60 protein-coding genes, 1 tRNA gene and 1 other RNA gene (2 of these 62 cut by a window edge) are annotated in these 53,675 nt (G+C 68.6%); 41 read left to right on the forward strand and 21 right to left on the reverse strand.

Going from position 1 to position 53,675, the window contains the following annotated elements:
* The 5 genes from ABC419_RS03325 to ABC419_RS03345 all read left to right on the forward strand — a co-directional run.
* Positions 1-109 carry the final stretch of a hypothetical protein gene (locus ABC419_RS03325; protein ID WP_003166297.1) on the forward strand. 182 nt of this gene lie to the left of the window's left edge, so only the last 109 of its 291 coding nucleotides appear in the window; its start codon lies off the left edge, out of view; its stop codon occupies positions 107-109.
* Between the two features lie 57 nt (positions 110-166).
* A complete protein-coding gene (locus ABC419_RS03330) occupies positions 167-406 on the forward strand; it encodes a zinc-finger domain-containing protein (RefSeq protein WP_412876367.1) in 240 nt (79 codons plus the stop codon).
* 13 nt (positions 407-419) lie between these two features.
* Complete coding sequence (locus tag ABC419_RS03335) at positions 420-860, forward strand: VOC family protein (RefSeq protein ID WP_412876366.1); 441 nt, start codon at positions 420-422, stop codon at positions 858-860.
* Positions 857-1,474, forward strand: coding sequence for a DUF6655 family protein (locus ABC419_RS03340; RefSeq protein ID WP_088410579.1), 618 nt, complete (start codon positions 857-859; stop codon positions 1,472-1,474). The genes ABC419_RS03335 and ABC419_RS03340 overlap by 4 nt, the downstream gene beginning before the upstream one ends.
* Before the next feature lie 116 nt (positions 1,475-1,590).
* Positions 1,591-2,253 (forward strand): nicotinate-nucleotide adenylyltransferase, encoded by a 663-nt coding sequence (locus tag ABC419_RS03345; RefSeq protein ID WP_412876365.1) that lies wholly within the window; start codon positions 1,591-1,593, stop codon positions 2,251-2,253.
* Positions 2,254-2,271: 18 nt separating this feature from the next.
* Here ABC419_RS03345 and ABC419_RS03350 read toward each other — a convergent pair whose 3' ends face one another.
* Positions 2,272-2,796, reverse strand: coding sequence for a YybH family protein (locus tag ABC419_RS03350; protein WP_412876364.1), 525 nt, complete (start codon positions 2,794-2,796; stop codon positions 2,272-2,274).
* Complete coding sequence (locus tag ABC419_RS03355; RefSeq protein WP_412876363.1) at positions 2,793-3,986, reverse strand: acyltransferase family protein; 1,194 nt, start codon at positions 3,984-3,986, stop codon at positions 2,793-2,795. The genes ABC419_RS03350 and ABC419_RS03355 overlap by 4 nt, the downstream gene beginning before the upstream one ends.
* A gap of 229 nt (positions 3,987-4,215) precedes the next feature.
* Between ABC419_RS03355 and rsfS the strand changes: the two genes are divergently transcribed.
* The 8 genes from rsfS to ABC419_RS03395 all read left to right on the forward strand — a co-directional run bounded on the left by rsfS (position 4,216) and on the right by ABC419_RS03395 (position 11,135).
* A complete protein-coding gene (gene rsfS, locus ABC419_RS03360; RefSeq protein WP_368923443.1) occupies positions 4,216-4,650 on the forward strand; it encodes a ribosome silencing factor in 435 nt (144 codons plus the stop codon).
* 4 nt (positions 4,651-4,654) lie between these two features.
* Positions 4,655-5,119 carry a 23S rRNA (pseudouridine(1915)-N(3))-methyltransferase RlmH gene (gene rlmH / locus ABC419_RS03365; RefSeq protein WP_003166290.1) on the forward strand — a complete coding sequence of 155 codons (465 nt, stop codon included), beginning with the start codon at positions 4,655-4,657 and terminating at the stop codon, positions 5,117-5,119.
* Entirely contained in the window at positions 5,119-6,213 is a 1,095-nt protein-coding gene (locus ABC419_RS03370; RefSeq protein ID WP_200166338.1) for a murein hydrolase activator EnvC family protein, read from the forward strand. The genes rlmH and ABC419_RS03370 overlap by 1 nt, the downstream gene beginning before the upstream one ends.
* A 358-nt stretch (positions 6,214-6,571) precedes the next feature.
* Positions 6,572-8,014 carry a S41 family peptidase gene (locus ABC419_RS03375; RefSeq protein WP_412876362.1) on the forward strand — a complete coding sequence of 481 codons (1,443 nt, stop codon included), beginning with the start codon at positions 6,572-6,574 and terminating at the stop codon, positions 8,012-8,014.
* Positions 8,015-8,135: 121 nt separating this feature from the next.
* Positions 8,136-9,341 carry a divergent polysaccharide deacetylase family protein gene (locus ABC419_RS03380; protein ID WP_412878793.1) on the forward strand — a complete coding sequence of 402 codons (1,206 nt, stop codon included), beginning with the start codon at positions 8,136-8,138 and terminating at the stop codon, positions 9,339-9,341.
* A 182-nt stretch (positions 9,342-9,523) separates the two neighbouring features.
* Positions 9,524-10,489: a hypothetical protein gene (locus ABC419_RS03385; RefSeq protein WP_412878051.1), complete on the forward strand. Its 966-nt coding sequence runs from the start codon at positions 9,524-9,526 to the stop codon at positions 10,487-10,489.
* Between the two features lie 50 nt (positions 10,490-10,539).
* A complete protein-coding gene (locus ABC419_RS03390; RefSeq protein WP_125900388.1) occupies positions 10,540-10,737 on the forward strand; it encodes a hypothetical protein in 198 nt (65 codons plus the stop codon).
* Positions 10,738-10,790: 53 nt separating this feature from the next.
* Positions 10,791-11,135, forward strand: a complete 345-nt coding sequence (locus tag ABC419_RS03395; RefSeq protein ID WP_200166343.1) for a hypothetical protein — start codon at positions 10,791-10,793, stop codon at positions 11,133-11,135.
* On the opposite strand, the gene ABC419_RS03400 is transcribed toward ABC419_RS03395, so the two are convergent.
* The 3 genes from ABC419_RS03400 to ABC419_RS03410 form a co-directional block, all read right to left on the reverse strand.
* Entirely contained in the window at positions 11,132-11,638 is a 507-nt protein-coding gene (locus ABC419_RS03400; RefSeq protein ID WP_412876359.1) for a GNAT family N-acetyltransferase, read from the reverse strand. The genes ABC419_RS03395 and ABC419_RS03400 overlap by 4 nt on opposite strands.
* Complete coding sequence (gene bioB, locus ABC419_RS03405) at positions 11,635-12,651, reverse strand: biotin synthase BioB (protein ID WP_412876358.1); 1,017 nt, start codon at positions 12,649-12,651, stop codon at positions 11,635-11,637. The genes ABC419_RS03400 and bioB overlap by 4 nt, the downstream gene beginning before the upstream one ends.
* Positions 12,652-12,783: 132 nt before the next feature.
* On the reverse strand, positions 12,784-14,277 hold the full coding sequence (locus tag ABC419_RS03410) for a methyl-accepting chemotaxis protein (protein WP_412876357.1): 1,494 nt from the start codon (positions 14,275-14,277) through the stop codon (positions 12,784-12,786).
* A 235-nt stretch (positions 14,278-14,512) separates the two neighbouring features.
* Between ABC419_RS03410 and ahcY the strand changes: the two genes are divergently transcribed.
* Positions 14,513-15,904, forward strand: coding sequence for an adenosylhomocysteinase (ahcY, locus tag ABC419_RS03415; protein WP_412876356.1), 1,392 nt, complete (start codon positions 14,513-14,515; stop codon positions 15,902-15,904).
* A 64-nt stretch (positions 15,905-15,968) separates the two neighbouring features.
* Here ahcY and ABC419_RS03420 read toward each other — a convergent pair whose 3' ends face one another.
* Both ABC419_RS03420 and ABC419_RS03425 read right to left on the reverse strand, forming a co-directional pair.
* Complete coding sequence (locus ABC419_RS03420) at positions 15,969-17,090, reverse strand: hypothetical protein (RefSeq protein WP_412876355.1); 1,122 nt, start codon at positions 17,088-17,090, stop codon at positions 15,969-15,971.
* 115 nt (positions 17,091-17,205) lie between these two features.
* On the reverse strand, positions 17,206-19,413 hold the full coding sequence (locus tag ABC419_RS03425; RefSeq protein ID WP_412876354.1) for a TonB-dependent receptor domain-containing protein: 2,208 nt from the start codon (positions 19,411-19,413) through the stop codon (positions 17,206-17,208).
* 143 nt (positions 19,414-19,556) lie between these two features.
* Here ABC419_RS03425 and ABC419_RS03430 point away from each other — a divergent pair, with 143 nt between their 5' ends.
* Together ABC419_RS03430 and ABC419_RS03435 are read left to right on the forward strand one after the other, a co-directional pair.
* Positions 19,557-19,760 carry a twin transmembrane helix small protein gene (locus ABC419_RS03430; protein ID WP_076222851.1) on the forward strand — a complete coding sequence of 68 codons (204 nt, stop codon included), beginning with the start codon at positions 19,557-19,559 and terminating at the stop codon, positions 19,758-19,760.
* A 34-nt stretch (positions 19,761-19,794) separates the two neighbouring features.
* The gene (locus ABC419_RS03435; protein WP_368923462.1) at positions 19,795-20,367 is read left to right on the forward strand and encodes a cob(I)yrinic acid a,c-diamide adenosyltransferase; all 573 of its coding nucleotides are present in this window, start codon (positions 19,795-19,797) and stop codon (positions 20,365-20,367) included.
* Positions 20,368-20,376: 9 nt separating this feature from the next.
* On the opposite strand, the gene ABC419_RS03440 is transcribed toward ABC419_RS03435, so the two are convergent.
* Entirely contained in the window at positions 20,377-20,718 is a 342-nt protein-coding gene (locus ABC419_RS03440) for a hypothetical protein (protein WP_125900396.1), read from the reverse strand.
* A 124-nt stretch (positions 20,719-20,842) separates the two neighbouring features.
* On the opposite strand from ABC419_RS03440, the gene ABC419_RS03445 reads away from it, so the two are divergent.
* The 5 genes from ABC419_RS03445 to ABC419_RS03465 all read left to right on the forward strand — a co-directional run bounded on the left by ABC419_RS03445 (position 20,843) and on the right by ABC419_RS03465 (position 26,035).
* Complete coding sequence (locus ABC419_RS03445; RefSeq protein WP_412876353.1) at positions 20,843-21,607, forward strand: electron transfer flavoprotein subunit beta/FixA family protein; 765 nt, start codon at positions 20,843-20,845, stop codon at positions 21,605-21,607.
* Positions 21,607-22,536 carry an electron transfer flavoprotein subunit alpha/FixB family protein gene (locus ABC419_RS03450; RefSeq protein WP_200166362.1) on the forward strand — a complete coding sequence of 310 codons (930 nt, stop codon included), beginning with the start codon at positions 21,607-21,609 and terminating at the stop codon, positions 22,534-22,536. The genes ABC419_RS03445 and ABC419_RS03450 overlap by 1 nt, the downstream gene beginning before the upstream one ends.
* 269 nt (positions 22,537-22,805) lie before the next feature.
* On the forward strand, positions 22,806-23,087 hold the full coding sequence (locus tag ABC419_RS03455) for a DUF167 domain-containing protein (protein ID WP_412876352.1): 282 nt from the start codon (positions 22,806-22,808) through the stop codon (positions 23,085-23,087).
* A 104-nt stretch (positions 23,088-23,191) separates the two neighbouring features.
* Positions 23,192-24,688 carry an amidohydrolase gene (locus ABC419_RS03460; protein ID WP_412876351.1) on the forward strand — a complete coding sequence of 499 codons (1,497 nt, stop codon included), beginning with the start codon at positions 23,192-23,194 and terminating at the stop codon, positions 24,686-24,688.
* Between the two features lie 3 nt (positions 24,689-24,691).
* The gene (locus ABC419_RS03465) at positions 24,692-26,035 is read left to right on the forward strand and encodes an amidohydrolase family protein (protein ID WP_412878053.1); all 1,344 of its coding nucleotides are present in this window, start codon (positions 24,692-24,694) and stop codon (positions 26,033-26,035) included.
* A 209-nt stretch (positions 26,036-26,244) separates the two neighbouring features.
* Here the strand turns inward: ABC419_RS03465 and ABC419_RS03470 are convergent, their stop codons facing one another.
* Both ABC419_RS03470 and ABC419_RS03475 read right to left on the reverse strand, forming a co-directional pair.
* On the reverse strand, positions 26,245-27,030 hold the full coding sequence (locus tag ABC419_RS03470; protein WP_412876349.1) for an SDR family oxidoreductase: 786 nt from the start codon (positions 27,028-27,030) through the stop codon (positions 26,245-26,247).
* Positions 27,027-27,323 (reverse strand): 4a-hydroxytetrahydrobiopterin dehydratase, encoded by a 297-nt coding sequence (locus tag ABC419_RS03475; protein ID WP_040346303.1) that lies wholly within the window; start codon positions 27,321-27,323, stop codon positions 27,027-27,029. Before ABC419_RS03475 ends, ABC419_RS03470 begins: the two co-directional genes overlap by 4 nt.
* 124 nt (positions 27,324-27,447) lie before the next feature.
* Between ABC419_RS03475 and ABC419_RS03480 the strand changes: the two genes are divergently transcribed.
* From ABC419_RS03480 to ABC419_RS03490, 3 genes are read left to right on the forward strand one after another with little or no spacing between them, the layout of a single operon-like run.
* Positions 27,448-28,233, forward strand: a complete 786-nt coding sequence (locus tag ABC419_RS03480) for a class I SAM-dependent methyltransferase (protein ID WP_412876348.1) — start codon at positions 27,448-27,450, stop codon at positions 28,231-28,233.
* Positions 28,221-29,804, forward strand: coding sequence for a 2-polyprenylphenol 6-hydroxylase (gene ubiB / locus ABC419_RS03485; protein ID WP_412876347.1), 1,584 nt, complete (start codon positions 28,221-28,223; stop codon positions 29,802-29,804). Before ABC419_RS03480 ends, ubiB begins: the two co-directional genes overlap by 13 nt.
* A 20-nt stretch (positions 29,805-29,824) precedes the next feature.
* Complete coding sequence (locus tag ABC419_RS03490; protein WP_125900404.1) at positions 29,825-30,328, forward strand: hypothetical protein; 504 nt, start codon at positions 29,825-29,827, stop codon at positions 30,326-30,328.
* On the opposite strand, the gene arfB is transcribed toward ABC419_RS03490, so the two are convergent.
* The 7 genes from arfB to ABC419_RS03525 form a co-directional block, all read right to left on the reverse strand.
* Complete coding sequence (gene arfB, locus ABC419_RS03495; protein WP_046652431.1) at positions 30,329-30,730, reverse strand: alternative ribosome rescue aminoacyl-tRNA hydrolase ArfB; 402 nt, start codon at positions 30,728-30,730, stop codon at positions 30,329-30,331.
* Positions 30,731-30,738: 8 nt separating this feature from the next.
* The gene (locus ABC419_RS03500) at positions 30,739-31,197 is read right to left on the reverse strand and encodes a YaiI/YqxD family protein (protein WP_412876346.1); all 459 of its coding nucleotides are present in this window, start codon (positions 31,195-31,197) and stop codon (positions 30,739-30,741) included.
* 7 nt (positions 31,198-31,204) lie between these two features.
* On the reverse strand, positions 31,205-31,552 hold the full coding sequence (locus tag ABC419_RS03505) for a hypothetical protein (protein ID WP_412876345.1): 348 nt from the start codon (positions 31,550-31,552) through the stop codon (positions 31,205-31,207).
* Positions 31,552-33,471: a threonine--tRNA ligase gene (thrS, locus tag ABC419_RS03510; protein WP_412876344.1), complete on the reverse strand. Its 1,920-nt coding sequence runs from the start codon at positions 33,469-33,471 to the stop codon at positions 31,552-31,554. The genes ABC419_RS03505 and thrS overlap by 1 nt, the downstream gene beginning before the upstream one ends.
* Entirely contained in the window at positions 33,468-33,716 is a 249-nt protein-coding gene (gene yidD / locus ABC419_RS03515) for a membrane protein insertion efficiency factor YidD (RefSeq protein ID WP_412876343.1), read from the reverse strand. The genes thrS and yidD overlap by 4 nt, the downstream gene beginning before the upstream one ends.
* Positions 33,717-33,796: 80 nt before the next feature.
* Entirely contained in the window at positions 33,797-34,282 is a 486-nt protein-coding gene (locus ABC419_RS03520) for an iron-sulfur cluster assembly scaffold protein (protein ID WP_412876342.1), read from the reverse strand.
* A 206-nt stretch (positions 34,283-34,488) separates the two neighbouring features.
* Positions 34,489-35,313: a tetratricopeptide repeat protein gene (locus ABC419_RS03525; RefSeq protein ID WP_412876341.1), complete on the reverse strand. Its 825-nt coding sequence runs from the start codon at positions 35,311-35,313 to the stop codon at positions 34,489-34,491.
* 89 nt (positions 35,314-35,402) lie between these two features.
* On the opposite strand from ABC419_RS03525, the gene ABC419_RS03530 reads away from it, so the two are divergent.
* Positions 35,403-36,785 carry a leucyl aminopeptidase family protein gene (locus tag ABC419_RS03530; RefSeq protein WP_412876340.1) on the forward strand — a complete coding sequence of 461 codons (1,383 nt, stop codon included), beginning with the start codon at positions 35,403-35,405 and terminating at the stop codon, positions 36,783-36,785.
* Between the two features lie 80 nt (positions 36,786-36,865).
* Positions 36,866-37,666 (forward strand): C40 family peptidase, encoded by an 801-nt coding sequence (locus ABC419_RS03535; protein WP_412876339.1) that lies wholly within the window; start codon positions 36,866-36,868, stop codon positions 37,664-37,666.
* Positions 37,667-37,744: 78 nt separating this feature from the next.
* On the opposite strand, the gene ABC419_RS03540 is transcribed toward ABC419_RS03535, so the two are convergent.
* A complete protein-coding gene (locus ABC419_RS03540; RefSeq protein ID WP_412878055.1) occupies positions 37,745-38,467 on the reverse strand; it encodes a c-type cytochrome in 723 nt (240 codons plus the stop codon).
* 132 nt (positions 38,468-38,599) lie between these two features.
* Here ABC419_RS03540 and ABC419_RS03545 point away from each other — a divergent pair, with 132 nt between their 5' ends.
* Positions 38,600-39,322, forward strand: a complete 723-nt coding sequence (locus ABC419_RS03545; protein ID WP_412876337.1) for a 3-deoxy-manno-octulosonate cytidylyltransferase — start codon at positions 38,600-38,602, stop codon at positions 39,320-39,322.
* Between the two features lie 32 nt (positions 39,323-39,354).
* Here the strand turns inward: ABC419_RS03545 and nudC are convergent, their stop codons facing one another.
* Positions 39,355-40,272 (reverse strand): NAD(+) diphosphatase, encoded by a 918-nt coding sequence (nudC, locus tag ABC419_RS03550; RefSeq protein ID WP_412876336.1) that lies wholly within the window; start codon positions 40,270-40,272, stop codon positions 39,355-39,357.
* Positions 40,273-40,343: 71 nt separating this feature from the next.
* Here nudC and ffs point away from each other — a divergent pair.
* The 3 genes from ffs (at position 40,344) to ABC419_RS03565 (ending at position 43,092) form a co-directional block, all read left to right on the forward strand.
* Positions 40,344-40,437: signal recognition particle sRNA small type (ffs, locus tag ABC419_RS03555), an RNA gene on the forward strand.
* 342 nt (positions 40,438-40,779) lie between these two features.
* Entirely contained in the window at positions 40,780-41,178 is a 399-nt protein-coding gene (locus ABC419_RS03560) for a DUF3597 domain-containing protein (RefSeq protein WP_088410556.1), read from the forward strand.
* A gap of 57 nt (positions 41,179-41,235) precedes the next feature.
* The gene (locus ABC419_RS03565; RefSeq protein WP_412876335.1) at positions 41,236-43,092 is read left to right on the forward strand and encodes a DNA polymerase III subunit gamma/tau; all 1,857 of its coding nucleotides are present in this window, start codon (positions 41,236-41,238) and stop codon (positions 43,090-43,092) included.
* 41 nt (positions 43,093-43,133) lie between these two features.
* On the opposite strand, the gene ABC419_RS03570 is transcribed toward ABC419_RS03565, so the two are convergent.
* Positions 43,134-43,748, reverse strand: coding sequence for a malonic semialdehyde reductase (locus ABC419_RS03570; RefSeq protein WP_411914339.1), 615 nt, complete (start codon positions 43,746-43,748; stop codon positions 43,134-43,136).
* Between the two features lie 174 nt (positions 43,749-43,922).
* Here ABC419_RS03570 and ABC419_RS03575 point away from each other — a divergent pair, with 174 nt between their 5' ends.
* The 10 genes from ABC419_RS03575 to ABC419_RS03620 all read left to right on the forward strand — a co-directional run bounded on the left by ABC419_RS03575 (position 43,923) and on the right by ABC419_RS03620 (position 51,041).
* Positions 43,923-44,252: a YbaB/EbfC family nucleoid-associated protein gene (locus tag ABC419_RS03575; protein WP_003166260.1), complete on the forward strand. Its 330-nt coding sequence runs from the start codon at positions 43,923-43,925 to the stop codon at positions 44,250-44,252.
* Positions 44,252-44,854 (forward strand): recombination mediator RecR, encoded by a 603-nt coding sequence (gene recR / locus ABC419_RS03580; RefSeq protein ID WP_200166396.1) that lies wholly within the window; start codon positions 44,252-44,254, stop codon positions 44,852-44,854. The genes ABC419_RS03575 and recR overlap by 1 nt, the downstream gene beginning before the upstream one ends.
* Before the next feature lie 64 nt (positions 44,855-44,918).
* A complete protein-coding gene (locus tag ABC419_RS03585; protein WP_200166398.1) occupies positions 44,919-46,133 on the forward strand; it encodes a DNA recombination protein RmuC in 1,215 nt (404 codons plus the stop codon).
* A 93-nt stretch (positions 46,134-46,226) separates the two neighbouring features.
* Entirely contained in the window at positions 46,227-46,655 is a 429-nt protein-coding gene (locus ABC419_RS03590; protein ID WP_234287598.1) for a hypothetical protein, read from the forward strand.
* A 10-nt stretch (positions 46,656-46,665) separates the two neighbouring features.
* On the forward strand, positions 46,666-47,109 hold the full coding sequence (locus tag ABC419_RS03595) for a hypothetical protein (RefSeq protein WP_412876334.1): 444 nt from the start codon (positions 46,666-46,668) through the stop codon (positions 47,107-47,109).
* Complete coding sequence (locus ABC419_RS03600) at positions 47,106-47,303, forward strand: helix-turn-helix transcriptional regulator (RefSeq protein WP_003164157.1); 198 nt, start codon at positions 47,106-47,108, stop codon at positions 47,301-47,303. The genes ABC419_RS03595 and ABC419_RS03600 overlap by 4 nt, the downstream gene beginning before the upstream one ends.
* Positions 47,304-47,340: 37 nt before the next feature.
* Complete coding sequence (locus ABC419_RS03605; RefSeq protein WP_234287599.1) at positions 47,341-48,294, forward strand: TraB/GumN family protein; 954 nt, start codon at positions 47,341-47,343, stop codon at positions 48,292-48,294.
* Between the two features lie 95 nt (positions 48,295-48,389).
* Positions 48,390-48,464, forward strand: a tRNA-Gly gene (locus ABC419_RS03610).
* 524 nt (positions 48,465-48,988) lie between these two features.
* Positions 48,989-49,384, forward strand: a complete 396-nt coding sequence (locus ABC419_RS03615) for a TadE/TadG family type IV pilus assembly protein (RefSeq protein WP_412878765.1) — start codon at positions 48,989-48,991, stop codon at positions 49,382-49,384.
* Between the two features lie 16 nt (positions 49,385-49,400).
* Positions 49,401-51,041, forward strand: a complete 1,641-nt coding sequence (locus ABC419_RS03620; protein ID WP_412876332.1) for a TadG family pilus assembly protein — start codon at positions 49,401-49,403, stop codon at positions 51,039-51,041.
* 37 nt (positions 51,042-51,078) lie between these two features.
* Here the strand turns inward: ABC419_RS03620 and ABC419_RS03625 are convergent, their stop codons facing one another.
* Positions 51,079-52,434: a M23 family metallopeptidase gene (locus ABC419_RS03625; protein ID WP_200166403.1), complete on the reverse strand. Its 1,356-nt coding sequence runs from the start codon at positions 52,432-52,434 to the stop codon at positions 51,079-51,081.
* 426 nt (positions 52,435-52,860) lie between these two features.
* Between ABC419_RS03625 and ABC419_RS03630 the strand changes: the two genes are divergently transcribed.
* Positions 52,861-53,675 carry the beginning of an intermembrane phospholipid transport protein YdbH family protein gene (locus ABC419_RS03630; protein WP_412877973.1) on the forward strand. 2,008 nt of this gene lie beyond the right edge of the window, so only the first 815 of its 2,823 coding nucleotides appear in the window; its start codon is at positions 52,861-52,863; its stop codon lies beyond the right edge, outside the window.

Raw genomic sequence — 53,675 nt, forward strand, 5'->3', positions numbered from 1 at the left:
GATCGGCCTGTGGGTCGGGGCGGGCTGCCTGGGCCTGACCCTGTTCAAGAAGCGCAAGGCCCTGTTCGACAAGGTGATGGGCCGCAAGGCCGCGCCTTCGGAGGTTTGACCTGACGGTCCGGTCCGCCTAGGAACGGCGCAAAGCCTTTCCAGACCGGACCGGATCATGCCTCCCCGCCATCTCGAAGCCGTCATTCCTCCGCCCGAAGAGATCGTGGTCTCGACCAAGCGCGTCGCCTGCGACGGCGGCGGCGGGGCCCTGGGCCACCCGCTGGTCTATATGGACATGGGCGAGGACGACTTCATCGAGTGCGGCTATTGCGACCGCCGCTTCGTGCTGTCGGACCATCCGCACCCCGAGAGCGAATACCTCGATCCGGCGGCCCGTCCGCCCGAGGCGCACTGAGGCCGGTCGCGCTATGCGTTATCTGCACACGATGGTCCGGGTGAAGGATCTGGACGCCTCGATGCGCTTCTACCGCGACCTGCTGGGTCTGGAGGAGACGCGCCGCGCGGATTACGAGGCCGGGCGCTTTACCCTGGTCTATCTGGCCGCGCCCGCCGACAAGGCCCGCGCCGAGGCCGAGAAGTCGCCCGAGGTCGAGCTGACCTACAACTGGGACGATCAGGGCTACGACGGCGGCCGCAACTTCGGCCACCTAGCGTTCCAGGTCGACGACATCTACGCCGCCTGCCAGCGGCTGATGGACGGCGGCGTGGTCGTCAACCGTCCGCCGCGCGACGGCCACATGGCCTTCATCCGTTCGCCGGACGGGATTTCGATCGAACTGCTGCAGTCGGGTGAGCGTCTGGCTCCGGCAGAGCCCTGGGCCTCCATGCCGAACGTGGGCGCCTGGTGAGCGTTTCGGCGCGGCTGATCCTGGGGCTGGCGGTCCTGAGCCTGGGCGCCTGCGCCTCGGTGACGGAGACCAATCCGTCGCGGACGGCCACGGACATGCTGCTGGTCAACCGCGCCGCCGACCGGGCGGTCGAGGGCCTGACCCTGCCGATCCCCCAGGGCGCGCGCGTCTTCGTCGACGAGACCTATTTCCAGGCCGAGAACGCCCGCTATGCGCTGAGCGCCATCCGCGCCGCCCTGTCGGAAGCCGGCTACGCCATCGTGCGCGAACGCGGCGAGGCCGACGCCATCTTCGAGGTGCGCGCCGGCGCCCTGTCTCTGGACCAGCTGCGCCGGGTGGTGGGCATTCCCGACATGCGGGTGCCGATCAATGAGAGCCTGAACGTCGTCTCCCTGCCGGAGCTGTCGCTCTACTCCAACCGCGACCGCATGGGCGTGGCCGAGTTCTCGGGCTTCCTCTACGACGCCCGCACCGGGATGCCGCTGGGCGCCGTCACGCCGATGATCGGCCAGTACAAGATCCGCAGCCACAAGGCCTTCATGATGATCACCTGGGGCCAGCAGCTGGCCCAGCCGGGCGAACGCGATCCGGGCTCGAGCTGGAAGGAATTCTAGCGCGAGTGCTCAGTCCGTTCGCGGAGCGAGACAGCCGCTTCGGACCGTGTTAGGGCGCAGGTGAGCATAAGGCGTTGGCCGCGCTCATCCGTTCGCCGCCGCCGCAAGAGACGCCCTTGTCCTTCTTCCACGCCGGTCCTGCTCCGAAAGGCTCCGGTCTTCGCCGAGGCGCCCTGCGCGACGGGTTGGATCTGGCGCCGGGGATGAAGGTCGGCCTGTTCGGCGGCTCGTTCAATCCGGCTCACGACGGCCACGCCCATGTGGCGGCCACCGCCATGCAGCGGCTGGACCTGGACCGGGTGGTCTGGCTGGTCTCGCCGCAGAATCCGCTGAAATCCGAGCACGAGACCGCGCCGCTGACCGAGCGCATGAGCTCGGCGCGCGCCGTGGCGGCGAGCGTCGGCCCGGCCATGATCGTTTCGGATTTCGAGACGCGGGCGGGCACGCGCTGGACCGTCGACACCCTGCGCGCCATCGTCGCCCGCCATCCGGGCGTGCACTTCGTCTGGCTGATGGGATCGGACAATCTGGCGGGCTTCCATCGCTGGCGGGGCTGGACCGACATCATGCGGTTGATGCCGGTGGCGGTCATAGCCCGGCCGGGCAGCCTGTTGGACAGCCGCACGGCCCCGGCGGCGGCGCGGTTCGCCCGCTATCGCATTCCCGCCGCCCAGGCCGGACTGCTGCCCAATCTGGAAGCGCCGGCCTGGACCTATCTGACGGCGCCGCTGAATCACCGCTCCTCCACCGCCATCCGCGCGACGCGCGCGGCGGGGTGAAGGCGCGGGCCCGATCCGTCAGTGCGCCGTGCGCGGCGCCCGCGACGACGAGTGGTAGCTGAGGATGCGCCATTCGCCGTTGCGCCGCTCCAGCACGCTGGTGGCGACGCCTTGCCGCTCGACCGGGGCGCGGGCCGCATCCTTGAAGGCGATGCGGAAGCGATAGGTCTCGGTCGCATAGGCCGTGTCGCCCGCGACGACGGCGCGCACGACCGGGTCGATCATCTCGAAGGCCGAGAAGACCAGCAGCTCCGGCCCCAGGTGATGCTCCAGATAGCGGGCGAAGTCGCCCTCGACGCCGCCCTGTTCGAACACCTGGGAGTCCGGCCAGAAGAAGCGGGCGGCGGCCGGGGCGTCCAGGGCGCTGAGGCTGGCGCGATAGCCTTGCAGCACGGCCAGCACCTCGGTCTGCGGCGCCGAGCGCGCGGCGCTGGCCGACTGTGCGGCCTGAGGGGCGGGCTCGTGGGCGGATGCGACGGGGGCATGGGCGATCATGAAGCCGGCCAGGATGGCGGGCAGGGCGGCGACGGGCAGGCGGTTCATCCGGTTTCTCCTTGGGTGAGCGGGGCGCCGGCGCGCGCGCCGGGACGGTTGAGCCATCGACGCAGGAGCCTGCGGCCGGGCTGTTCGACGGCGATGTGAATCACGGCGGCGGCGGCGAGGGTGAGGGCGAGCAACGCGGCCAGTTCGAGGGGACTCATGCGGTAGTCGCCGTGTAGACCCAGCAACGCCTGCATCGCATTGCGCCAGACCATTACCAGCGGAATGTGGACCAGGTAGAGGGCGTAGGAGGCCTCGCCCGCGAACAGCCAGACGGGGTTCGACAGGAAGGTGCGCGCCCCGGACTTGGCCAGCAGGGCCAGGCTGAGGATCAGCGGCCCGGCCAGGGCCACGATCAGCCGGTCGTCCAGCGCGGCCTGCATGGCGGCCAGCATGGCCAGGCTGGCGAGGATCACGGCGGCGATCGCGGTCCTGGGGCGGAGACGCAGGCGCAGGCCCAGGAAGTAGAGACCGATGCCGAACAGGAATTCAGGCAGAATTCTCAGAACGCCCAGATTGTCTTCGGCGCGCGGCAGGATGACGCCGAAGGCCATGCGGTAGCCGGCGTCCAACACAGCGAACAGCGCGATCGCTAGGGCGATCAGGACGACGGGCCGATCCCTCAGGCGCAAGGCGATCCAGGCGTAGACGGGGAAGATCAGATAGGCGAACCACTCGGCGGACAGGGACCAGGCGGGGCCGTTCCACAGCACCATGGTGGAGCGCGGGAACCAGGCCTGGATCAGCAGCATGGACTGGATGAAGTCGGGCGCGTTGAAACGGCCAGGCTCCAGGCCGACGCCGACCAGGCCCGCGCCCAGCACCATGACCAGCATCCCCAGCATGATGGCGGCGTGGGCCGGATAGATGCGGGCGAACCGCGCGACGATGAAGCGCCTGTAGTCCGGCGGTCCATCGCCCTGCAGATAGACGTGGGCGAGGATGAAGCCCGACAGGATGAAGAAGACGTCGACCCCCAGGCGCGCCCGGTTCAGCAGGCCGGCGGCCTCGGGCGGCAGGGTCCACATCAGCTGATAGTGGAAAAGCACCACCCCCAGCGCCAGCAGGAAGCGGACGCTGGTCAGCGGCTCCATCACCGGGGGGAAGGGGTGGGGCGGCGCACGGTCTGACGCCCCGGCCGCCTTGCTTTCGCGCGCAGGCGCAGTCCTGGCGACGGCTTCATTCCTGGTCACGGCAGCGCCCCTCCACGAGCCTGGCTCATGATCCGTCTACGCAGTTTTACGGCGCGCCCCTCGCCGGAGGCCGGCCGGAAGGGAGGCGCGGGGGCGCTGGTCCCTGGCGTGGGTGACGTTTTGCACGAGGCGTGCTATCATCGGCTTTTAGTAATCGCCTCGGAGCCCTCCGCTGACCCCCTCGACCGCGCACGATGCGCAAGACGCCGTTTCGAACGCGGCGCACGAAATGGACCTGATGGATTCCGTCCATTCCGAAGACGGTCAGGCCGAGGATGGCCCCAGTAGCGACGAGCGCCAGCCTCTGCCGGTCGGCGCGACCGCGCTGGAGCAGGCCATCCTCGCCAAACTCGACGACGACAAGGCGCAGGACATCGTCCTGATCGACCTGCGCGGCAAGAGCCCGATGACCGACGCCATGATCGTGGCTTCGGGGCGCTCGCACCGCCACGTCGGCGCCATCGCCGACCACCTGCTGCGCCTGTTCAAGGAATTGGGCCTGGGCAAGGTGAAGGTCGAGGGCCTGCCGCACTGCGACTGGGTGCTGCTGGATGCGGGCGACGTCGTCGTCCACCTGTTCCGCCCGGAAGTGCGCACCTTCTACAACATCGAAAAGATCTGGGCGGTCGATAGCGCCCACCGCGGCGGCCCCGCCCGGGACTGACTTCATGAAGCTGGCGATCGCGGCCATCGGCAAGCCGGGCCGCGGTCCCGAGGCCGCCCTGGCTGACGACTACGCCCGGCGGGCCACCCTGTCGGGGCGGCCCCTGGGTCTGGGGCCCCTCGAACTCATCGACCTTGAGCCGAAGAAGCCCGGCAAGGCGCCGGAGGCCGAGCTGCTGCTCGCCGCCGCCGAGGGCGCGCACCTGATCGCCTGCGACGAGCGGGGGCGCACCTATTCCTCGCGCGCCTTCGCCGACCATGTGGCGGCCCTGCGCGATCAGGGCGAGCGGCGGCTGGTCTTCGTCATCGGCGGCGCCGACGGTCTGGACGAGAGCGTGCGCCGCGCCGCGCGCTCGACCCTGGCGTTCGGACCGCAGACCTGGCCCCACGCCCTGGCGCGCGCCATGCTGGCCGAGCAGATCTATCGGGCCGTGACCATCCTGGCCGGTTCGCCCTATCATCGCGACTGATGCGATCCGGGGCCGTTCTTCTCCTGACCTCCTCTTGCCTGCTGCTGGTCCTTGCCGGACCGGCGGCCGGCCAGCGCACGGCCCAGCCGAACGCCGAACTGACCCGGCTTCAGGCCGAGTATCGCGACGAGACGGCCCGTGCCCGCCGTCTGAGGGCCGAGGCCGCCGCCGCCGCCGAGGAGATCGTCGACCTGGACCGTCAGTTGCGCGAGCTGCGCCGCGCCGAGGCGGAGGACGACGTGCAGCTGGACGCCCAGCGCGCGCGGCTGAAGGAGCTGGGCGATCGTGAAGCGGCCCTGCTCGCCGCCCTGTCGCGCGAGCGCGCGGCGCAGGGGCGGCTGCTGTCCGCCCTGCAGATGATGAGCCGCGAACCGCCGCCGCCTCTGCTGATCCCGGCCGACAAGGCGGTGGACACGGTACGGGCCTCCATCCTGATCCGCGCCATCACGCCCGAGCTTCAGGACCGGGCCGAAACCCTGGTCGAGCGTCAGGCCGAGATCGGCCGCATCCGCCGTCTGGCCGCCCTGTCCAGCGAGCGGCTGTTCACCGTTGAGAGCGCCCAGAACGACCGTCGCGCCGAGATCGAGGGGCTGACGACGCGCAAGACGGCCCTGCGTTCGGTCCTGCGGGCCGAGGCGGCGCGGGCCGAGCGCGCGACCAAGGCGCTGGAGGCGCGCATCCGCGAACTGGGCGGCCAGACGCCTCGGGTCGCCGAGGCGCCGGAAGAGGCCCCGGCCGCCCGCCTGCCTGCGGGCCGCAGCCGCCTGACGCCGCCCATCGCAGGGACGCCCTCGCAACGCTTCGGCGGCCGCTCCGCCGGGTGGAGCTGGCGCTCCAGCCATGAGGCGGTCGGCGCGCCGGCGGCGGGCCGCGTCGCCTACGCCGGGCCGCTGAAGGAATGGGGCGAGGTGGTGATCCTCGACCTCGGCCCCGGCTGGCGGGCCGTGATCGCGGGTCTGGACCGGCTGGAGGTCGAGACCGGCCAGCGTGTCGGGGACGGCCAGACCCTGGGGCGCACCGGCGAGGACGGCGAAGCCTATTTCGAACTACGCCGCCAGGAACGGCCCATCGATCCCGCGCCCTGGCTGCAGTAGCGGGGGCTTTGTCTCCCGCCGTCATCCGCCTTCTCGCCGTTATCCGCCTTCCTGCCGTCATCCTCGGGCTTGACCCGAGGATCGGGCCTTCCGTCTGCGCGGCCCAGGACAGGTCGGGCGCGTCCTGCACTCGATCCTCGGGTCAAGCCCGAGGATGACGGCCAGCGGGAGAGGCGCAGGTGCAGGCGGCAGGCGACAGGCGACGTCCGGCAAGCTCTCTCCCGCCCAACCGCGCGAAATTCCTTTCAAATCGGCGCGGACGCTGTTTGTATCGGCGCAACTGTCGTGCGCGCCGTTGTGGCGCTCGCGCCGCCCTGGACGACCGGAGCCGAAAGCGGATCCGATGGAAAGAGATCGAATGCGTAAACTGCTTCTCGTCGGGGCGGCCGCCCTGGTTCTGGGCGGATCGGCTGCCGCTGTGGCCGGCCAGACGCCGCGTAACGAGACCTTCCGCATGCTGGAGCTGTTCGGCGATGTTCTGGGCATCGTCGAGCAGGCCTATGTCGTTCCTGTCGACAACAAGAAGCTGATCGAGGCCGCCCTGCAGGGGATGATGACGGCGCTCGACCCCCACTCCAATTATCTGCCGGCCACCGCCTTCGGCGACCTGCGCGAGCGGACCTCCGGCGAATATTCGGGCGTCGGCCTGACCATCACCTCCGAGGGCGGGCTGGTGAAGATCATCTCGCCGATGGACGACAGTCCGGCGGGCCGCGCCGGCGTTCAGGCCGGCGACGTCATCAGCGCTATTGACGGACAGAATGCGGCCGGGCTGACCGTGTCCGAGGTGTCGGACAAGTTGCGCGGCGCCACGGGCACCAGCGTCACCGTCACCTTCCTGCGCGACGGCGAGGAGCCGCGCGAGGTCGTGCTGACGCGCGAGGTCATCAAGGTCGAATCCGTCACCGGCCGCCTGGAAGGCGACTTCGGCTACCTGCGCATCTCGACCTTCAACGAGAACACCGGCCGCGAGCTGACCGAGACCATCGAGCGGCTGAAGACCGAGAAGCCGGGCCTGAAGGGCTATATGCTGGACCTGCGCAACAACGGCGGCGGCCTGCTGACGGCGGCCATCGACGTGTCGGACGCCTTCCTGGAGCGCGGCGAGATCGTCAGCCAGCGCGGGCGCAAGCCCGAGGACATCGAACGCTACGCCGCCAAGCCGGGCGACCTGACCGGCGGCCTGCCGGTGGTGGTGCTGATCAACTACGGCTCGGCCTCGGCGTCCGAGATCGTGGCGGGCGCCCTGAAGGACCAGGAGCGGGCCACCGTCGTCGGCCTGACCAGCTTCGGCAAGGGCTCGGTGCAGACGGTGATCCCGCTGCGCGGCGGCCAGGACGGCGCCCTGTCGATCACCACGGCGCGCTACTACACGCCGTCGGGCCGCTCGATCCAGAAGATCGGCATCGAGCCGGACCTGGAGGTCGCTCGTTCCGAGGCCGAGGCGCGCATCGTCTCGCGCTCCAGCTTCATCTATTCCGAGGCGGCCTATTCGACGGCGCTGGACTCCTCCATCGGGGCCGAGCGGAAGGGACCGCACACCCCGCGTGAGGCGCCGGGCGCCGACTACGCCAAGGACAAGGACTATCAGTTGCAGCGGGCGCTGGACGTGCTGCGGGCCGGCGGCGACCTGACCAAACTGGCCGCTGCGCCGGAAGGCGTGGTCATCACCGAACCGGGGCAGGACAAGGTCGAGACCGCCGAGGCTGACACGCCCAAGGTCACGGTCGAGCCGAAAGACCCCCCGGCGCCGCAGCGCGCGCCGGAAATCACGCCGGGGAACGAGCCGAAGAGCGACTGAGGCGCGGCGCTCGAACGTGGTGAACGCGCCGTTAGGCTTTCTTAACCGACGCAGGGCTTAACTGAGGCTGAGGGGCGCCGCGTCTGTGCGGCGCCTGCCAGCCCGAGCCGACGCCCTGACCATGTTCGCCAAGCGCCAGTCCGCCCTCGCCGCCGCCGCAGGCGCGCCGCCGGAGCCCCGGTCGCGCGTCGCCATGGAGCCGGTCCTGAACGCCCTGAAGAAGCCGCCCGTCGCGGCGGGCGCGGCCGGGATCTTCGTCATCGGCGCCGCCGCCCTGTTCGTCGCCGTCCTGGGCGATCCGCGCGCGGGCGCGCCGACGGCCAGCGCCGTGCTGGAGCGGCCCGCCGCCGCCGACACGGCCCCGACCGGGGCGGAAGCCTTCGGCTTCAGCGGTCTGGACATCTATCAAGACCTTGGCCCCATCGACCCGGCCCTGATGGGCGAAGAGGGCGCAGGCATGGCGGGCGAGGCCCTCATCACCCTGCCGGACGGCGCCAGCGTGGCCTCGGGCCAGGGCTTCAGCGCCCCGGTGCGCGCGCCCTCAAATCCCCTGCCCAAGGCGCCGATCGCGGGCCTGTTCCAGCCCGGTCCCAACGGCCCCCTGCCGCGCATCGCCGCCGACGGCCGCGTCCCGGCACAGGCCTACGCCCGGCCCTTCCGCTCGAACGGCAAGCCGATGGTGGCCCTGGTGGTCGGCGGGCTGGGCCTGAACAGCGCCACGACGCGCGCGGCGATCGAGCGCCTGCCCGCCGAGGTGACCCTGTCCTTCGTGCCCTACGCCGAGGGGCTTCAGACCTGGATCGATATGGCCCGCGCCCACGGCCATGAGGTGATGATCGAACTGCCGATGGAGCCGACCGGCTATCCTGACAACGACCCCGGCCCCTACACTCTGCTGTCGTCCGGCGGCGCCGACGACGTAGCGGTCAAGCTGGATTGGCTGCTGGCGCGCGCCACCGGCTATTTCGGCGTGACCAACTATCTGGGCGACCGGTTCGCGACCTCGGACGAAGGCGTGACGGCCCTGATGACCAACCTGCGCCAGCGCGGCCTGGCCTTCCTCGACGACGGCTCCATGCGCCGCCGCCCCGGCGCCTTCGCCCGCGCCAGCGCTGACCGCGTCGTCGACGAGGAACAGACCCCCGCCGCTATCCTGCGCCAGTTCAACGCTCTTGAGGCCGCCGCCAAGACCAACGGCGCGGCGCTGGGGACCGGCTTCTCCTACCCCGTCACCGTCGAGGCCGCCGCCCGCTGGACGGCGGGTCTGGAGGCTCGCGGCCTCCAGTTGGCGCCCGCCTCGGCGATGACCCGACGGCCAGGACGGTAAGTCGGGAAGACGCCCGCCTGATGGCGGTCAGCGCCATCGGTGCTTCGAACCCGCCAGCCCTTCATCCGGCGCCGTCCTGCGGCCGTCAAAGAAGCCCGTGCTGCTTGCCTTTCTCTTCATGTTGGCGGCCTATGTGGACGGGTAGCGTGGTTATGTGAGATGGCCGCGACATGGAGACCCTTATGCGGAACATGGGAATTGTCGCGGCTGTCGTTCTGAGCCTGTTCGGGCCTGCGCATGCACAGGACGCGCCGAGCCCGGACGCCACCGTCTTGCCGGATCTGATGGTGCGAGGCCGACCGGTGCAGGAAGCGGCCCGCGATTTCGTCGGGCGGGTCGGCGCGCCTGCGCGCGGGCGGGGCCTGGCGCTGTGGCGTCGCGAGATTTGCCCTGGTGTCGTCAATCTTGAGCGTGAGGCCGCCCAGGCCGTCATCGATCGGATCACCCAGACCGCCGCAAGCTTGGACCTGCGGACTGGCGAGCCGGGCTGCCATCCCAATGTGGTCGTGATCTTCACGAATGACGGCCGCGGGCTGGCGAGAACGATGAACGCCGACAACCCCCGGCTTTTTCGTCAGAATGTGACGGGCATGCATCGCGACACGACGGCGTTCCAGGATTTTCTGGACGCAGAGCGTCCCGTCCGCTGGTGGTCGCTGAGTCTTCCCGTCGATAGCGAGACGGGGTTGGCGGCCGTAAGGCTGCCCGGTGATCGGACAGGCGGCGTCGTCGATACGGACCTTGCGGCCATGCTGGGGTGTCGCCCTGCTGACTGTGTGATCGGCGCGGCCCCCATCGTTCGACGAAAGGGACCAGGACGCTTGAGCACCCAGGTCGTCGATGAGCTGTTCAAAACCATGGTCATTGTCGACATGGATATGGTGGGCGAGGTCAACACGACTCAGTTGGGCGACTACATCGCTCTTGTGAGTCTGGCCCAGCTTGACCCGCGGGCGGAAACGCAAGGGTTCGACACGATCCTGAATCTCTTTTCGGGAGATGCGCAGCAGGGTCTTACCGAGTGGGATCGCGCCTATCTCGTCGCCCTTTACGGGCCACGCCCGGACTGGGCGTCGGTCCGGGCGCAGGCGGGAGCGGTGGCGGATGTCATGGCCCGTGATCTGCGTGCTCCGCGAGGCGGATCCTAGGGAACGGGTCTGTCGTCCCTCAGAGGCGCGAACGTGCTACTGTCGTCGGCATGACCATTGACGACGATCACGCCCCCGCCGCCGAACCTGCGGACTCCCTTCCCGGCGAGACGCCCGTTCAGCGGGCGCTGCGGCTCAAGAAGGCGGCGATCGACGCCCGGCCCAAGCCGCCGCGCGGCGGCCGCTTCCAGCGCGAACAGGCGGCTCGCATCAAGAGCGGGGCGTCGCGCCCCTGGATGAGCAAGTAGTCCGGCGGGGCCTTTGGCTTGATCAGCTCGGATAGACGTGATCGTCTGTCGATATGACGGTGTTCGCCCTGTTCCTGGCTCTGACTTCCGTGGCCGTGTTGGCGGCCATGTCCTGGCGCGCCGCGAGAGGCCTGCCGCGCGAGACGCGGCTGCCGATGCAGTGGGGCTTTGACGGGCGGCCCATATGGCGTGCGCCACGTGACGTCGCCCTGAGTTTCACGCCTGTTCTGGCGGCCTTGACTCTGCTTCCCACGGCGATGGCCAGCTTGTTGGGGCCGCTGGAGAGCGCGGACGCGCGGCGTTACTTCGGCGTCCTGATCGTCATGGGGCTGGTCTGGATCGGCGCTCACGCTCTGCACCTCAGGCTGGTGCGAGGCTGGCTCGCCCGGCAGGGCTAAAGCGTCAGCCGCATGGCGGCGCGGTCGGTCAGGCCGCGGGCGGCCTCTGCGGCCAGGGTCTCGCGCAGATAGGCGGGTGTTTCTGCAAACGTCAGCGCCGCATAGCCCAGGCGCGCATAGAAGGGCGCATTCCACGGAACGGAGCTGAAGGCGGTCAGCGTCAGGGCCTGTTTGGCGCAGGCTTCGGCTGAGTGGCGCGCGGTCGCCATCAGCGCCCGTCCGGCGCCGCGCCCTTGATGGTCAGCAGAGACTGACAACTCAAGGATATGCAGGTCCGCGTCCGCCTCGGCGGCGATCAGGAAGCCGACCGGCTGGTCCTCTGCGTCGACGGCGACCCAGGACAGGCCCTGCGCTACGGCGCGCGCATGAGCGTCAGGTCCGGCGGTGCGGTCGTCGGCGATCCAGGCCAGATCGGGCAGGGCGCGGAACAGTGACCCGGCCGACCGCTCCACCGCCTCCAGGCGATTGATGTCCGGTTCGCGCGTCGGCCGGACTGGAATCAATGGGCGTCGCAGCCCTTGGCGGGCATGGGCTTCAGGTCCAACAGGGCGAACAGCTTGGCGTCGTCGTCCTCTTCCGGGTTCGGTGTCGTCAGCAGCTTGCCGCCGACGAAGATGGAGTTGGCGCCGGCCAGGAAGCACAGGGCCTGCATCTCCGGCGTCATGCCCTCGCGTCCGGCCGACAGGCGGACCATCGACTGGGGGCAGACCAGACGGGCGACGGCGACGGTGCGGACGAACTCGATCGGGTCGATCTCGCCTTCCTTCAGCACCCGCTCGCCCAGCGGCGTGCCGCCGACGGGGACCAGGGCGTTGACCGGAAGGCTGTCGGGGTGGACGGGCAGGGTGGCGAGCGCATGCAACAGGCCCGCGCGGTCGCGCCTCTTCTCGCCCATGCCGACTATGCCGCCGCAGCAGGTGTTCATCCCTGCGTCGCGGACGTGCTGCAGCGTCTCCAGCCGATCCTGATAGGAGCGGGTCGTCACCACCTCGGCGTAGTACTCAGGCCCGGTGTCGAGGTTGTGGTTGTAGTAGTCGAGGCCCGCGTCCTTCAGCTGTTTCGCCTGATCGGCGTTCAGCATCCCCAGGGTGGCGCAGGTCTCCAGACCCAGCGCCTTCACGCCGGAGATCATGGCCGCCAGCTTGGGCGTGTCGCGGTCCTTCAGCTCGCGCCAGGCGGCGCCCATGCAGAAGCGGCTGGCGCCGCCCGCCTTGGCCGCCATGGCCTCGGCGATGACGGCGGTCGGCTCCATCAGCTTCTCGGCCTTGAGCCCGGTCTTGAAGCTGGCCGACTGAGAGCAGTAGCCGCAGTTCTCAGCGCAGCCGCCGGTCTTGACCGACAGCAGCTGGGATTTCTGCACCTCGTTCGGATTGAAGGTGCGCCGGTGCACCGTCGCCGCCTCGAACACCAGCTCCATGAAGGGGCGGGCGAACAGGGCCTCGACCTCCTCCAGCGTCCAGTCGTGACGGGGGATCGAGAGATCGCGGGCGGGTCGGATCGAAGCGTCGTCAGCCATGGGACGACGGCTTAGACGACTTGCTCCCGATCCGCCAAGCCTGTGTTGATCGCACGGCGTTGCGCCACTGTGTGATCTCGGCGACGCGGGCTGCGTCATACTGCTCTGAGAAGCCTTTGAACGCGCGTCGGATCAGGCGACCAGGCGCGGTCCCGTCGCGGCGGCGCCGGCGGCGACCGAGCGGTCCAGGCGGAAGCGGCCGACCTGCTGGTTCAGGCTGACGGCCTCATTGGCCAGCTGACGGGCGGCGGCGGTGGCTTCTTCGGTCATGGCGGCGTTCTGCTGGGTGATGTCGTCCATCTCGCCCATGGCGCGGCGGACGCGGGCCAGGCCGTCGGACTGTTCCTGGGCGGAGCCGGCGATGCCGCCCGCCAGGCCGTCGACGGCCGAGACCTTGGCGCCGATGCGCTCCAGAGCCGCGCCGGTGCGCTCGACCAGGTCGACGCCGCGCGCCACCTGGGCCGAGGAGGTGGAGATCAGGGTGCGGATCTCGCCCGAGGCCTCGGACGAACGCTGGGCCAGGGCACGCACTTCCTGGGCCACCACGGCGAAGCCGCGACCGGCGTCGCCCGCGCGGGCGGCCTCGACCCCGGCGTTGAGCGCCAGCAGGTTGGTCTGGAAGGCGATCTCGTCGATCAGGCTGGTGAAGCGGCCGATCTCGGTCGAGGATTCAGCGATGGCGTGGATGGCGGATACGGCGTCGCCCACCACCCGGGTCGTGTGTTCGACATCGGCGCGGGCGGCGGCCAGGGCCTCGGCGGTCTGGCGCGCGCCGTCGGCGGTCGAGGCGACCTGGCGGGCGATGGCGTCCGCTTCGGCGACCGTACGCTCCAGGTTGGCGGCCTGGCGCTCGGTGCGGCTGGCCAGGTCTTCGGAGGCGACGGCCAGCTGGCTGGAGCCGGCGCTCAGGCTCTCGACGCTGTCGGCCACGGCCCGCACGGCGGTGCGCAGGGCGCGGGTCGCGGCGTGGAAGTCGTTCTGCAGCGAGCGGTATTCCTCGGGGAAGACGTCCGGGATGGTCACGGACAGATCATTGTCGGCCAGGCTGTGCAGGGCGGCGCCCAGGGCGCGCACGACCTCGGCCTGGCGGGCTTCGGCGGCGGCGTGTTCGGCCTGCACGCGGTCGCGCTCCTCCTGCAGGGCGTCCAGGTAGATGGAGATGGCCAGATCCATGTCCAGCATGACCCGCTGGTTCAGCTCGGCCACGGCCTCGGCGGTGATGCGGTCGTGTTCGCGGCGATTGGCGAACAGCTTCCTGGGCCGCTCGATGATGGCGCGGGTCAGACGGGCCAGGATGACGCTGTAGCCGCCGATGTACCAGCGCGGCTCCAGGCCGATGCGGGCGTGGACGCGGCCGATGGCGCGCACCGAGGCGGCGTAGTCTTCGTCGGCGCGGCCGTCGATGATGGCGTCCCAGTGTCGCTGCTGGGCGTTGCTGGCCGCGGTGATATGGCCTTCGTCACGGAAGAAGCGGCGGGTCTCGGGCTCGGCGCGCACCTTGTCGTAGAAGGCGGCCAGGGCCAGGGGCGCGATGCGGCGCAGAAGGGGGGAGATGGCGCTGTAACCGGCGGACGGCCGACCCAGCCCCATGAAATTCATGCGACGGTCGATCTCGTGGGAAGCCATGACGCAAACTCGTTTCAACGGCAGGGCGGGGGAGAGCCCTAATACCCCTTGTCACCAAGAGGGTATTGGCCGGGTTAAGCCCGGATTGCGTAGATTCCCTTAACCGTCTCGAGACGTCCCCGATTCAGACGAGCCGCCGCTCATATAAAGATATCCTTATGTCTTGATTGCTCCCGTCGCCGCGCCGCGCTATAGCGACGGCGATCCCCCGACAGTGGCCGAAAGACATTTCTGCATGACCGACTACATCGTCCGCGACATCTCCCTGGCCGACTTCGGCAACAAGGAAATCGCCATCGCCGAAACCGAGATGCCGGGCCTGATGGCGCTGCGCGCGGAATACGGCGCGTCCCAGCCGCTGAAGGGCGCCCGCATCGCCGGCAGCCTGCACATGACCATCCAGACGGCCGTGCTGATCCAGACGCTGGAAGCCCTGGGCGCCGAAGTGCGCTGGGCCTCGTGCAACATCTTCTCGACCCAGGACCACGCCGCCGCCGCCATCGCCGCGTCGGGCACGCCGGTCTTCGCCTTCAAGGGCGAGACCCTGGTCGAGTACTGGGACTACGCCCACAAGATCTTCGAATGGGCTGACGGCGGCTATCCCAACCTGATCCTGGACGACGGCGGCGACGCCACCCTGCTGTGCGTGCTTGGTCCGAAGGCCGAGAAGGACGCCAGCGTCCTGGACAACCCGCAGAACGAGGAAGAGGAAGCCCTCTTCTCGGTCATGAAGCGCTATCTGAAGGAAAAGCCGGGTTTCTATTCGGCCATCCGCGACGCCATCGGCGGCGTGTCGGAAGAGACGACCACGGGCGTCCACCGCCTGTATCAGATGGCCGAGCGCGGCGAGCTGCCGTTCCCGGCGATCAACGTCAACGACAGCGTCACCAAGTCGAAGTTCGACAACCTGTACGGCTGCCGTGAATCTCTGGTCGACGCCATCCGTCGCGGCACCGACGTCATGCTGTCGGGCAAGGTGGCGGTGGTCTGCGGCTACGGCGACGTGGGCAAGGGCTCGGCGGCTTCGCTGCGCAACGGCGGCGCCCGCGTGATCGTCACCGAGATCGACCCGATCTGCGCCCTGCAGGCGGCGATGGAAGGCTATGAGGTCCAGACCCTGGAAGACGTCGCCGACAAGGCCGACATCTTCGTCACCACCACGGGCAACAAGGACGTCATCCGCGTCGAGCACATGCGCGCCATGCGCAACAACGCCATCGTCTGCAACATCGGCCACTTCGACTCTGAGATTCAGGTCGCGGGCCTGAAGAACTTCAAGTGGGACAAGATCAAGGATCAGGTCCACCACGTCGAGTTCCCGGACGGCAAGAAGATCATCCTGCTGTCGGAAGGCCGTCTGGTGAACCTGGGCAACGCCACGGGCCACCCATCCTTCGTGATGTCGGCCTCCTTCACCAACCAGACGCTGGCCCAGATCGAGCTGTGGACCAACGCCAAGGCCTATGAGAACCAGGTCTACACCCTGCCCAAGCACCTGGACGAGAAGGTCGCCTTCCTGCACCTGGCCAAGCTGGGCGCCAAGCTGACGACGCTCAGCAAGGACCAGGCCGACTACATCTCGGTGCCTGTGGAAGGCCCGTTCAAGCCGGAGCACTACCGCTATTAAGACCTGTCTCGGGTCTGAAAGTCAGAACTCCGCGCCGGCGACGGCGCGGGGTTTTTCTTTGTGCCTATGCCGCGTCGCGCGGATCGTAGGCGTCGGCTTCGCGGCCCATCAGGCCGGTTTCAAAGTCCATGAAGATGTCGATCAGCTCCTCTACCCCCACCGGCGGCGCCTTGGGATTGAAGCGGAAGCTCCAGAAGCTGACGATGTGCTGGACCGCTCCCAGCTGGTCGCCAAGGCGGGTGAACAGGGCCGGCGCTTCCAACAGGAAGTCGCGGAACGCCACGGGATTGCCCTCGCGCGTCAGCCCGGCATAGGCGTCGTCGTAGTAGCGTAGGGTGCGACCCACCTCGTCGCAGGTCTTCATGATCCGTCCGCGCAAAACCCCGCGCCCGCGCTGAATGTATTCCGCGGCGGCGCGGTCGCTGGGGCCGACCGGCTGGACCGTCACCACCTCGTCAGCCACGTTGACGATATCGCCCATCAGGCTGTTCAGCGCCCATTTGTAATAGAGGAAACCCTTCCAGCAGAAGACGCCCTCCTGATACTGCTCCGGTTCCAGCTTCAGAGTCAGGCGCAGGGCTTCCAATCGGTCGCCCGGCGCGTTGGACAGTATCTTCGCCGCCATGCGCGCGGACGAGGCGACCGCCGCCACCCCGTCGCCGACGCTGAGCGTGACCAGGGGCTCGATCTCCTTCTGAACGAACTCCAGCATCCGCTCCAGGTCCGCCTCGCTGAGGGCGAAGTAGCAGGGGGCGGCGTCCACGTTTCCGCGCCGCAATTGTTCGCGCAGCAGGAACGGATCCAGCGACGGCAGGCGATCCATCAACCGCAGGGTCTTCAGATCGGCATGGTCGGCGTCGACGCCGAAGGCTTCGTGCATGGCGCGCTCGAAGCCGATCTGGTTGACGAAGATGAACCGGCCGCCGGTCTTCAGGTCGGTGCTGTCGATCGGCACGATGATCTTGGTCGCCACCTGGCGACGACCAGGAAAGGCGTCGGTCTCGTTACGCCGCAGGCGATGCTTGACGATGAGGGAGCGATTGAGCGCAGGCGTGCAGAACATCGGACGCTCGGACCAGTCGTCTGTGTCGCCGTGCTCGTCATAGACCTTGAGCAAGTTCAGCACGCGCGCCGTCGAGGCGGTACGGCGCAGGTGTTCGAGATTGCGGATGGCGCGATCAGTCATGGCGGCCACCCTGCCAGCCAAAGGTGACCAACGGCTTAGTTTGGCGCAGGTCAAAAAAACGGGCCGCATCCCAAGGGAGGCGGCCCGGTCAGTCGGGGAGGAAACTGAAGAGGGATCAGAAGTCGATATTGACCGACAGCCATAGGCGCCGGGGCTCCTGATTGTTGGCGTAGAGGTTGGTGTAGCTGATCGCGCCTGTGCGGGTGTTGCTGACGTAGGGGCGGTAGGACACGAAGTCCTTGTCGAACAGATTGTAGATGGTGGCGTTGAAGGCCACTCGTTCGGTGGCGCGATACGAGCCGCCCAGGTGGAAGACGGAATAGCTGCGATAGTCGCCCCAGGTCGCCTTGGCGGTGCTGGTCGCCGTGTCGGGATCGCGGTAGCGATCGCTGCGGTATTCGCCGCGCGCCCACAGGCTCAGGCGGTCGGTTGCGCGCCAGCGCAGCACGCCGTTCACCATGTGCTCGGGCGTGTTGTAGAGCGGCTGTCCGGCTTCGGGACCGCTCTTCTGCTCGCTGTCGGTGTAGGTGTAGTTGCCGTTGAGCGCCCAGGCGTCGTTGATCGACCAATGGAAGGCGGCTTCCAGGCCTTGGGTGACGGCTTCATCGACATTGATCGCCTGGCCGAACAGGTCGAGGTCGGGCCAGTAGCCATAGTCGACGCAGCCGGGACGGTTGTTCTGGGTCTCGTCGCGCACGACCGGCGGGCCGTTGTCGATGATCGGGGCGAAGGTGCAGTTCAGCAGGCCGGGTCCGCTGGTGATCTTGTCCGAGAACTCATTGCGGAACACCACGGCGTTGGCGCGGAAGTTGTCGCGGTTGTCATAGAAGACGGCGAATTCAGTTGAGGTCGAGGTTTCCGGCTTCAGCGTCGGCGTGCCGATGGTCGGGCGGGTGCCCTGGGCCGTGAAGCCGGTGATGCCGGGCGCGATCTGATCTAGACGGGGCGTCTTGAAGCCCTGGCTGACGCCGCCCTTTAAAGTCCAGTTCTCGGTCGCGTTCCACACCAGATAGGCGCGCGGGCTGATGTGGTCGCCGAAGACGTTGTGGTCGTCGTAACGGACCCCGAGGGTCAGGGCCAGGGCGTCGGTGAAGCGCCACTCATCTTCCGCGAACAGCGCCCATTGCTCATGGGTGTAGGGTGCAGGCGCCACGCCATCGACCATCTCCGCGTCCCAGTATTGGCCGCCGACGGTGAAGGTGTGATTGCGCCACTGCGAGAACAGCTTGGTGTCGAAGATGGTGTTAATCGCTTCGAGGGTGCGGGCCTGCCCAGCCTTGCGGTCGGTGCCGGGCACGTCATCAGGCAGGATGCGGCCCAGGGTTTCGCGCGTGGAGTGCGACAAGGTGGATTGCAGCTCGCCGAAAGACAGGCGCCAGTTGTGCGCCAGGACATATTCGTCCTGGTTGAATTCCTGATCGGGGCCGTAACCGCGCACGCCCAGGGTGCCCAGCTGAGCGGTCGAGTTGTCGTACCACTGACGCTGCAGATCGACGTCGAAGTAGAAGTCATGATCGGCGTGGGGCGTGAAGTTCAGGCGGCCGCCGACGGACCAGAGTTCGTTTTCGACCGGGCTGGGACCGCGCTGGCTGATGATGACCGCGCCGCCGTCGTCTTTTTCATAGGTCAGGCTGGAGGCTTCGCGCTGCGAATAGCGGCCGCGTAGGGCCAGGCCCAGAAGATCCTTCACCAGGGGGCCTTGGGCATAGGCGTTGGCGCCGTAGATGTTTCCGAACTGATCGTCGCTCTGGAAGGTGCCGTCGGCGCTGAACGAGCCGCTCCATTCGGTCCCGACCTTGCGGGTGATGATGTTGACGACGCCGCCCATCGCATCCGAGCCGTAGAGGGTCGAGACGGGACCGCGCACCACTTCGATCCGGTCAATCGCCGACATCGGCGGGATGAAGCTGGTGGAGGTCTCGCCGAAGCCGTTGGGCGTGATGTTGCCTGCGGGATTCTGGCGACGGCCGTCTACCAGAACCAGGGTGTAGTCGCTGGGCATGCCGCGAATGGAAATGTTCAGGCCGCCGGTCTTGCCCGCCGCAGCGCCCACGTCGACGCCTTCGACCGTGGCCAGAACTTCCGCCAGGCTCTGATACCGGGTTTCCTTCAGCTCCTCTCGCGACAGCACGCTGATGGAAGCCGGGGCCTGTTCGATCTTTTGCTCGAAGCCCGAGGCCGTGACCACGACGTCGGCGACCTTGTGCGTCTGCTCCATCGTCGCCGCGGCTTCGTCAGCCAGGGCGGGCGCGCCGGCGCCGACGGTCATCAGGGCGGTGGCGGCCAGCAGGGACGAGCGGCGTGACGAGCGGAAGCAGGACATTCGGAGAAGGAGCCTTTAGAAATGAGAACGCCTCTCAACAGCGTTCGCATTCTCAGTGCAATGGGGGTGTGCGAATAGGTCGCAATTGCGCCCCCGTTTCGACACGTCTGGCGCGGGATGGCGGGCGGGCCTAAGAAGCGGGCATGGACCTCATCGACATTCTGATCCTGATCGCCGTGGCCGGCGTCGTCGTCACCCTGGGCTTCGGCCTCTACAACCTGAACAAGGGCGGGGAAGGCGCGAGCGTCCGCTCGAACAAGCTGATGCGGCTGCGCATCATCCTTCAGGCGGTGGCGGTGCTGCTGCTGATGGTCGGCATGTGGCTGAAGCGGACGCACGCGGGCTGAGGCGCGCGCCAATAGGAACAGGGGAGGGCGCGTCATGGTGACGCTGAACAAGATCTACACCCGCACCGGCGACGCCGGGCAGACGCGGCTGGCTTCGGGCGCTCCGGTGTCCAAGACTGATGCGCGGGTCGAGGCCTATGGGGCGGTGGATGAGCTGAACGCCGTCATCGGCGTGGCCCGTCTGAACAGCGGCCAGAACGACCGCATCGACGCCATGCTGGGCCGCATCCAGAACGAACTGTTCGACCTCGGCGCCGATCTGGCGACGCCGATGGAGCCGGCGCCCAAATGGGAGGCCCTGCGCATCATCGCCACGCAGGTCGAGCGGCTGGAATCCGAGATCGACTGGATGAACGACTGCCTCAAGCCGCTGGACAGCTTCATCCTGTCGGGCGGTTCGCCGTTGTCGGCGCATCTGCACCTGGCGCGCACCGTGTGCCGTCGGGCCGAGCGCGAGGCCGTGCGTCTGGTCGAATCGGGCGAGGTCGTGAACCCGGAGGCGGTGCGTTACCTCAACCGTCTGTCGGACCTGCTGTTCGTCGCCGCCCGTCGCGCCAACGCCAATGGCGCCGGCGACGTCCTGTGGCGTCCCGGCGCGACGCGCTGAGGCGTCGCGTTACTGAGCCTGCAGCGCTTTCACCCGCTCGCGTTCCGCCTCAGTGGCGGCGGCGCGGGCGCGTTTCTCGGCATTGACCTGATCCTCCAGGCTAAGCAGTTCCTGATTGGCCTTGTTCGACGCTTCGGCGCGCGTCGTCCCGGCCGGGCGGCCGGTGATGTCGGGGATGTAGATGGGTTGGGCGCAGATACGCGACTCCATATCGTACCAGTGGCCCTTGGCCGAACAGCGCTCGCCCGGATCAACCCAGACGCGCTGCAGGACGAACAGGCCGACCAGCATCAGGGCGAACACGCCGAAGAACAGGATGCTGAGACGACGAAAGGTCAGGAAGCGTTTCATGCAGGCTACATAGCCGAAAATTGACCGCTGAACACGAACGCAGTTCACGTAGCGTTACGTTGACAGGCCGGTTTCATCGGTCCAATCCCTCGACCGACATTTCGATGACCAAGTGGATAGGCTCATGAAGGTACTCGTCCCGGTGAAACGGGTGATCGACAGCAACGTCAAGGCCCGCGTGAAGGCGGACCAGACCGGCGTCGACCTGGCCAACGTCAAGATGAGCATGAACCCCTTCGACGAGATCGCCGTCGAAGAGGCCGTGCGTCTGAAGGAAGGCAAGGAACACCATGCCGCGGGCACGGCGACGGAAATCGTCGTCGTCTCCATCGGCGTGACCCAGGCGCAGGAAACCATCCGCACCGCCCTGGCCATGGGCGCGGATCGCGGCGTCCTGGTGCAGTCGGACACGGACCTGGAGCCGCTGGCCGTCGCCAAGGTGCTGAAGGCCGTGGTGGACGAAGAGAAGCCGGACCTGGTGCTGCTGGGCAAGCAGTCGATCGACGGCGACAACAACGCCGTGGGCCAGATGCTGGCGGCCCTGCTGGACTGGCCGCAGGCCACCTTCGCCGGCAAGCTGGTCATCGACGGCGGCAAGGCTGTCGTCACCCGTGAAGTCGACGGCGGCCTGCAGACGGTCGCGGCCGAACTGCCCGCCGTGGTGTCGGTCGACCTGCGCCTGAACACGCCGCGTTATGCGTCGCTGCCGAACATCATGAAGGCCAAGAAGAAGGAGATCGCCGTGAAGGCGGTCGCCGACTACGGCGTCGATACGGCGGACCGCCTCAAGGTGCTGAAGGTGACGGAGCCGCCGAAGCGTACGGCGGGCGTCAAGGTCGCCGATGCGGCCGAACTGGTTTCCAAGCTTAAAGACGCAGGGGTTCTGTAATGGCCGTTCTCGTCATCGCCGACCACGACGGCTCGGTCGTTCGCGACACCACCCACAAGACCGTGACGGCCGCCCTGGCCCTGTCGTCGGACGTGGACGTTCTGGTCCTGGGCAAGGGCGCTCAGGCCGTGGCTGACGCCGCCGCCAAGATCGCGGGCGTGCGCAAGGTGCTGCTGGCCGAGGGCGACGCCGTCGCCCACGGCCTGGCCGAGGCCGTCGAAGCCACCGTCCTGCCGCTGGCCGGGAACTACGACGCCATCCTGACCCCGGCCAACACCGACGGTAAGAACTTCGCCCCGCGCATCGCCGCCAAGCTGGACACGGCGCCGATCTCGGACATCGTCGAAGTCGTCTCGGCCGATACCTTCGTGCGCCCGATCTATGCGGGCAATGCGCTGGAGACGGTGCAATCGGCCGACGCCAAGAAGGTCATCACCGTGCGCCCGACGGCCTTCGCCGCCGCCGCCGAAGGCGGATCGGCCTCGGTCGAGAGCGTCGCCGCCGGCGAAGCGCCCAAGACCGCCTTCGTGTCGGAAGAAATGGTCAAGTCGGACCGCCCCGAACTGGGCGCCGCCAAGATCGTCGTCTCGGGCGGCCGCGCCCTGGGCTCGGCTGAAGAGTTCCACGCCGTCATGGACCCCCTGGCCGACAAGCTGGGCGCCGCCGTCGGCGCCTCGCGCGCGGCGGTCGACGCGGGCTACGCCCCCAACGACTATCAGGTCGGTCAGACCGGCAAGGTCGTGGCTCCGGCCCTCTATATCGCCATCGGCATTTCGGGCGCTATCCAGCACCTGGCCGGGATGAAGGACTCCAAGGTGATCGTCGCGATCAACAAGGACGCCGACGCCCCGATCTTCCAGGTCGCCGACTACGGCCTGGTCGCCGACTACAAGACCGCCGTGCCGGAACTGATGGCGGCCCTGGGCTGATCGGTTTCACACGCTGAACATGAAGCGCGCTGGGCGAGGGATCGTCCGGCGCGTTTTCTTTTGCGCCCTCTCTATCCGCTCATCCCGGCGGACGCCGGGATCCAGTGATTTGGCTTTAGATGCAGCGCTCGGCATAGGCGCAAATTCCACGGTGGAGCGCGTGGCTCTTACTGGATCCCGGCGTCCGCCGGGATGAGCGGGAGAGGGATGGAACGCCCCTTTTCTCTGCGTAGCTTGCGCCGTTTGACCGGGATGACGGATAGGGGGCCATGACCGCCCGCATTCCCGTCAAGCTGACCCCGCGCGCCTCTGCTGATCGCATCGACGGCTGGGACGTCGATCCGGACGGCCGCCCGGTGCTGAAGGTCCGCGTCCGCGCCCAGCCGGTGGAGGGCGAGGCCAACGCCGCCCTGACCGCCTTTCTGGCGAAGACTCTGGGCGTGCCCAAGCGCGACGTGACCCTGGCGCGCGGCGGGCAGTCGCGGCTGAAAATGATCGAGGTCGAGGGCCTGGACGACGCCGAGGCCCGCGCCCGCCTATCCCGCGCCTGACTTTGCCGCGAGCGGCGGCTTTTAAAGCTTTACGCTGACGGAAACTGGCGATTGTATACGCGCCGTTGTCTGCCCGCAGTTCGCGGGCGCGAGGGGGCTCGCCCATGTTGTTCAGTCGCCTGCGGGGTCCAAGCCTCGCCGTTCTCACCTGCGCGCTCGGCGCGCTCAGTCTGTCGGCCTGCGCCACGACCGGCGACGCCGCGCCCAAGACCGAGACGGCTTCCGCCGCGTCGTCCTCCAAGGATCGCACGATGGCGCCGGGTCTGGACGGCTGGGCCAATACGGACCCCTATCCCTCGACCTATCGCGGCCTGCCGCGCCAGAACATGGCCATCGTCGGCGCCACGGTGCTGACCGGCGCGGGCCAGAAGATCGAGGGCGGCGTCGTCGTCGTCACGGACGGCCGCATCGCCGCCGTCGGCGGCGCGGACACGCCGGTCCCGGCGGGCCACCAGGTGGTGGACGCGCGCGGCCGCTTCGTCACGCCGGGCATCATCGACATCCACAGCCACCTGGGCGTCTATCCTTCGCCGGGCGTCATGGGCATGAGCGACGGCAACGAAGCCACCAACCCCAACACCGCCCAGGTCTGGTCCGAGCACTCGATCTGGCCTCAGGATCCCGGCTTCAACACCGCCCGCGCAGGCGGGGTGACGACGATGCAGATCCTGCCCGGCTCGGCCAATCTGTTCGGCGGTCGCGGCGTGACCCTGCGCAATGTGCCGTCGGTCACCATGCAGGGGATGAAGTTCCCCAACGCCCCCTACGGCCTGAAGATGGCCTGCGGCGAGAACCCGTCGCGGGTCTATGGCTCGCGCAACCAATCGCCGGCCACTGGCATGGGCAATGTCGCGGGCTATCGCGCCGGCTTCATCGCCGCGCGCGACTACAAGGCCAAGTGGGACAAGTGGCGCGAAACGGGCGAGGGGACGCCCCCGACCCGCAATCTGCAGCTTGAGACCCTGGCGGGCGTTCTGGACGGGTCGATCCTGATCCAGAACCACTGCTATCGCGCCGACGAGATGGCGGTCATGCTCGATGTGGCCAAGGAGTTCGGCTACAAGATCACCACCTTCCACCACGCGGTCGAGGCCTACAAGATCGCGCCGCTGCTGGCGCGCGAAGGCGTCTGCGCCGCCATGTGGACCGGCTGGTGGGGCTTCAAGATGGAGGCCCTGGACGGCATCGAAGAGAACGCCGCCCTGACCGACGCGCCCGAGGGCTCGTGCGCCGTCATCCACTCGGACGACGCCGAACTGATCCAGCGCCTGAACCAGGAAGCCGCCGCCGCCCTGTCGGCCGGTCGCCGCGCCGGGATGAACATCTCCGAAGAGCACGCCATCGGCTGGATCACGCTGAACGCCGCCCGCTCCATCGGCATCGACAAGGAAACCGGCTCGCTGGAGAACGGCAAGCGCGCCGACGTGGTGATCTGGAGCGCGGATCCCTTCTCGATCTACGCCCGCGCCGATCAGGTCTTCATCGACGGCGGCCTGGCCTTCGATCGCCAGAACCCCGCCTTCCAGCCCGTGTCCGATTTCGAACTGGGCCAGCCCGGCTTCGGCCAGGCCGCCGCCGGCGTCGCCCAGGGAGCTCGCTGAACCATGCGTATCAAAACTCTCCTCGCGGGCGCTGTCGCGGCGCTCGCTCTCGCTGGGCCCGCTCTGGCCCAGGACGTCGCCATCACCGGCGGCCAGGTGCTGACCGGAACCTCGGTGATCGAGAACGGCACCGTCGTCATCCGTAACGGCAAGATCGTCTCGGTCGGAACCGGCGGCGCGCCGGCCGGCCTGCGCGTCATCGACGCGCGGGGCAAGATCGTCACGCCGGGCTTCGTCGCCGTGGATTCCGGCCTGGCTGGGACCGAGGTCGGCTCGGTGCGGGGCTCAAACGATCTGTCGAACAACGCCAACACCCTGACCGCGGCCTTCGACCTGTCCTACGGCCTGGACCCCTGGTCCTTCACCCTGCCGACGGCCCGTCTGGGCGGCGTCACCCGCGCGGTGGTCACGCCCCAGCACGCGGGCTCGGGCGGCGGTCATAGCCATGACGACAGCGACTTCGCCGGGGCCGGTCACGGCGGCTATCAGTCGCCGGGCCTGTTCGCGGGTCAGGCGGCGGTCATCAAGCTGGGCGGCGCCGACATCCTGGTGAAGCCGCGCGTGGCCATGGTCGCCCCGTTCGGCGAGGCCGGGAAGGGCGTGGCGGGCGGCGCGCGCGGCGCCGAGTTCGTCCTGTTCAAGGAGACCCTGGCCGAGACGCGCCTCTATGCGCGCAACAAGGCGGCCTATGACCGGGCGGCGCTGCGCGACCTGTCCCTGTCGCGCGCCGACCTGGAGGCCCTGATCCCGGTGGCCAATGGTTCGATGCCGCTGATCGTCACCGTCAACCGCGCCTCGGATATCCAGCAGGTGCTGCGTCTGGCGCGCGAGGAGGGGATCAAGATCATCCTCGACGGCGCCGCCGAAGGCTGGCTGGTGGCCAATGAGATCGCGGCGGCGAACGTGCCTGTCCTGCTGCACCCTCTGACCAACCTGCCGAGCAATTTCGAAAGCCGGGCGGCGCGGATGCAGAACGCGGCGGCGCTGAACGCGGCCGGCGTGGTCATCGCCATCAAGGGCAATGAGGGCTCGACCCATCGTGCTCGCGACATCCGCTACAACGCCGGCAACGCCGTGGCGCACGGTCTGCCGTTCGCGGCGGCCATCCAGGCGATCACCGTCAACCCGGCGCGCATCTTCGGCTTCGACGGCCAGTTCGGCGAGCTGAAGGCCGGAACGGCGGGCGACGTCGTGGTCTGGTCCGGCGACCCGTTGGAGCCGTTGAGCCAGCCCTCGGCCGTGCTGATCGACGGGGTGGATCAGCCGCTGCAGGCGCGCAACCTGCTGCTGCGCGACCGCTACCGCACCGGCGGAGAAGGGGCCATGCCGCCCGCCTACGGCGACTGAGGCTTCACGGCCTGAAGACGGAAGGGCGCTGCGGGAGACCGCGGCGCCCTTTTCCATTCCCCTTCCATTGCCCTTTCGTCATCCTCGGGCTTGACCCGAGGATCGAGTGTGGCGGCGCGACTCTGACAGTCGGGCGTCGAATGGGAGGATGGCCCGATCCTCCGATCAAGTCGGAGGATGACGGAGAATGTGGGCTGGGCCCGCGCCGCCTACTGCGCCGTCAGCCCGCCGTCGATCTTGAACTCGGCGCCGGTCACGAACTTGGACTCGTCCGAGGCCAGGTAAAGCACGCAATAGGCCACGTCGTCCGGCTCGCCGATGCGCTTCAGCGGGATGCCCCGCGCCAGCTTTTCGTGCGCGCTGACCTCGTCCCCGCCCGCCATGGCGACGAAGGGATCGAGGATCGGCGTCTTGATGAAGACCGGGTGCGCCGAGTTGGCGCGTACGTTCCAGCCCGCCTTGGCCGCCTCCAGCGCCACCGTCTTAGTGTAGAGCCAGACCGCCGCCTTGGTGGCGTTGTAGGCGCCCATGCCCGGCGCCGCCGCCAGTCCCGCGATCGAGGAGATGTTGACGATCGACCCTGCGCCCGAGGCCCTGAGCGGCGCCATGGCGTGCTTGCAGCCCAGCATGACGGATTCCAGGTTGATCGCCTGGACCTTGCGCCAGTTCTCCAGCGTGTCCTGCTCGGCCCACAGCAGTTGGCCGCCGATCCCAGCGTTGTTCACCAGGATGCTGAGCCCGCCCATATCCTGAACCGCCGCGCCGACGACGCGGACCCAGTCGTCCTCGCGCGTGACGTCGTGCTCATAGGCGAAGGCCATGCCGGGGTGGTCGGCGTTGATCGCCTCGGCCAGGGCGCGGACGCCGTTCAGGTCCAGATCGCTGAGCGCCACCTTGGCCCCTTCGCGGACCAGCATCCGGGCCATGGCCTGGCCCAGCCCCCCTGCGGCGCCGGTGATCAGCGCCGCCTTGCCCGCGACGCGGCCGCCGGTCACTCGACCAGGCCCTTGACCGCCGCGTCGATGAAGCGGGCCATCGCCACGTCGCGCTCGGTTACGCCATCGGCGTCATGAGTGGTCAGCAGCACCTCGACGCGGTTGTAGACGTTCGACCACTCGGGATGATGGTCGACCTTGTCGGCCAGGAGGGCGACGCGGGTCATGAAGCCGAAGGCGGCGTTGAAATCGGCGAAACGCAGGGTCCGCGCGATGGCCGGGCGCGGGTCGTCGGCGCGGCGCCAGTCGGGCAGGCCCGCCAGAACTTCGGTCACGTCGAGGGCGGCGGTCATGAGCGTCTCCTTGGATTTTGTTCAGGCGTATCGCGCGCTCCGTGACGCGACAAGCCGCAAGCCTGCGTCAGATGCGACGCTTCCCCGGATGACGGCGGCGACGGGAGGCGTTACACCCCCATCCATGACCCAGGCCGATCCCTCCTCCGACGCTTCCGGCAAGACCTCCTCCTTCGGCTTCCGCGACGTGGACGCCAGGGAAAAGGTGCAGATGGTGCGCGGCGTGTTCAACTCCGTCGCCTCCAACTACGACCTGATGAACGACCTGATGAGCGCGGGCGTCCACCGCATCTGGAAGGACGCGACGGCGGCCAGGCTGAACGTCCGGCCGGGCGAGGTCGTGCTGGACATGGCCGGGGGCACCGGCGACATGGCCCGCCGCTATTCCAGGATGGCCCGCGCGGCCCAGGAACGGCGCGGCGGCGAGGACGCCACCGTCATCGTCATGGACTACAACGCCGAGATGATCCTGAACGGCGTGGCCAAGGGCGGCGAGCCCGAGATGGCCTGGGGCGTCGGCGACGCCATGCACCTGCCGCTGCCGGACGCCTGCCTGGACGCCTATTCGATCAGCTTCGGCATCCGCAACGTGGCCGACATTCCGCAGGCCCTGCGCGAGGCGCGCCGCGCGCTGAAGCCGGGCGGCCGCTTCATCTGCCTGGAGTTCTCGCGCCCCACGACGGGCGCGCTGAGGAAGGCCTATGACGCCTGGTCCTTCCACGCCATCCCGCGCATCGGCCAGCTGGTCGCCAGGGATCGGGATTCCTACCAGTATCTGGTCGAGAGCATCCGCCGCTTCCCCGATCAGCAGACCTTCAAGCGGATGATCGAGGAGGCGGGCTTCAGCCGCGTCAGCGTCACCAATCTGTCGGGCGGGATCGCCGCCATCCACCACGGGTGGGCGATCTGAGCCGGCTGACCTTCAACGCCCCGCCGCCGACGCCCAAGGCCCAGCCGGTCCGCCATCCGGTGGGCGCGGCCCTTCGCATGATCCGCTGGGGCTGGGTGCTGGCGCGCCACGACGCCCTGATCCCGCGCGAGGCCAACCCCCTGCTGCCCGCCTGGGGCCGCCCGTTCGCACGCCTGATCCAGATGTTCGCCAGCCGCAAGCATCGCGCCGGGCGACCCGGCCAGCGTGTCGGCGAAGCGTTCGAGCATCTGGGCCCGGTCGCCATCAAGCTGGGCCAGGTGCTGGCCACCCGCGCCGACATCTTCGGCCTGCAGTTCGCCCAGGATCTGGGGCGTTTGAAGGACAAGCTCCCGCCCTTCCCGCTGGAGGAGGCCAGGCGCGAGATCGAACGGTCGCTGGGCCGTCCCGCCGAGAGCCTGTTCATCGATCTGACCGAACCGATGGGCGCCGCATCGCTGGCCCAGGCGCACCCGGCCTGGCTGGCCGACGGGCGCAAGGTGGCGGTCAAGGTGCTGCGTCCCGGCGTCGAGCGCCGCGTGGCCCAGGGGCTGGACGCCATGCGCCTGGGGGCCAAGCTGGTCGACCGCTTCGTCGAGCCGGCGCGTCGGCTGGAGCCGCGCGCCTTCGTCGAGATCATCGCCCAGTCCTTGCAGTTGGAACTGGACATGCGGCTGGAGGCGGCCGCCGCCTCCGAACTGGCCGAGGTCATGGCCAAGGACGGCTATATGTCCGCGCCCGCCGTCGTCTGGGACGGGGTGGGCAAGCGGGTTCTGACGCTGGAATGGGCGCCGGGCCTGCCGATGACGGACCCGGCGCTGGTCGACCTGCCGGGCCTCGACAAGGACGCCCTGGCCGACAAGGTGGTGCGCGCCTTCCTGGTCCAGGCGCTGGATCACGGCGTCTTCCACGCCGATCTGCACGAGGGCAATCTGTTCGCCGACGCGCCCGCGCAGCTGACGGCCATCGACTTCGGCATCGTCGGGCGACTGGGCCCGGCCGAGCGCCGCTACCTGGCCGAGATCCTGTGGGGCTTCATCAGCCGCGACTACGACCGCATCAGCCGCGTCCATTTCGAGGCGGGATACGTGCCGCCGCACCATTCGGTCGACACCTTCGCCCAGGCCCTGCGCGCGGTCGGCGAGCCGGTGATCGGCCGACAGGCCAGCCAGGTGTCGATGGGCCGCCTGCTGGGTCAGCTGTTCGAGATCACGGCCCTGTTCGACATGCATATGCGCCCTGAACTGGTGCTGCTGCAGAAGACCATGGTCTCGGTCGAGGGGGTGGCGCGCCGCCTGAACCCCGATCACGACCTGTGGGACGCCGCCAAGCCGGTGGTCGAGCGCTGGATCAAGCGCGAACTGGGACCGCAGGCCCAGATCAAGGAGACGGTCGAGGAGGCGATGGCCGCCCTCAAGGCCCTGTCGCGTCTGGTGCAGAACCCGCCGCCGTCTCAGACGTTGGTGATCGAGAAGGCCGGAACGCGGCCCTGGGTGGTCGCCGCCGTCACCGTCGCCGTCTGCGCATCGGCGGCCGCCTTGGTGCTGACGCTTTGGCCGATGATCGTCGCCTGACGTTTCTTCGGAGTTTGCGCATGAAGACCCTTTCGCTGACCGCCGCCCTGATGGGGGCAAGTCTGCTGGCCGTTCCGGCCCTGGCACAGGCTCAACAGGCGCCCGCCCGTCCGGCGACCGGATCGGGCGCGGCTGCGGCCACCCTGCCGGGCGCTTTCGAGGGCGACGCCGCCCCGGCTCGTCCGCAGACCGCGCCCGCCGCGCCTGCAGCCACGACGGCGACCGCTCCGGACATCGCTCGCTCGGAAGAGGCCCTGCGCGCCGTCATCGCCGCCATGCAGTCCGGTCAGATCGACTACGCGGTCTTCACGCCCGACCTGGCCCAGCAAATCCGCGCCCAGTCCGGCCAGGTGGCTCCGTTGATCCAGCAGTTCGGCCCGTTGAAGTCGATCTCGCACCTGGACCAGCAGAACGGCGCCGACGTCTTCCGCGTCGTGTTCGACAAGCAGGCCACGGACTGGATCATTGGCTTCAATGACGAAGACCTCATCGCCGCCCTGCTGTTCCGCCCCGCCGAGGACTGATCAGTCCAGCGACGGCTTGCCGCGTCCGCTCTTGATCGAAGAGCGGCTGGACTTGGCCTGCAGCCGACGCTCCTTGGACGCCCGCGTCGGGCGGGTCGGCACGCGATAGACCGGCTTGATCGAGGCCTCGGCGACCATGGCCTCCAGCCGTTCGACGGCGTCCGCCTTGTTGCGCTCCTGGGTGCGGAAGCGCACGGCGCTGATGACGATCACCCCGTCCAGCGTCAGGCGGCTGCCCGCCAGCTTCATCAGCCGCGCCTTCACCGGCTCGGTCAGGCTGGGCGAGTTCTTGACGTCGAACCGCATCTGTACGGCGGTCGAGACCTTGTTGACGTTCTGCCCGCCCGGTCCGCCGGCGCGGAAGAAGCGGAACTCCAACTCGTCTTCAGGAATACGGCTCATGACGCCTCTCATGACGCCTCTCTGCGCGCCCGCACCACGGCCGCGTCTAGCGCCTGCAGGAAGCGCGAGCGGTCGGCGGCCGAGAAGGGCGGCGGCCCGCTGGTCGGCACCCCCATGGAGCGCAGGTGTTCGCCGATCATCCGCCCGGCCAGGGCCGAGCCGATGGAGTCCGCCGTGAACGGCTGGCCGTTCGACTTTAGCGCCTGCGCGCCCGATTTCAGCACCCGGTCGGCCAGCGGAATGTCGGCGGTGATGACGATGTCGCCGCGTTTGGCGCGCTCGGCGATCCAGTCGTCGGCCACGTCCGGCCCGGCGTCGACGACCACCTGTTCGATCAGAGACTCGCGCGGGGTGTTGATCCAGGCGTTGGACACCACGAAGACCTTCAGCCCGCAGCGGCGCGCCACGCGATACACCTCCTCCTTCACGGGGCAGGCGTCGGCGTCGATGTAGAGGGTGGTGGCCATGACAGGCTTATGGATTATCTGTTTCCTCGATGGGGGAGTTGATCAGTTGCTGCATGGTTTCGCCCGACATCTTTCGCACGAAGTCCCGGATTTCACGCAACACCGTAGGAAAATGCTTGTCGTCGTAGTGAACGGTTCTGGCGACATATGCCGCCAGTTTCGACTCGTTTATCGAGGCGACGAAGTCTCCAGAAGTTCTGTTCTGCCAGAAATAAACCATGGATAGGTCGGCGGCTGTGTCGATGTCGTCATAGTCGCCTATGTCCTGACGGATTTGAGGAAAGGTGGCGTTGTCATTGAGCAGGCGTACCAGGACTTCCCCTGTGAGGTCGCGAATCCTCTTGCGTCCAAACATCAGCGAAGGTCCGGCGGCGTGGCCTCTTGGGTCAGCAGGGCGATGGCTTCCTCGACCGTGACGATGGTCTGGGCCTGGGAGCCGAAGCGGCGGATGGCGACCTTGCCTTCCTCGGCCTCCTTGCGGCCGACGACGGCGATGGCGGGCACCTTGGCGACCGAGTGCTCGCGGATCTTGTAGTTGATCTTCTCGTTGCGCAGATCGATCTCAGTGCGCAGACCCGCCGCTCGGAACCTGGCCAGAACCTCCTGCGCATAGCCGTCGGCGTCGGACGTGATGGTCGCCACCACGGCCTGCGTCGGCGCCAGCCACAGGGGGAAGGCCCCGGCGTAGTTCTCGATCATGATGCCGATGAAGCGCTCGAACGAGCCCAGGATCGCGCGGTGCAGCATGACTGGGCGGTGCTTCTGGCCGTCCTCGGCGATGTAGGTCGCATCCAGACGTTCCGGCAGGACATAGTCCAGCTGGATCGTGCCGCAGGTCCATTCGCGGCCGATGGCGTCCTTGACGATGAAGTCCAGCTTGGGCGCGTAGAAGGCGCCGTCGCCCTCGGTGACGACCGGCTCGGTCCCGGCGGCGCGGGCGGCTTCCAGCATCTGGGCCTCGGCCTTGTCCCAGAACTCCTCGGTGCCGGCGCGCAGCTCGGGGCGGGTGCCCAGGCTGATGTATTTGGTCTCCATGCCGAGGTCCGCGTGGACCGAATAGGCCAGCTTGATGAACTCGGCCGTCTCTTCGACGATCTGGTCCTCGCGGCAGAAGATGTGGGCGTCGTCCTGCGTAAAGCCGCGCACGCGCATCAGGCCGTGCAGCGAGCCCGACGGCTCATAGCGGTGGCAGGCGCCGAACTCGGCCATGCGCAGCGGCAGTTCGCGATAGGAGCGCTGGCCCTGATCGAAGATCTGCACGTGGCCGGGGCAGTTCATCGGCTTGAGGCTGAGCGTCTCGCCCTCGACCGTCTCGCAGACGAACATATTGGCGCGGTACTTGTCCCAGTGGCCCGAGGCCTCCCAGAACTTGCGGTCCAGCACCTGCGGCGTCTTGACCTCGACATAGCCTGCGGCGTCCAGACGGCGGCGCATATAGGCCTCCAGCACGCGCCACAGCACCCAGCCCTTGGGGTGCCAGAAGACCATGCCGCGGCCCTCTTCCTGCATGTGGAAGAGCTCCATGGCGCGGCCCAGCTTGCGGTGGTCGCGCTTCTCGGCCTCCTCGATGCGCAGCAGATAGGCGTCCAGATCCTCCTTGGTCGCCCAGGCCGTGCCGTAGATCCGCTGCAGCTGGGCGCGGTTGGAATCGCCGCGCCAATAGGCGCCGGCCAGCTTGGTCAGCTTGAAGGCCTTGCCCACGAACTTGGTCGTCGGGAAGTGCGGCCCCCGGCACAGGTCGGCCCATTCGCCCTGTTTGTAGACGGTGATCGTCTCGCTCTCGGGCAGGTCGCGGATCAGCTCGGCCTTGTAGGTTTCGCCGACGCTTTCGAAGTGGGCGATGGCGGTGTCGCGATCCCAGACCTGACGCTCCAGCTGGGCGCCCCGGTCGATGATCTCGGCCATCTTCTTCTCGATCTTCGGGAAGTCGTCGGTCGAGAAGGGCTCGTCGCGGGCGAAGTCGTAATAGAAGCCGTCCTCGATCGCCGGGCCGATCGTCACCTGGGTGCCGGGGAACAGTTCCTGCACCGCCTGGGCCAGAACGTGGGCGGCGTCGTGACGGATGGTCTCCAGCGCCTCGGGATCGTCGCGCATCAGCAGGCGGAAGTCGCCGTTACCGTCGATGACGCGGTCCAGGTCGCGCTGCTCGCCGTTCCAGACGACCAGGGCCGCCTTCTTGGCCAGGGAGGGCGAGATGGCGGCGGCCACGTCGCGGCCCGTCGAGCCGGCCGGATACTGACGCACGGCGCCGTCGGGGAATTTCAGTTCGATCATGACGGTCGTTCTTTTTCGGTCTTGGCGGGCGGGACGGGATCATAGCCCGAACCGCCGAAGGGATGGCATTTACAGAGGCGCCGCACGGTGAGCCATCCCCCCCGCACCGGACCGTGCTGGATCAGGGCGTCGCGCCCATAATCTGAACAGGTCGGCAGGAACCGGCACTGCTGGCCGATCAGGGGGGACAGCGTCAGCTTATAGCCCCGATGGGCCGCGCGGACGCTGCGTTCGTAGAGAGACATCTGTCCCTTCGCCGGGGGCTCTGTTTCGGGTTCGTCGCGCTTATCCCTCTTCACAGCGGGGGGATCAACCGACGCGCCGTTCAGGCCGCGCCGGCGAGGCGAGTTCGCGTATCGGTGTGGTGTTTGGCCAATGCTCGATTCTCTTGGGCCTGCTGCACCGCTTCCAGCGTCGCCTCCAGCGCCACCATGGTCGAGGCGTGGCGCGCGGGATAGTCGGCGACCTGCTTCAGGACGCGTAGGGCTTCGAAGCGGCCCTCGGGGCCGTCGCCGCCGGATTTCAGCATGGCCGACATGGCGTCGCGCGCGGCCTCGATCTCATTCGCTGAGGCGCCAATGACGTTTTCGCCGACCACGCCCGCCGCCGCCTGCCCCAGGGCGCAGGCCTTCACCGTCTGGGCGAAGTCGCCGACGCGGCCGTCCGCGTCCAGCGTCACGTCGACGATCGCCTTCGACCCGCACAGCTTGGCGACCCGCTCGGCCGAGCCTTCGGGCGCAGGCAGGCGCCCGCTGTGCGGCAGGTTGGCCGCCAGCGACAGAATGCGCGCGCTGTAGAGGTCGTCGATCACGGGATGAAGATAGGCCTTCGCAGGCTGAAGGTGAAGAGAGGCAAGGCTTCTCCCTCCCCTTCATGGGGAGGGTGGTCGCGCAGCGACCGGGTGGGGAGGGCTTGGTGATCTGGGCTCTGCGCTTGAATAGCCTCGCCGCCCCCACCCGACTTCGCCCTTATGGGCTCAGCCACCCTCCCCATGAAGGGGAGGGAGAAAGTCGCGTCCTACCCGCCCTGCAACGACGACCACGTGCGCGCGGTCGGCGACGCCTCAGTGAGGGCGGGGGCGACGGCGGGAGAGGGCGCCTGCCCCGGCTGCATCCGCGCGGCCAGCCAGCGCAGGTTCTGGTCCGCCGCCTCGGGCGGCAGGTCGCGGCGCAGGATGGCCTCGGCCTCGGCGGTCTTGCCCTGCAGGCCCAGCGCAAGGGCCAGGTTCTGGCGCACCTGCAGACTGGCGCCCGGCTGGGCCGCCGCGCGGCGCAGCAGAATTTCGGCGGACGGGGCGTCGCCCTCGCCGATGCGGGCGATGGCGGCGTTGGTCAGGACGTCGGCGTTGTCAGGCGACAGGCGCAGGGCCTCGTTCCAGGCGGCGCGGGCGTCGTCGGGGCGGCGCACCTGCTGATAGGCCACGCCCAGCAGCGACAGGGGCCGCCAGTCGCGCGGCGCGGCGGCCTTGGCCTGCTCCAGCGCGGCGATGCCGTAGAAGGCCTGCCCGCGCGCGATGTGGGCGCGGCCGACCTCCAGCATGGCCTCGACATTGGCGGGCTGGACGATCAGCACGCCCTGGGCCGTCTCGGCCGCCTGATCGAACTGGCCCAGTTCGCGCAGGGCCTGAGACAGCTTGACCCCGGCGACCGGGTCGATCGGATTGAGCTGCTGCTCCTGGGCCCAGAAGACCGAGCGGCTGAGGGCGTCGGCCCTGTCATAGCCCGCGCGCGTGGCGGCGTCGGCGGGCGCACGCGGCGCGGGCGCTGTCTGGCCCAGGGCCGGGGCGGCGAGGGCCAGAAGCGTCAGGCTGACGGTTGCGGCGAGGGCGGCGTTGCGCGACATGGAAGGGGTCCGTGGCGGTTCAGCCTGTAGGGTCGCGCCGACGGGTCAAGGTTTGGTTAATCGGCGTTAAGCGTCGGAAAGGTCGCCCCATGTCCCCTCAGTCCGAACTGCTGATCGCCGTTTCCGCGACCGCGCGCCCGGTCCGCATCGTCAAGGCGGGCGCGGCGCTGGAGGGACGCATCGCCGCCTGGGCCGAGGCGAACGGCTTCACCGGCAAGGCGGGTCAGCTGCTGGTGGTCCCCGGCGCCGACGGCGCGCCGGAGCAGGCCTTGTTCGGCGCAGGCGAGGCCTTTGACCCCATGACGGCGCGCGGCCTGCCGACGCGGCTGCCTGCGGGCGATTGGCGGCTGGAGGGCGTCGAGGGCGAGGCGGCGCATTCGGCGGCGCTGGCCTTCGCGCTGGGGGGCTATCTGTTCGACCGCTACAAGGCCCGGCCCGAGCGTGGCCGGACGCGTCTGGTCGCGCCGGACGGCCTCGACCTGACGGCGACACTGAACATCGCCGCGGCCTGCGCCCTGACGCGCGAGATGGTCGATACACCCGCCGCCGACATGGGGCCGCTGCAGCTTGAGACCATCGCGCGTGAGATCGCCGAGGGCGCGGGCGCGAGCCTGACCGTCACCACCGGCGACGCCTTGCTGGAGGACAACTATCCGGCCGTCCACGCCGTCGGCCGCGCCGCCGCCCCGCATCGCGCGCCGCGCGTGCTCGAGATCAGCTGGAATCTGGACAAGACGGACCTGCCGCTGGTGGCTCTGGTCGGCAAGGGGGTGGTGTTCGACACCGGCGGTCTGGACCTCAAGGGCGCCGCCGGGATGCGCAACATGAAGAAGGACATGGGCGGCGCCGCTCATGCCCTGGCGCTGGGTCGGCTGATCATGCAGGCCGGTCTGCCGGTGCGGCTGGTGGTGCTGGTCGCGGCGGTCGAGAACGCCGTGTCGGCCGACGCCTTCCGACCGGGCGACATCCTGAACAGCCGCAAGGGCCTGACCATCGAGATCGGCAACACCGACGCCGAAGGGCGGTTGATCCTGGCCGACGTCCTGACGCGGGCGGGTGAGCACCAGCCGGACCTGACGCTGGATTTCGCCACCCTGACCGGGGCGGCGCGCATCGCTCTGGGGCCGGAGCTGCCGCCGCTCTACACCGACGACGACGCCCTGGCCGAGGGCGTGTTGAGCGCCGGTCGGGCCGTGGGCGACCCTGTGTGGCGGATGCCGTTGTGGGCGGGCTATCGCGCTTCGCTGGACAGCGAGATCGCCGATGTGCGCAACGATTCCGCCGCCTGGGCGCAGGCCGGATCGGTGACGGCGGCCCTGTTCCTGCAGAAGTTCGCCCCGACGACGGGAAGTTGGGCGCACATGGACGTCTTCGCCTGGAATCCGCGCGCCCGGCCCGGCTGGCCCGAAGGCGGCGAATCCCAGGCCATCCGCGCCTGCTTCCGCTACCTCAGCGACAAATTCGTCAAATAGCCAAGGCTGTTAACGCCCCCTTCGGGATCGGCGCCTAGGGTGGGCGGCTCGAATTGTCCGAGCCGTCTAGAGACCGCCGCTTGACCGATGTCCTGGCCCTGCTGCCGCCTGGCGCGCCCCTGATCCTGCGGGACGGGGATCGCGTGGTGCTGGCCGAGCAGGCGCTGGAAGGCCTGATGCGGGCCGAGGCCTATCGCCGGACCGACCCCGCTCACTGCCGCCTGCCGGTCGCCGACATCGTCGCGGACGATGGTCAGCGCATCGACCAGCTGCTGTTCGGCGAGGCCTTCGACATTTTGGAACGCAGTCAGGACCGCGCCTGGGGCCGCGCCCGACGCGACGGCGTGGTCGGCTGGGTCTCGCTGGAGGCCCTGGCGTCCGGCGCGCCCCTGGCGACGCGCCGCGTCGCCTCCGTCTCCGCCGCCCTGCCGCTGAACGCCCTGATCGGCGACGATGCTCCTGGCCTTACTGAGTCTGACCTTCAGTCCGTCGGCGCGTTCGAGCGCGACCTGGTCGCCGTGGCCGAGCGCCTGCTGGGCCGTCCGCACGCTCTGGGCGCCCGGTCTTCGCTGGAGACCGACTGTTCGGGCCTGGTGCAACAGGCCTTGCTGGCCTGCGGCCTGCCGGGGCCCCGCCGAGCGGAAGAGCAGGCCCGTTTGGGCCGCGCCGTGACGCGCGCGGACGCCCAGCGCGGCGATCTCGTCTTCTGGTTGTCGCAGGCCGAGGGCGACTGGACCGGCCATTCGGCCCTGATGATCGACGCCGAGCGCATCATCCATTCGACCGGCGCGCGCGGCGGCGTGGTGGTCGAGGCCCTGGCCGAGGTCGAGGCTCGCCTGACCGCCGACGGCTTCGCCTCCGCGATCTTCCGTCGGGTCTGAAACCCTAAAGCCTGATCCTGAAACGAAGAAAGGCGACCCGAAGGCCGCCTTTCCGTCGTCTGTCGTGTCCGCTCGCCCTTAGGCTTTCGGAGCCGGAGGCGTCGCCTGGGTCGCGGGGGAGTCGGCGGCGGGCGCCTCGGCCGGAGCGGCGCCGGCTTCCGTCGCGGCGGCGCCTTCAGCAGCCGGAGCTTCGCCTTCAGCAGCGGCCGGAGCGGCGGCGCCCGGCTGACGGGCGGGGTCCGGCGCCGGGATGGCGAAACCGGCCGAGCCTTGCGAGCGCAGCCAGGCGATCAGGTTGATGCGGGTCTTTTCGTCGCGGATGCCGGCGAAGGACATCTTGGTGCCCGGCACATAGCGGCCCGGCGCGTTGATGAAGTGATCCAGCTCGTCATAGTTCCAGGTCGGGGCTTCGGCCTTGTGCTTGGCCATGGCGTCCGAATAGGCGAAGCCCGCGCGGTGCATGGCGGGGCCGCCGACCACGGCGAACAGGTTCGGCCCGATGCCGTCGGCGCCGCCCGAATTGACGGTGTGGCAGGCCTGGCAGCGCGCGAAGGCGGCTTCACCGGCGGCCAGGTCGGCGGTCGGCAGGACCGTGCCCCAGTCGATCGGCAGGGCGGCTTCGGCCGCGCCCGCAGCCGCTTCGTCCGGCGCGTCGACGAAGTAGCCCATCTTCTCGGGCTGCTTGGTCTGGTAGACCATGCCCGAAACCTGCTGGACCACCAGGATGGCAAAGGCGGTGCCCAGGCACGCGCCCATAATCTTGTTCCACTTCAGATCGCCGCTCATTCCGCGTCGTCGCATCCCGTCTCTAGATGAGCCCCCCGACCGCGAAGCGGCGTTCAGGCGTATTCTTGCGTGGGCGTCTCTTACACGCTAGCGCGACCTTCGCAACCGGCCCGGACGTTTCCGGGCGTTTCAGGACGCATGGCGACCATGAATCCTCTGATAATGATACCCGCTCGCATGGCGGCCACCCGTCTGCCCGGCAAACCCCTGGCGGACATCGGCGGCAAGCCGATGATCGTGCGGGCGTGGGAGCAGGCCATGGCCTCGGGCTTCCGCGTCGCCGTGGCGGCGGGCGACCCTGAGATCGTCTCGGCGGTGACGGTGGCGGGCGGGGAGGTTGTGCTGACCGATCCCGACCTGCCCAGCGGGTCGGACCGCATTCTGGCGGCGGCTCTGGCGGTGGATCCGGACGGCGCCCACGATGTGGTCATCAACATCCAGGGCGACATGCCGTTCGCCTCGCCGGACCTGGCGAAAGCCTGCGCCGAGTTGCTGGCGCGCGAATCAGCCTGCGACATCGCCACCCTGGTCGCGACCGAGGCGGACGTCTCGGACCGGGCCAATCCCGATGTGGTCAAGGCGGTGCTGGCCTTGGCGGATGGCGGGACCAGCGGCCGCGCCCTCTACTTCACCCGCTCGACCCTGTACGGCGACGGCCCCGTGTGGCGTCACGTCGGCATCTACGGCTATCGCCGTGAAGCCCTGGCCCGCTTCTGCGCCGCCCCGCCGTCGCCGTTGGAGAAGCGCGAAAAGCTGGAGCAGCTGCGCGCCCTGGAGATGGGCCTTCAGATCTGGGCCTCGGTGATCGATGAAGCGCCGCTGTCGGTGGACAATCCAGCCGACCTTGAGGCGGCGCGCGCGTTGGCGTGACGCTCTTCCTTCTCCCACAAGGGGAGAAGGCTTTATTCCGCCGCCCAGCTTTCCAGCAGCCGCCGCGCGATGGCGTAGGGCGGCGGGGCGTGGATGGTCGGGTGCGTCTCGTCCAGAACGGCGCGCGCCTCGCCGCGGGTCAGCCAGGCGACGGCCTCCAACTCGGTCTGGTCGGGCGCGGCCTCGTCGGTCGTGACCTCGGCGATCAGGCCGATCATCAGCTGGGCCGGGAAGGGCCAGGGCTGGCTGGAGTGGTAGCGTACGTCCGACACCGTCAGCCCCGCCTCCTCCATCACCTCGCGGGCGCAGGCCTCCTCGATCGATTCGCCCGGCTCCATGAAGCCGGCCAGGGCCGACATGCGACCGGCGGGCCAAGCGGCCTGACGGCCCAGCAGGCAGCGCGGCTCAGCCCCGCCCTTATAGACAGGAAGCATGATGACGACCGGATCGACGCGCGGGAAATGCTCGGTCCCGCAGGCGGGGCAGACGCGCTTCCAGCCGCCAGACGCCTGATCCGACGCCTTGCCGCAGGCGGCGCAGAAGCCGTGACGACGGCGCCAGTCGAACAGGCTCTTGGCCGTGGCGGCGATGCCGGCGTCAGCCTCGGGCAGGACGACCGCCGCCTCGCGCATTTCGACGAAACGGCCAAGGCCCCCGGCCGGGCCGCTGGTCGGGTCGATGGAGCCTTCGAACTCGGCGGCGAAGACCGGCGCCCCCTTCCACAGACCGAGGAAGACGTCGCGGTCGCGCGCCAGGTCGCGCGCATGGCCCAGCGACAGCCAGACCAGCCGCTCGCTCCCCTCATGGGTTTCGACCAAGGGACGGCCTTCCCACAGGATCATGGCCAGGGCTTCGGGATTGGCTTCCTGCTCGGCCAGCCAGGCGGCGTCGTTGCGAAGGTCGCCGGAGCGGTCGAGCGGATTGCCGGAAAAGACGTTGCGATAGGGCATGAGGCTTCATAGCCCCGACGACGCGTGCAGGGGAGGGCTTGATTCCCGCGTCGTCCGCCGTCATATCCCCTCTCGGAGATCGCGGGCGAAGGCTTCGCCAACCTGGTCAGGGCCGGAAGGCAGCAGCCACAACGAATTCCCCTTCGGGTCGCGGTCTCCACCTTATTCTTAGGGCGCTATGTTCGCGCCGCGGGCGCTCACGACTTGAGCGCTTTTTTTATGCGCTATCGCTCGGCTCGCGGAGCCTCGCTGCTTGAGCGCGCTCCCGTATATATCGCCGCCCCCTGCCTCTCCGCCGTCATCCTCGGGCTTGACCCGAGGATCCAGAACCGCGTCCGCCAGACGTGTGAGCGCGCATCGCCCTGTCCAGCCGCCGTCGGCGTGGCTGGATCCTCGGGTCAAGCCCGAGGATGACGGCAAGGGAGAAGCCGTCGCGCAAGCTTCACGGAACCGGGCCGCGCCTCATTCGCTGAAAGGGCTTCGATCCCCACGATCAGGAGCAGGCGAATGAGCATTCTCGGCAAGATTCTCGGCGGCGTCTTCAGGAAGAAGGAGGCCCCGGCGGCGACGCCCGCAGCCCCCGCCCCCGAAGCGGCGGCCCCGACCCCGGCGCCCGCGCCCACGGCCGCCGCCGTCGCGCCCCAGCCCGCGGCCGAGGTCGACGTCGCCGGCATCCTCGACTTCATGAACGAGCAACGCGCGCAGAAGCTGAACTGGCGCACCTCCATTGTCGACCTGATGAAGCTGATCGGCCTGGAATCCTCGCTGGCCGAGCGCAAGGAGCTGGCCGACGAACTGGGCTACACCGGCGACAAGTCGGACAGCGCCAGCATGAACATCTGGCTGCATAAGCAGGTGATCCAGAAGATCCGCGACAACGGCGGCCAACTGCCCACCGATCTCTGAACCTCTCTGCGGCGCGAGGGGGTGCGCGAGCGCGCTCCTTCGCGCTAAGAGTGGGCCATGAGCGACGCCGATCACAGTCTCGATGGTCCTCCGTGGGAGGAAGACGCGCCCGAAGTCGAGGAGCGCGACCCCAACACCGACGACATGTTCGGCGCGCCCGCACCCGTCGCGGCCGCCGAACCCGCGCCTGAACCGAAGGCGGAGCCCGCGCCCGCCCCCGCTCCCAAGGCGTTCGAGGCGCCGCCCGCCGAGGGCGAGGCCTACACCGTTCTGGCCCGCAAATACCGGCCGCGCGCGTTCGAGGATCTAATCGGGCAGGAGGCGATGGTCCGCACCCTGACCAACGCCTTCGCCACCGGTCGGATCGCCCACGCCTTCATGCTGACCGGGGTGCGGGGCGTCGGCAAGACGACGACCGCGCGCCTGCTGGCCCGCGCGCTGAACAATGAAACCGAGACCATCGACAAGCCGTCCCTGGCCCTGAGCGCCACCGGGCGGCACGACGCCGCCATCATGGCGGGCCAGCACATGGATGTGATGGAGATGGACGCGGCGTCGCACACCGGCGTCAACGACATCCGCGACATCCTCGAAAGCGTCCGCTACGCCCCGGTCGAGGCCCGCTACAAGGTCTATGTGCTGGACGAGGTCCACATGCTGTCGACGCAGGCGTTCAATGCCCTGCTGAAGACGCTGGAAGAGCCGCCGCCCCACGCCAAATTCATCTTCGCCACCACCGAGATCCGCAAGGTTCCCGTGACGATCCTGAGCCGCTGCCAGCGCTTCGATCTGCGCCGCGTCGAGCCGGAGGTTCTGGTCGGCCATCTGGGCCGCGTCGCCGAGCGCGAAGGCATGAAGATCGAGCAGGAGGCCCTGGCGCTGATCTCGCGCGCGGCCGAAGGGTCGGTGCGCGACGGGCTCAGCCTGCTGGATCAGGCGCTGGTTCAGGCCGAACGCGGCGCGGTGGTCGAGACGGCCACGGTGCGCGACATGCTGGGGCTGGCCGACCGCACCCAGACCATCGCCCTGTTCGAGCAGACGATGGCGGGCAAGACGGCCGAGGCGCTGACGACCTTCCGCACCCTGTACGGCTACGGCGCCGATCCAGTGCAGGTGGCCAACGACCTGCTGGAGCACTGCCACGCGGCCTCGGTCGCCAAGATGCTGGGGCCGAACGCCACCCGCCTGCCCGGCGATCAGGCGCAGAAGCTGGCGGCGCTGGGCGCGGCCATCTCGGCGGGGACGCTGTCGCGGACCTGGCAGATGCTGCTGAAGGCGCTGGACGAGGTGCGGCGCGCGCCCAATCCGGCCGATGCGGTTGAGATGGCCATCGTGCGGCTGGCCTACGCCGCCGACCTGCCGGGACCGGAAGAGGCGCTGAAGGTGATCCAATCGGGCGGCGTGCCCGGCGGCGGGGCCGGTCCTCGCGGCGGCGGTTCAGGGGGCGGCGGCGCCTCGGCCATGCTGGCGGCGCGGCCGATGCAGGCGCCCGCCCTGCCCGATCCGCAGAGCTTCGAGGCCGTGGTCGCCCTGATCGGCGAGAAGCGCGAGATCACCCTGCAGATGGACGTGGAGCGCTACGTCCGCGTCGTCAGCTTCCGCCCCGGCGCCATCACCTATGAACCGGCCGAGGGCTCGCCCCATGATCTGGCGCGGCGTCTGGCGGGTCGTCTGAAGGAGTGGACCGGCCGCACCTGGCTGATCGCCGCCAACGGACAGGGCGGCGGCGAGACCCTGATCGAGGTCGAGAAGAAGGCCCGCGCCGCCCGCCGCGCGGCGGTCGAGGCCGACCCCTTCGTGGTGTCGATCATGCAGGCCTTCCCCGGCGCCGAGATCAAGGAGATCGTCACCCTGGCCCCGGCCGTCGAGATGCCCGCCATCCCCGACGACGGCGAGGCGGGCGAAGACGACTGAGGTCTCACCTCCCCGCCAAGTGGGGAGGAGGGAGATGCCGCTTACAGAATCTGGGCGGCTTCTTCGAAGTCGAGGCGAGGCGAGCGGGGGAACAGGTTCTCGTCCGTGCCGTAGCCCAGGTTCATGATGAAGTTCGGCTCGACATTGCTGTCGGGGAAGAACTCGGCCTTCACCCCCGCCGCGTCGAAGCCCGACATCGGACCCACGTCCAGACCCAGGGCGCGCGCGGCGATGGTCAGATAGCCGCCCTGCAGCGAGGCGTTGCGGAAGGCGGCCTCGCGGCGGCCCGCTTCTTCCGGGAACCAGTCGCGGGCGCCCGGCGCGTGCGGGAACAGCTTGGGCAGGGTCTCGTGGAAGTCGACGTCCTGGGCGATGATCAGATTGACCGGCGCGGCCAGGGTCTTGGCGCGGTTGCCTTCGGCCATGTGCGTCGACAGCCGGGCCTTGGCCTCGGGCGAGGTGACGAAGACGAAGCGAGCCGGGGTCATGTTGACCGCCGTCGGACCGAACTTGGTCAGGTCGTAGAGCTTGCGGATCAGGGCCTCGGGCACGGGGCGATCGCTCCAGCCGTTGCGCGTGCGCGCCTCGGTGAACAGCTGGGCCAGGACCGGGTCGGAGACCGGCATGTCACGGGTCGGGAAGGCGTCAAAGGCCATCAGAGCTTCTCCAGAAACTGATTAGTAACTTCAAGTGTGTCTAATTAGGCGTGCGTCGCTGCGCCGTCAAGGGGATCGGCCACATAAGTTGTGACGGATGCGACGTCGCCGGGCGCGGCGCGCTTTCTTCGCCGGGGTCTGGAGCCGCGCGGCGCTTCGCCCTATCTAGGGGCTATGAAAGACCTCAACGCCCTGATGCAACAGGCCCAGGCGATGCAGCAGAAGCTGCAGGACGCCCAGGCGAAAATGGCCGAATCCACCGCCGAGGGCACCTCGGGCGGCGGCCTTGTCACCATCGCACTGAAAGGCCCTGGCGAGATCACCTCGGTGAAGATCGACGACAGCCTGATGGCCCCCGGCGAGGGCGAGATCCTGGCCGACCTGATCGTCGCCGCCCACGCCGACGCCAAGCGCAAGCTGGACGAGATCAACAACGCCTTGATGCGCGACGCCGCCGGGCCGATGGCCGGGATGAACATCCCCGGAATGCCGAAACTCTTCTGATGGCCGCCTCCGCCGGGCCGGAAATCGAACGGCTCATCAGCCTGCTGGCCAAGCTGCCGGGCATGGGTCCGCGCTCGGCCCGGCGCGCGGCGCTCGCCCTGTTGAAGCGGCGCGAGCAACTGCTGGTCCCGCTGGCCGCCTCGCTGGCCGAGACGGCGGACAAGGTCGTCAATTGTTCGGTCTGCGGCTCGCCCGATACGCGCGATCCCTGCTCGGTCTGTTCGGATCAGGCGCGCGACAACACCCTGATCTGCGTGGTCGAAGAGGCGGGCGCCCTGTGGGCCATGGAGCGGTCGGGCGCCTTTCGCGGCAAGTATCACGTGCTGGGCGGCCTGCTGTCGGCGCTGGACGGCGTCGGCCCGGAGCAGCTGCGCATCGCCGAACTGATCGGCCGGGCGAAAGGCGGAGAGGCGAAGGAAGTGGTCCTGGCCCTGCCCGCCACCGTCGACGGCCAGACCACGGCCCACTACCTGGCCGAGCGCCTGTCGGCGGCGGGGGTGCAGGTCACGTCGCTGGCGCGCGGGGTTCCCGTCGGCGGCGAGTTGGACTGGCTGGACGACGGCACCATCATTCAGGCGCTGCGGGCTAGACGTCCCGCCTGACGCCTCCCTCTCCCGGGAGAGAGGGAGGCTATTATCCGCTCCCGACTCCCGCTAGGAACGGAGCATGAACACGCTTGAGCTCATCTTGCTGATCGTCGCGCTCATGGCGGGCGGCGGTTTCCTGTGGGCCTTCATGGGCTGGCAGAAGACGAAGGGCGCGCTGGACGCCGCCGACGCCCGGCTGGAGCTGATGGAGGAGAGCCGCGATTCCATGGCCGAGTTCCTCAAGGCCCAGGCGTCGCAGTCGGCCGAGGCGGTGGCGACCAAGCTGGTCGCCCGCGCCACCGAAACCTTTCAGGCCCAGGATCGCGTCGCACGCGAGCGGATGGAGGCCCAGCTCAAGCCGGTGTCCGAAACCCTGGCCAAGTTTCAGCAGCACGTCACGGCGCTGGAAAAGGCGCGCGCCGATGAGACAGGCGGGCTGAAGGAGCAGCTCAATCTGCTGATGGCCGCCTCCACCGCCACCCGCGACGAGGCGCGCCGCCTGACCGAGGCGCTGAAGGGGAACACCGGACGTCGCGGCCGCTGGGGCGAGCAGACCTGCCGCAACGTGCTGGAGGCGGCGGGCATGGCCGGCCGCTTCGACTTCGAGGAGCAGAACTCTTCGGCGACCGAGGAGGGCCGCCAGCAGCGCCCCGACTTCATCGTCAAACTGCCCGGCGGCGGCATGTTCGTCATCGACGCCAAGGTGTCCCTGGCCTTCCCTGACGAGGCGGACGGCGACGAGGAGGCCCAGGCCCGCGCCATGTCCCTGCGCACCGCCGCCAGCATGAAGACCCACGTGCGCCAGCTGTCGTCCAAGGCCTATCAGGACCAGTTCAAGCCCAGCCCCGACTTCGTCGCCATGTTCGTGCCCGGCGACGCCTTCCTGGCCGCCGCGCTGGATCACGAGCCGGACCTGATGACCACGGCCATGGCCTCGCGCGTGGTCATCGTCACGCCCACCACCTTGTTCGCCCTGTGCAAGGCCGTCGCCTACGGCTGGCGCGCCGAGGAGCAGGCCCGAAACGCCGAAGACGTCGCCAAGCTGGGCAAGGAGCTCTACAAGCGGCTGTCGGTCATGGGCGGCCACGCCGCTTCGGTCGGCAAGGCGCTGGACGCGGCGGTGTCTCGCTACAATCAGTTCGTCGGCTCGCTGGAAAGCCAGGTCATGGTCTCGGCCCGCCGTTTCGAGGATCTGAAGGTCGATCACGAGGGCAAGGAGCTGCCCGAACTGAACGCCGTCGAACAATCGCCTCGCGCCCTCAGCCGCCCGGAGTTGCTGAACGCCCCGGAGTGACGACTGCGTGTGACAAACATGCTTGACGCCCTGCGGCCGGGCTGTAAAACTTGCTTGTCAAATCAGTTTACGCGCGGCGAGCCTATGAAATCGATGAAACCTCTCGGCCTGAAAGGCGTCGCGGCCATGTTCGGCCTGGTGGTGCTGATCGGCTTTTTTGGCGGACTCGGCAGCGGCTTCCTGGCCGACCAACCCGGTACAGTGGCGTTCTGGACGACTGTCGCCTTCACCGCCGTCACGATGGCCGCCGTCCTGGGCGTGTCCTACTGGTGGTGGAGCCGTCTCGACGAGGCTGCGCGCGAGGCGCACAAATGGGCCTGGTACTGGGGCGGCAGCACGGGGATGTTGGTGGGTCTCGTCCTCATGCTGATGCTGACCACGCGCCCGGGCGACATCGTTCTTCCCGCCAGCCTGGGCGAGACGCCCGCTGATCTGGTCGCCGCCGGCATGATCATGATCTTGGGCTTCCAGCTCATCGGCTACGGCCTGGCCTGGGTCTGGTGGTGGCTGGGCCGTCGTTGAGGAGAATGCCGTGAGCGACAGCGCTTTCCTGGGCGACAGGCCCTTGGCCCGAACCGGTGTGTTGTTCCTGCTGAAGATGGCGGCGGGCGTCGTCTGGCTCGCCGGCGCCGCCTGGGGCGGCGCCTACCTGTCCAAGGGCGGCGACGCGCTGCCTTTGAAGGCGCTGGCCGCCGCCGCCGTGGTTCTGCCTGTCTTCGTCTGGATCGCCGTGCTTCGCCGACAGGCGGCGATCGATGAGTTGGAAGAACGTTTGGCTCTGATGGCGCAGGCTCAGGGCGGCTGGTGGGCCCTGGCCTACGGCTCGACCCTGTTCGTCATCTCGAGCCTGATGGGCGATGGAGTCAGCCCTGTCATGTTGGCGACTCTGCCTGCGGGCGGTTTCCTGTTCGGCGAGGCGATGGCCCAGGGGGCGCGTTTCAACCTGTCGCGTCCCGGCCAGGAGAGACGCGCATGAAGAACCGTCTCAAGGTGCTGCGCGCCGAGCGCGACTGGAGCCAGGCGCACCTGGCCGACGAACTGGGCGTGTCGCGTCAGACGGTGAACGCGCTCGAGACCGGCCGCTACGACCCCTCCCTGCCGCTGGCGTTCAAGATCGCCCGGCTGTTCCAGATGCCGATCGAATCCATCTTCATCGACGAAGAAGGCTGACGGCTGTTTCTCTTTTGCGACCCTTAGGAGCCTGACCATGATCCGCCGACTCTGGAGCCGCGCCGCCGCCTCCGTCTCCGCCGCCGCCCTGACCGCCGTCCTGCTGGCGCCGACGACGCCCGCCTTCGCCCAGGCCGCGCCCGCCGCCGCCGATCCGGCCGCCGTGACCGCCGCCCCGGCCGGGTCCGGTCCGCGCCTGTGGGTGGTCAAGGATGCGGACTCCACCCTCTATCTGTTCGGCACCGTCCATGTGCTGAAGCCCGAGACGCCGTGGGGCAGCGCCAAGCTGGACCGCGCCTTCGCCGGCGCCGACGAATACTGGTTCGAGATCGCCGACCTGAACGACGCGGCCGGCGCCGTGCCGATCATCCAGTCCAAGGGCGTCTCGCCCGACCGTCCCCTGTCCAGCCTGCTGACCGCCGAGGAACAGGCTGACCTCGACGCCGCCGCCCGCTCTATCGGCGCGACGGCGGCCCAGTTGGACCCGCTGCGTCCGTGGTTCGCGGCCCTGCAACTGGCCATGGCCAGCATCACCAAGGCCGGCTACCTGCCGCAGAACGGCGGGGATCAGGTGCTGCACGCCCGCGCCGCCGCGACCGGCAAGCCGATCAAGGGCTTCGAGACCATGCCCCAGCAGATCGGCTTCATCGCCGACATGTCGGAAGAGGCGCAACTGGCCATGCTGCGTTCGGGTCTGAAGGAGTTCGATCAGGCGCCGGAGTTCCTGGGCCGCATGGTCGGCGCCTGGTCGACCGGCGACGTGGATGGCCTGGACGCCCTGATCGGCCAGGAGATGAAGGCGGAATCGCCCGAGATGTACGAGGTCATGCTGACGCGCCGCAACACGGACTGGACCAATCAGATCGTGGCTATGCTGGAAGGTTCGGGCACAGCCTTCATCTCGGTCGGCGCCGGCCACCTGGCGGGGGCCGACAGCGTCCAGGCCATGCTGGCCAAGCGCGGCGTCACGGTCGAGGAAGTGCGCGACTGACCCATCGCGGTCTCTGTCAAAAAATCCAAAGGCCCGGTTCGCCGGGCCTTTTCTTTTGGCCCGCGCCCTATATCTTCGCCGCTCGCTTCGGCGACGCGGGTATAGTTCAGAGGTAGAACGTCAGCTTCCCAAGCTGAATGTCGCGAGTTCGATTCTCGCTACCCGCTCCAACACTTAGCTGGTCTTTTACAGGCGAGTTTTGTCGCCGGTTTTGCGCTTTCTTCCTCCGTTCGGCTTGGTCGATGTGCTGGATGGGTTCGTCGCGCTTCACGTACCGGTCGATAAGTCGCTCCACGCGGACCTCGCACCAGCCCATGACATCCGCGATTTCGCGAGGCGTTAGCTCTGCGCGATAGAATCTCGTTGCCGCCGTCCCTCTCAAGTCATGAAAGTGAAGCCCCTTGGCGCACGCTTGATTGCAGAGGTCCAGGACGCGCTGAAGCCGGCGCCCAACGGCGACATCCTCCTGGCGTCCGTGAACTGCGTACTCCTGCTGATGTCGCTGATCATCGTCTTGGGTCGGTGGGAGTGGCGCGCGTACGCTCCGCTGCGTGACGCGACTTTGTGACGTCAATTTCAATCCTGACCTGTGGTATTGAGCGCCTACATTCTCTCTTAAGTTGAATTGAAGCATCCTGTCGGCTCAATCAGGAGCCCAACGATGCAGAAGGCGTGTGGTTCTGGAGGGCGGGGCGTGCGGCGCGAACGGCGCGGCGCGGCCGCCATAGAGTTCGCCATCGTCGGCCCGTTTTTCCTGCTGCTGGTCGTAGGCATGATCGTCTATGGCGGCTGGCTGTGGATGGCGCACTCCGTACAGGCGGCAGTGTCCGAGGGCGCGAGGGCCGCCGTCGCCGGACTGGATGCGGCCGAACGGGAAGGGCTGGCCCGCGACGTGGTCGCCGATCATCTGCGTGATCTGGGGCTGAGGAGCGGCGACGCAACGGTCGAGATCGATGCGGATGGTCGCTTCTTCCGCGTCGTAGTGGCCTATGACGCCGGACGGCATCCGTTGATGGCGCTGGCGCCGCTGACCGTGCCGCCGCCCAGGGTCATCCGCCGCACCGCCGTCATTCAGATCAGCGAGGCGTGATATGCTGAGACGACTGATGGAACGAAGCCTGCCCGCGCGCCTGCGTCGGGATCGGCGCGGCGGGGTGACGATCATGTCCGCGGTGTTCGGCGGCCTGATCTGCGTCAGCGCGGCCCTGGCGGTCGATGTCGGGGTGGTCGTTCTCAAGGGGCGCGAGCTTCAGGGCGCGGCCGATCTGTCGGCCCTCGCCGCCGCCGGCGCTCTGAACGACGCCGAGATGGCCGCCGAGACGACGGCGCGCGCCAACATCGCTGATCTGTCAGGCGTTCAGGTGGAAACGGGAGTATATACGCCTGATCCGGCCTTGCAGCCGTCAGAACGATTCGTTGCCGGCGGGACTGACGTCAATGCGGCGCGGGTCGTGGCGACAGCGCCTGCGCCGTTGTTTTTCGGTCGGTGGATCCTGGGCCGGGAGACAGTCAGCGTCACCAAGCAGGCGACGGCGGCGCGGCCGGGCGGGGCGCCTACGGCCATGTTCTCGATCGGATCGCGCCTGGCGTCGCTGGACGGGGGCCTGGCCAACGCTCTGCTGTCGGCGCTGTTGGGTGCAAGCGTGTCCCTGACCGCGATGGACTATCGCAATCTGGCCGACGCCCAGGTCAGCCTGCTGCAGTTTTCGGACGCTCTGGCCGTGGACCTGGGCGTGACCGCCGGCGACTATGACGCCCTGTTGAAGCATGAGATGGAGACGCGCCGTGTCCTGCGGGTGCTTGAAAGAGTCGCGGGCTCTGACGCGAAAGGCGGGTTGGGCAAGCTGGTCGGCGCGCCCGCCGATGCACGCCTGAAGCTGGGTGATCTGATCGGGGTGGAAGCCGAGGCGCGTCACGGCCTGCGCGAGCGCTTGAACGCGCAGGTGTCGGCCTTGGATCTGCTGATGGCGACGCTGCAGACGGCGAACCAGGAGCGTCAGTTGGCCCTGGACGTCGGCGCTCGGGCCGGGCTGGCGGATCTGGACGTCATGCTGGCGATCGGCGAGCGCCCGAACCGTTCGTCCTGGCTGACGATCACCGGCAAGGGCGAACCGATCATTCGCACGGTGCAGACGCGGCTTTACCTGAAGGCGACGGCGCTAGACCGTGTTCCTCTGGTAGGTGCGCTGGCCCAGGTGAAAGCGCCGATCCTGGTCGAAGTCGCCGGGTCGGAGGCGCGGTTGAAGTCCATCCATTGCGGGCCCTCGCCGCGTGTTCTGGTGGAGGCGAAACCGGGCGTGGCGCGGGTGCGGCTAGGGCAGGTCAACGAAAGGCGCCTACACGATTTCAAGTCCGAGTTGACGGTATCGCCGGCCGCTCTGGTCTCCGTCCTGCTGATCAAGGTTGAGGGTAAGGCCGACATCCAGGTTGCGGACATGACTTGGAGCGAGCTCGGCTTCACCGGCTCGGATATCGGTTCGAGCGAGCCCAAGACGGCGCAGTCGAGCGGTTTCATCAACGGCTTGATGGTCAGTCTGCTTCGCGATTTGGAACTGACGGCCCTGGGGTTGCCGCTGCACATCGTCACCCAGCCGCTGGGCGTGGTGCTGACGCCGCTGGGGCCGGCGCTGGATGCGGTGGTTCAGCCGCTGCTGCAACTGTTGGGCGTGGGGGTGGGCGAAGCCGACGTATGGGTGCACGGCGTGCGCTGCCCCAACCAGGGCGGGACGCCGCAACTGGTCGGTTGAAGCGGGGGCGGGGCGGCGACTTCGGCCCCGCTCGACGTCAGCCTTCGGTCGGGCGCAGGCCGGTGGCGGCTTGCTGCACCGCGGCCGGACGACGTTGGCCGCCGGCGGCGATGACGCGGTCGATGCGGGCCTTTTCGGCGCGGAAGGCGGCCAGATCGGCGCCCGCCAGGACGGTGCCTTCCTGGGTCTTGATGCCGGCCGGATTGATCCGCTGGCCGTTGCGCCAGATTTCATAGTGCAGGTGCGGGCCGGTGGAAGCGCCGGTCGAACCGACGTAGGCCACCACCTGGCCCTGGGTCACGCGCTGACCGGCGCGCATGCCCGAGGCGAAGCGCGACAGGTGGCCGTAGCCGCTTTCCAGCCCATTGGCGTGGCGGATGCGCAGCCAGTTGCCGTAACCGCCCCAGCGACGGGCCTCGACCACCACGCCGTCGGACGGCGCCACGACCGGCGTGCCGGTGGCGGCGGCGAAGTCCATCCCCTGGTGCATCTTGCGGTAGCCCGAGATGGGGTGGGTGCGGACGCCGAAGTTGGAGCTGACGCGGCGGAAGTTCTGCAGCGGGGTGCGCATCATGGCGGTGCGCGTGTTTTTGCCCGTGGCGTCGAAATACTGGGCCGTCTTCGAGCCGGCGGGCTGGAAGCGGTAGAAGGCGTGGCCCTTCAGCTCGGCGTAGAGCAGTTCGCCGGTTTCCACCGTCCGGCCCGATTCCGTGACCATGCGGTCGAAGACCAGGGTGAACTCGTCCGAGGCGCGCACGTCGCGCTGCATGTCGAACTTGTGGGCGAACAGCTGGCTGGCGCGGCGCACCACGGCCGAGGTGGCGCCCAGTTCGCGAGCGCTGGCCGACAGGGAGCGCTGCACCTTGTCGTTGGCGACGACGGTTTCCTCTGTGACCTTCTCGTCCAGCGAGCGCAGGCGCAGGGCGCCGTCGAAGCTGCGCGACACGGTCAGCTGGCTGGCCGGGCCGGTGCGCATGGTCAGGCCGATCAGGCGGGCGTCGCCCAGGCCGCCGCGCGGCTTGGACACGGCGGTCTCGAAGCGGAGACCCGCGCGCAAATCCTTGAGATCGAAGGCGCTGGCGACGGTGTCGGCGACAGCGCGGGCTTCATCGGCGCCGACGCCGGTGCGTCGCACGGCCTGTTCGAAGGTTTCGCCGCGACGAATCTGGACGGGAATGGCTTCCGGAGCGGTCATGCCGGCCGGCGCGGCGGCGGCGGCGTAGGCCTGCGCTTCAAGCGATTCGATCTGTTCCGCGGTCAGGACCGGAACTTCCTCGGCCTTCACCTGTTCATATCCACGACCGGCCAGCAGGGCGATGCCCACGGCGGCGCAAGTCGTCAGCAGGTGCGGCGCAAGCCGAACGGGCTGGCGGCGAGGATCGAACTGAGCCATGGGTCCCCGGCATATCGACGACGCTTAAAGCGCCAGACCAGTCGAAATTAGATTCACGCCGGACATTCCTGACCGACAGTGAAGCGAGCCGTATAGCCCGCCTGACCCATATTGGGAAGCGGGTACGTTACATTCAGTTAACTTGGCGGGGGATCGGCGCAGTATTTCAGCGTTCGTTTTGGTGCGGATGTGAATCTTCGCCATTTTTAAGGTCTGGTGGTCCTGTAGTGGCGACATGGACACGGTATAGTTGTCGTGCTGCAACGACTGTCATCGTGGCGCATTTTGTGGCGTTGTCGCCCTCAACCACTAAACGAAGATCGTTCCGCGACCTTGACCGAAGACGCCGATCCTTCCCCGCCGCGCGCGCAGACACGCAAACGCACAGCTTCGATCGCCCTTCTGAAAGGGGCGGGCGTGGCGCTGATGGTTCTGCTGATCCTGGCGGCGACGTTGTATCTGAACCGGCGGGCGGCGGCGCGCGAACTGCTGGTCGGCTGGCTGGACCGCAAGGGCATCGACGCCGACGTCGAGGTCGAACGGCTGGAGCTCAACGGCTTCGTCGGCAAGGTCTCCATCGGCGACCCCAAGAACCCCGACTTCAAGGTCGAGCGGGTCGAGGTCGACTACGCCGTGGGTCTGCCGTGGTCGAAGGCCGGGCTGGGGGTGACGCCCAGCCGCGTCCGTCTGGTCCGCCCGATCGTGCGCGCGGCGTGGAAGAACGGCGAGCTGTCGCTGGGCAGCCTCGATCCCTTGGTCGAGGAGTTCACCGGCAAGCCGCCCAAGCCGGATTCCCGCGCGCCCCTGGTCATCGTCGAAGGCGGCCAGGCGCGGCTCGACACCGAATACGGCCCGCTGCGCCTGCTGGCGGACGCGCGGATCGACGACGGCAAGCTGATGCGGCTGTCGGGACGGATGCCCGCCGCCTCGCTCAAGAGCGGCGAGACCGAGGCGCGCGGCCTGGCCGGCGTCATCGAGGTGACGACCGTGGGCGACCGTACGGCGGTGAAGCTGGACGCCCAGGCCGAGCGCTTCGCCGCCGCAGGCTTTGGCGGGCAAGGAGCGGCGCTCAGCCTCAGCGGCGACCTGCCTTATCCCGACATGAAGGCGCGGCGCGGCGACGGCCGAGTCGGCCTGACAGCGCGGCTGACTGCGGATGAACTGGCCGGCGCCGGGACGACGGCGCGTCAGGCGGCGGCGACGATGGAATTCGCCGGGGCGGTCGAAGGCTGGCTCAACGC

Origin of the sequence: Brevundimonas phoenicis (assembly GCF_047237745.1) — a bacterium.
GTDB lineage: Bacteria > Pseudomonadota > Alphaproteobacteria > Caulobacterales > Caulobacteraceae > Brevundimonas.

Excerpts from the sequence above, each read along its gene's own strand:
- arfB (WP_046652431.1), bottom strand. The coding sequence starts at position 30,730 with ATGAGCCGTATTCCTGAAGACGAGTTGGAGTTCCGCTTCTTCCGCGCC.
- ABC419_RS03525 (WP_412876341.1), bottom strand. The coding sequence starts at position 35,313 with ATGTCGCGCAACGCCGCCCTCGCCGCAACCGTCAGCCTGACGCTTCTG.
- ABC419_RS03335 (WP_412876366.1), top strand. The coding sequence starts at position 420 with ATGCGTTATCTGCACACGATGGTCCGGGTGAAGGATCTGGACGCCTCG.
- ABC419_RS03430 (WP_076222851.1), top strand. The coding sequence starts at position 19,557 with ATGGACCTCATCGACATTCTGATCCTGATCGCCGTGGCCGGCGTCGTC.
- ABC419_RS03570 (WP_411914339.1), bottom strand. The coding sequence starts at position 43,748 with ATGGCCTTTGACGCCTTCCCGACCCGTGACATGCCGGTCTCCGACCCG.
- ABC419_RS03420 (WP_412876355.1), bottom strand. The coding sequence starts at position 17,090 with ATGACTGATCGCGCCATCCGCAATCTCGAACACCTGCGCCGTACCGCC.
- thrS (WP_412876344.1), bottom strand. The coding sequence starts at position 33,471 with ATGATCGAACTGAAATTCCCCGACGGCGCCGTGCGTCAGTATCCGGCC.
- ABC419_RS03390 (WP_125900388.1), top strand. The coding sequence starts at position 10,540 with ATGACCATTGACGACGATCACGCCCCCGCCGCCGAACCTGCGGACTCC.
- ABC419_RS03475 (WP_040346303.1), bottom strand. The coding sequence starts at position 27,323 with ATGACCGCCGCCCTCGACGTGACCGAAGTTCTGGCGGGCCTGCCCGAC.
- ABC419_RS03575 (WP_003166260.1), top strand. The coding sequence starts at position 43,923 with ATGAAAGACCTCAACGCCCTGATGCAACAGGCCCAGGCGATGCAGCAG.
- ABC419_RS03435 (WP_368923462.1), top strand. The coding sequence starts at position 19,795 with ATGGTGACGCTGAACAAGATCTACACCCGCACCGGCGACGCCGGGCAG.
- bioB (WP_412876358.1), bottom strand. The coding sequence starts at position 12,651 with ATGGCTGACGACGCTTCGATCCGACCCGCCCGCGATCTCTCGATCCCC.
- ABC419_RS03395 (WP_200166343.1), top strand. The coding sequence starts at position 10,791 with ATGACGGTGTTCGCCCTGTTCCTGGCTCTGACTTCCGTGGCCGTGTTG.
- yidD (WP_412876343.1), bottom strand. The coding sequence starts at position 33,716 with ATGTCTCTCTACGAACGCAGCGTCCGCGCGGCCCATCGGGGCTATAAG.
- ABC419_RS03465 (WP_412878053.1), top strand. The coding sequence starts at position 24,692 with ATGCGTATCAAAACTCTCCTCGCGGGCGCTGTCGCGGCGCTCGCTCTC.
- ABC419_RS03585 (WP_200166398.1), top strand. The coding sequence starts at position 44,919 with ATGAACACGCTTGAGCTCATCTTGCTGATCGTCGCGCTCATGGCGGGC.
- ABC419_RS03590 (WP_234287598.1), top strand. The coding sequence starts at position 46,227 with ATGAAACCTCTCGGCCTGAAAGGCGTCGCGGCCATGTTCGGCCTGGTG.
- ABC419_RS03540 (WP_412878055.1), bottom strand. The coding sequence starts at position 38,467 with ATGCGACGACGCGGAATGAGCGGCGATCTGAAGTGGAACAAGATTATG.
- ABC419_RS03565 (WP_412876335.1), top strand. The coding sequence starts at position 41,236 with ATGAGCGACGCCGATCACAGTCTCGATGGTCCTCCGTGGGAGGAAGAC.
- ABC419_RS03460 (WP_412876351.1), top strand. The coding sequence starts at position 23,192 with ATGTTGTTCAGTCGCCTGCGGGGTCCAAGCCTCGCCGTTCTCACCTGC.
- ABC419_RS03440 (WP_125900396.1), bottom strand. The coding sequence starts at position 20,718 with ATGAAACGCTTCCTGACCTTTCGTCGTCTCAGCATCCTGTTCTTCGGC.
- ABC419_RS03480 (WP_412876348.1), top strand. The coding sequence starts at position 27,448 with ATGACCCAGGCCGATCCCTCCTCCGACGCTTCCGGCAAGACCTCCTCC.
- ABC419_RS03410 (WP_412876357.1), bottom strand. The coding sequence starts at position 14,277 with ATGGCTTCCCACGAGATCGACCGTCGCATGAATTTCATGGGGCTGGGT.
- ABC419_RS03385 (WP_412878051.1), top strand. The coding sequence starts at position 9,524 with ATGCGGAACATGGGAATTGTCGCGGCTGTCGTTCTGAGCCTGTTCGGG.
- recR (WP_200166396.1), top strand. The coding sequence starts at position 44,252 with ATGGCCGCCTCCGCCGGGCCGGAAATCGAACGGCTCATCAGCCTGCTG.
- ABC419_RS03330 (WP_412876367.1), top strand. The coding sequence starts at position 167 with ATGCCTCCCCGCCATCTCGAAGCCGTCATTCCTCCGCCCGAAGAGATC.
- ahcY (WP_412876356.1), top strand. The coding sequence starts at position 14,513 with ATGACCGACTACATCGTCCGCGACATCTCCCTGGCCGACTTCGGCAAC.
- ABC419_RS03620 (WP_412876332.1), top strand. The coding sequence starts at position 49,401 with ATGGAACGAAGCCTGCCCGCGCGCCTGCGTCGGGATCGGCGCGGCGGG.
- nudC (WP_412876336.1), bottom strand. The coding sequence starts at position 40,272 with ATGCCCTATCGCAACGTCTTTTCCGGCAATCCGCTCGACCGCTCCGGC.
- ABC419_RS03545 (WP_412876337.1), top strand. The coding sequence starts at position 38,600 with ATGAATCCTCTGATAATGATACCCGCTCGCATGGCGGCCACCCGTCTG.
- ABC419_RS03600 (WP_003164157.1), top strand. The coding sequence starts at position 47,106 with ATGAAGAACCGTCTCAAGGTGCTGCGCGCCGAGCGCGACTGGAGCCAG.
- ABC419_RS03490 (WP_125900404.1), top strand. The coding sequence starts at position 29,825 with ATGAAGACCCTTTCGCTGACCGCCGCCCTGATGGGGGCAAGTCTGCTG.
- ABC419_RS03380 (WP_412878793.1), top strand. The coding sequence starts at position 8,136 with ATGTTCGCCAAGCGCCAGTCCGCCCTCGCCGCCGCCGCAGGCGCGCCG.
- ABC419_RS03605 (WP_234287599.1), top strand. The coding sequence starts at position 47,341 with ATGATCCGCCGACTCTGGAGCCGCGCCGCCGCCTCCGTCTCCGCCGCC.
- ABC419_RS03425 (WP_412876354.1), bottom strand. The coding sequence starts at position 19,413 with ATGTCCTGCTTCCGCTCGTCACGCCGCTCGTCCCTGCTGGCCGCCACC.
- rlmH (WP_003166290.1), top strand. The coding sequence starts at position 4,655 with ATGAAGCTGGCGATCGCGGCCATCGGCAAGCCGGGCCGCGGTCCCGAG.
- ABC419_RS03375 (WP_412876362.1), top strand. The coding sequence starts at position 6,572 with ATGCGTAAACTGCTTCTCGTCGGGGCGGCCGCCCTGGTTCTGGGCGGA.
- ABC419_RS03560 (WP_088410556.1), top strand. The coding sequence starts at position 40,780 with ATGAGCATTCTCGGCAAGATTCTCGGCGGCGTCTTCAGGAAGAAGGAG.
- ABC419_RS03500 (WP_412876346.1), bottom strand. The coding sequence starts at position 31,197 with ATGGCCACCACCCTCTACATCGACGCCGACGCCTGCCCCGTGAAGGAG.
- ABC419_RS03370 (WP_200166338.1), top strand. The coding sequence starts at position 5,119 with ATGCGATCCGGGGCCGTTCTTCTCCTGACCTCCTCTTGCCTGCTGCTG.
- ABC419_RS03455 (WP_412876352.1), top strand. The coding sequence starts at position 22,806 with ATGACCGCCCGCATTCCCGTCAAGCTGACCCCGCGCGCCTCTGCTGAT.
- ABC419_RS03450 (WP_200166362.1), top strand. The coding sequence starts at position 21,607 with ATGGCCGTTCTCGTCATCGCCGACCACGACGGCTCGGTCGTTCGCGAC.
- ABC419_RS03350 (WP_412876364.1), bottom strand. The coding sequence starts at position 2,796 with ATGAACCGCCTGCCCGTCGCCGCCCTGCCCGCCATCCTGGCCGGCTTC.
- ABC419_RS03445 (WP_412876353.1), top strand. The coding sequence starts at position 20,843 with ATGAAGGTACTCGTCCCGGTGAAACGGGTGATCGACAGCAACGTCAAG.
- ABC419_RS03625 (WP_200166403.1), bottom strand. The coding sequence starts at position 52,434 with ATGGCTCAGTTCGATCCTCGCCGCCAGCCCGTTCGGCTTGCGCCGCAC.
- ABC419_RS03505 (WP_412876345.1), bottom strand. The coding sequence starts at position 31,552 with ATGTTTGGACGCAAGAGGATTCGCGACCTCACAGGGGAAGTCCTGGTA.
- rsfS (WP_368923443.1), top strand. The coding sequence starts at position 4,216 with ATGGACCTGATGGATTCCGTCCATTCCGAAGACGGTCAGGCCGAGGAT.
- ABC419_RS03530 (WP_412876340.1), top strand. The coding sequence starts at position 35,403 with ATGTCCCCTCAGTCCGAACTGCTGATCGCCGTTTCCGCGACCGCGCGC.